Genomic DNA, 57,429 nt, shown 5'->3' on the forward strand with positions numbered 1-57,429 from the left:
GCCTGACGATCTCGCCGGACCTGCTGGAGAAGCTGGACGCCGATCACGGCGAACTGCCGCGCAGGCTGGTGGCCGGTGCGGCGGAATCCGTCCAGGTGACGCCGATCGATGCCGCGCGGTTTGCGGCGGATCTGGCAGCCGACCCGATGGCCACGGAGAAGCTGGCGAGCGGCATCGATGCGTTCGCCAAGGATCTGGAGGCGTTGCGCCAGACGATCCGCGAGCGGCTGTAAGAAGGCCTCCGCTCTCCGGCTGCCTCCTGAACCAATGCAACCGCCTTGACGCGGCCTCCACCTGAATTCACCCGGGCTTGCCGCAGTCAGGCAGACACTCGGTCCATGTTCCATAAACAGGGATCGACCATGAAGACGAGCATCCGCGTGTTGTGCCTGGGCAGTTTGCTCGCGGTGTCGGCCGTTACCGGCGCACAGACTTACGGCCCCAAGGACGAAGGACGCCGCTTCAACGACGGCAGCAAGGTTGTCTGCCATAACGTCGAGGTCCAGCGTAATTCGAGGGATCCCAACCGCATCACCGGCACCGCAACCGGTGCAGTGGTGGGCGGCCTCTTGGGCAACCAGGTTGGCGGCGGCAACGGCAAGAAACTGGCCACGGTCGCCGGTGCGGTTGCAGGCGGCGCCGCCGGGCGCCAGATCCAGGGCAACCAGCAGTCCAAGAATGGCGACCGCGTGGTCGAGCGTCGCTGCGAGCGCCAGTACCGCTGATCCATCCCTGGCCTGATCGATCCCCCGTATGGGGGCGACGGGGGAAATGCACAATGAGATGGCGGCCTCCGGGCCGCCATTTCGTTTTGCCTTCTCTGCCACCCGGTTGAAGCATCCCTCGTACGTCTGCGCACGTTCGCGCGGACATCGAGGCGAGGGCGGATCAGCGCAGCGGCGGACTGCCGGCCAGCGTCCGTGCACCGGTGATGATCATCCGCAGCATCTGGGTCAGCTGTTCGATCAGCTCCGAATCCTTCTCCGGCGGCAGGTCGACCGCGGTCGCACCCATCGCGAACACAAGGCGGGTGATCGCCTTGGAGGCCAGGGCCGGCTCGTGCAGCCGTGCGCCATCGGCGGCGGCCAGGCGAATCAGATCGACCCGCAGTTCGTCTTCGAAATAATTCAGCTCGCGATCGACGGCGTGTTTGAACGCATCCGAGCCGGCCGTGCCCTCGCGCAGCAGCACGTGCAGCAGGCGGTCGTCGGCACGCAGCTGTTCCATGAAGGTCTCGACCGACAGCCGGATCACGCTGCGATCGGAGGAGGCCGCGCGCTGGCGGGCCTCGCCGATGATGGTGCGCAGCGAACGCCCGGCCAGGTCGATCAGCGCCACGGTCAGCTCGTCCATGTCGCGGAACTGGCGATAGAACGAGTTCGGGGCGATCCCGGCTTCACGCGCGACCTCGCGCAGGCTCAGCGTGGAGACGCTGCGGTGCGGCCCGATCAGGGCCAATGCCGCGGCCAGCAGATCCTCACGGGAGATCGAGGCTTTGCGCGCGGGATGGGCGTCGTCGGAGGCGGGCAGGGGCAGGTCTGGGGAGGTCATCGGGGGCAGGGCAGTCAAGTCCCTGAATCATAGCCCGTCCCGGCTATATACAACTGTATACACAGTCGTATGCTCGGCCGTATAGTGCGCAGCATGAGCACCGTCCCGCGCATCGCCGCCCGCCGTCACGCCGCCAGCCCCCGCCGCTGGGTCTCCGAGGAGCTGTTCGACTTCTGGGGCACCCGCCTGCATCCGCTGTGGACCCTGCGTCGCCCGTTGGCGCGGCTGGTATCGCGCACCGCCGAGAGCGCGGATGCCGTCACCCTGGTGCTCAAGCCCAACCGCCATTTCCGCGGCCTGCTGCCCGGCCAGCACATCACCCTGGGCGTGGAGGTCGACGGCCGTCGGCTGTCGCGCAGCTACAGCCCCACCGTGCTGGCGGATGGCCGACTGGCGATCACCGTCAAGGCGATCGCCGGGGGCGCTGTCAGCCAGCACCTGGCCCGGGCCGCGGTGGTCGGAGACGTGTTCGAACTCGGCCAGGCGTTCGGTGAGATGACCCTGCCCGCAGCGCACGGCGAGCGCCTGTTGCTGCTGGCAGCCGGCAGCGGCATCACCCCGATGCGCGCGCTGCTGCGCCAACTCGACGCCTCCGGCATGTCGGCCCAGGTGGACCTGGTGTACTGGGCGCGCCGCCGCGAGGAACTGTGTTTCGCCGAGGAGCTGGCAGCGATCGCCGCACGGCATCCCTCGTTCTCGCTGCATATCGCACTGACCCGCGATCCGGCCGCACCGGCCCCGCGCGTGGACGCGTTCGCGTTCGAGGCGCTGGGTGACCTGGGCAGTGCGCGCACCCTGGTGTGCGGCCCCGGCGGGTTTGTCGACGCCGCGCAGGCACGCCTGCAGGGCCGTGTCGCCTCGCTGCAGTCCGAAGCCTTCACCCCGCCGCTGCTGCCCGATGCGGAGACCGGCACGGTACGCGTCGAGCTGCGCCGCAGCGGCCGCACCCTGGAACTGCCGCGCGGCACCTCGCTGCTGCAGGCGCTGGAAGCCGAAGGGCTGCGCCCGGCCAGTGGCTGCCGTATGGGCATCTGCAATACCTGTGTCTGCGGCAAAGTGTCCGGCGTCACCCGCCACACCCTGACCGGCGAGCACGCGGCCGAACCGGCCACGCAAGTGAAGCTGTGCGTGAACAGCGCCAGCACCGACCTGATCCTGGAGCTGTGACCATGTCTTCCGTGCACAACCGCGCGCTGTCCCCGGCCGAACTGCAGGCTTTCGGCGATGAACTCGATGCACTGCGCGCGCGCCAGCTGGCCACGCTCGGTGCGCGCGACGCGCGCTACATCCGCCGCGTCGTTGCCGCCGTCCGCTGGACCGGGGTGGCCGGCCGTGCGCTGCTGTTCCTCGGTGCGTTCGTGCACAGCGTGCTGATCCCGGCGTGGATCGCCGGCGTGGTGATGCTGGCGCTGTCCAAGATCCTGGAGAACATGGAGCTGGCGCACAACGTCATCCACGGCCAGTACGACTGGATGGGCGATCCGCAGCTGCAGGGCAGCACCTACGAGTGGGACATCGTCGGCACCGCCGACGCCTGGCGCAAGACCCACAACTTCCGCCATCACACCTACACCAATGTGCGCGGGCTGGACGACGATATCGGCTATGGCCTGCTGCGCATCTTCCCCGAGCAGCGCTGGCGCCCGTTCTACCTGATGCAGCCGGTGGTCGCGGTGGTGTTCGCGCTGCTGTTCGAGTGGGGCATCGCCATACAGGACCTGCGCCTGGGCCGCGTGTTCGCCGGCAAGATGACGCTGCGCCAGCTGGGGACCCAGTTCCGCCCGGTCGGCCGCAAGATGGGCAAGCAGATGTTCAAGGACTACCTGCTGTTCCCGGCGCTGGCCGGCCCGTTCTTCCTGCCGGTGCTGCTGGGCAACGTGGCGGCCAACCTGATCCGCAACGTGTGGACCTACGTGATCATTTTCTGCGGTCATTTCACCGCCGACGCGGAGACCTTCCCGAAGGAATGCGTGCGCGATGAAAGCCGCGGCCACTGGTACCTGCGCCAGCTGCGCGGCTCGTCCAACCTGACCGGCGGCAAGCTGATGAACGTCCTGTCGGGCAACCTCAGCCACCAGATCGAACACCACTTCTACCCGGATATCCCGGCCAACCGCTACGCCGCGGTCGCGGTCGAGGTGAAGGAGATCTGTGCGCGTTACGGCCAGCACTACAACACCGGTTCGCTGCCGCGCCAGTTCGGCCAGGTGATGTGGCGGATCGTGCGCCATGCCTTCCCGAGCAGGCCGGGCCGCGCGCGTGCGCTGCCGGCGGTAGGCGAGGCGAACCGCCAGCCGGGCTGATCAGAGCGGGAGTTCGAGCTGTAGGCGCAGCAGCGGCGAGGCCCTGCGTTGCCGCCGCAGCTGCTCGGTGCCTTCGTCGCTGATCCGCGATTGCCCGGTGTGCAGCGACGGGTGCAGCGTGTTGTTGAGGCTCAGCCGTAGTTTGCTGCCTGCGCGCAGCGACCACAGCGAATACAGGTCCAGCTCGCGGGCGTAGGCGCTGGTCTCGAACTGTCCGGGACTGACCTGCACCGAACCGCCCCTCCGGTAGGTGTAACTGCCGCCGACCGTCCAGCCGGTGCGGATCAGATAGTCCGCGCCCAGCGTGCTGCTGAAGCGCACCTGCTCATCGAGGCGGTTGTCCGGACCGGGCACATCGTCCACGCGCGAATCGTTGGCCGTCGCATTGAAGCGAAGCGCTACATCCGGCGCACCGGCGATTACCTGCGGCAGGCGCAACGCGGTATCCACCTCCACGCCCCAGGTCATCGCGGTGCCGCCGTTCACCGGCGAGGCCACCCAGCGCCCGTCCTGCAGATGCGTTTCGGTGCGGATCACGTCCGTGATCCGTCGCACATAGCCCCCCACACTCAGCTGCGCGCTCTGCTTGCCGTAGGCCTCGTAGGACAGGTCCAGCCCGGTCGCCAGCTCCGGGCGCAGGGCAGGGTTGCCGCGTTCGTCGGGATTGAGCGGGCGGTTGTTGGTGGAGGTGTACGGACGGGGAATCAGCGATGCCAGCGTGGGCGAGCGATAGGTGCGGGTGAGCGCGACGCGCAGCTGATCGCTCCTGGTGCCGGGAATTTTCCAGAGCGACTGCAGCACAGGCGACAGTATCTGCTCGCGCCGATGGATGCCGCTGAATCCGCTGCCTTCACTACGCGTATCGATCTGCTCCCAACGCGCCCCGGCATAGACCGACCAGCGCTCGCTGAGGGTGACGTCGTCCTGGGCATAGAGCGCCAGCCGCCGGATGCGGGCGTCGAAGGCCAGGTCACTGAACCCCTCCGCTTCCCCGCCGACCGGCAGCAGGTGCTGCACCCGCGACTCGTCACGACGGTCTTCGCTGCCTTCCCAACCGAGCTGCAGCGCATGACGCCCGCGGGAGGGCAGCGTGTATTTTCCGGTGCTGTTGAGGTCGCGCACGCTCAGCCGCGCATTGGTGTGGTCGTCCAGGTTCTGTTGCCCCTCCGGTGACCGACCCTGCTCGCGGTAGGCATAGCGCTCGCGGTTGCCGCCGAGGCGCAGTCGGGTGGTGAATGTGCCGCCCTGTTCGAAGGCGCGCGTCCACGTCACGCTGCCGTTGGCCTGGGCGACATCGATGCGCGTGCGTTGTTGATACCGACTCGTCCGCAGTGGCGCGCCGAGTGTGCTGATCCAGTCGATGTCAGTGACGCGGTTGAACCGGCTGGCATCGACGAGGCCCTGCAACGCAAGCGTGTCACCGTTCTCCAGCGTGGCTTCCAGGCTGGGGGCCAGCGAGAGCACATCGCGGTTCCCGCCCGCGCGCAGGGTCGTGTCGCGCAGCACGGTCGGGGTTCCCTCCGGGTCCCACGCGCGTTCGGTGCCGCTTTCCTCGACGAGGAATTCGCGACGCGATGCGGTCGCCGTGATCGCGCTGCTGCGATGACCGGCGCGCCGGTTGCGCTGCCAGCTGGCCGAGGGCGTGTTGCGGCCATTGCTGCTGCCCCAGGCCACCGTCAGCTGGTCGGCATCCGTGCGTGCACCGGCGGCCAGCACGATGTTGATCGAACCGGCGATCGCTTCGCCACGCTGGTCGGCGGTCGGCGCGCGGATGATCTCCACCCGCTCGACCATCTCCGGCGTGAGCGAATCCAGATCGAAGCCGGTGGGCGCTTTCTGGCCATTGAGCAGGATCTGGGTGTAGCCCGCGCCCAACCCCCGCAGCGACAGCGCGCCGCTGCGACCGGGGGCGCCGGTGCCGACGGTGATGCCCGGCAGGCGTTTGAGCGCATCGACCAGGCCGAGGTCACCGTACTGGCGCAGCGCCGCGGCGCCGATCACGACCCGGGTGGCGGTGTCGTCGCGGCGGATGTCGTAGGCCTGCGCCTGCACCTGCACGGTGTCCAGCGCGGTGGTCGGCGGGGGCGCTGGCGCGGGGAGTGACTGCGCAGCGCTCGGGAACGCGGTGCATAGCGGGGCCAGGGCCAGGGCGATGCGGAACGAAGAAGTCATGGGCGATCCGTGCAGAAGGGCCAGGGACGCATTTCGCCGGGCAACGCACGCCCCTCCTGTGGCCAGGAAAACGAAATGCGGCGGTGGTTTCGGGGGAGCGGCTTAGCGGGTCATGGCAGGTGCGCCTGCGGATCGACGCGCTCACCGTTGCGCAGCATTTCCAGATGCAGGTGCGGGCCGGTCACGCGCCCGGTGCTGCCGACCCGTGCGATCTGCTCGCCGGCATGCACCTGCTGGCCGACCGCCACGTCCACACCCTGCAGGTGGGCGTACAGCGTCTGCCACCCCTGGCCGTGGTCGATCACCACCACCGTGCCGTACTGCGGGCCATCGGGGTAGGCGGTCGTTGCGGCCACGACGCGGCCGTCCGCCGGCGCCAGCACGGGCGTGCCCGGGCGCGCACCGAAATCGGTGCCGCGATGCGGGCGCTGACGGATGCTGCCGGTATCGCCGAAGCGACCCGTGATCTGCGGGGTGGCCAATGGCGCCTGGAACAGGATCTCAATGGGGGTGTTGCCCATCGGCGGCAGCGGCAATGCGGCGTGGGGGGGAGAGTTCAGCGCCGGGGCACTCGAGGCGACAGAGCCTTGCAGCGGTCGCGCGGTGCTGGCCTGCATCACCATCAGCGCGCAGCCGGTGATCAGTGCGCTGCCCAGCAGCACGGCACCGCGTGATCCCGACAGTGGCCTCGCAGCATCGCCATGCAGCATGTGGCGGATGCGGATTTCATGCCCGGCCAGATCGCGGTGGGTCAGCGCGGTAGAGGGCCTGTGGGCCGCTGCGGAAAGTCGCAGCGTATGTACGTAGGCTGCAGCGAACTCGCGCCCGCCGTCGGCATCACCGGCGAGTGCATGTGCATCACAGCGTAGCTCTGCCGCCAGCTGCACACGCGCACCGATCCGGGCCAGGAACGGGTTGCACCACAGCAGCGCATTGAACACCGCCATCAGCCCGGCGCGTTGGGGATCGCGGCGCATCAGGTGAGCCGCTTCATGGCCGAGGATCAGGCACAGGGCACGATCATCCAGCGCTTGCAGTGCCGAGGCCGGGAGCACGATCAAGGGCCGAGGCCAGCGCACCGCGAACGGGCTCACCGGCAACGCGCTCACCCGGCAGGCGATGCCCGCCGACCGCAGCCTAAGCGCGGAAGCCCGACTGCGCGGGCCTGGCCAGGCTTCCGGCGCGATCGGCGTCGTCGCGCGGCACAGCCGGCCTGTCGCCCGCGTGCCGAGCAGGACGCGCAGCAATGCGACACCAACGCCGATCAGGTAGAGCGCGGCCAGCAACGGGGCGGTGGCCGGACGCGACCAGCCGGACGCCATTACGCTCCGGTCCGTCGCACCGGAATCGCCCAGGTCCAGCGCGAGCGGCAAGGGCATGCTCAACGCCGTTGGCAATGAGACGAGCGGTGCGGGCGCCCACAGCGCCAGTACGGCCGACAGCAGCACCGGCATCACCGCCAGCAGCCACAGCCCCATCCAGTAGCCCTGCGCGGCGTGGGAGAGACCCAGCCGCCGGTGGAGACGTTGGCCGGCGGCCCACGCGAGCCAGCCACCGGCCACGGCGCCGGCCCCATGCACCACCCAGAACCCGAGCGTCGGCGGGGTCATGCCGGGTCATCCTGGGCAGGGGTGCGCAGCAGGGCATCGAGCTGCTGAAGTTCCTGCTCGCTGAGCAGGCGGCTGTCGGCGAAGGCCTGCGCCGGCAATGCGCCGTCGAGCTCCAGCACCCGGCGCGCGAAGTCGGTGCTGAGCGCGGCCAGCGTGGCGACCTTGCCCACCTTCGCGCGGTACATGTTCAAGCCGTGCTCGACGGTTTCCTCGACCAGACCTTTGTCGACCATGCGTTCCAAGGTCTTGCGGGTGGAGGAATAGGACCAGTCCAGCGCGGCTGCCGCACCGTTGTGCACTTCGCGCGCGCTGCAGGCGCCTTGGCGCCAGAGCGCTTTGAGCAGTTCCAGCTCGGCATTGGAGGGGGTGGGCAGCGCGGACATGACACTCCAGGCGTGGCGAGGTGTCGCAAGTGTGCGACAAATGTCGCAAACGATGCAACAGGTTGGTCATTGATGCGGATCAATGCCGTCACAGGTGGGGTGGGTACCATCCCTCCTGTGCAGCGCGGTGCCGGGAGGGGGCCGTGAGCGGTAAGGAAGCCGTGCTGCCGGCATCCGGATGACCCGGTGCCGCCCGTGGGTTCATCGCAAAAGGAGACGTGATATGGCTGTCGAGCAACACGGCGCACACCGGACATCGGTGATGGATAAAGAACCCGATGCCACCGGTGGCTACTGGTCCAATCGGCCCGCGAACACGCTGCCGCCGCCGGACATGATGGGCGCCTACATGCGCAATCGCCCGGTCGCACCGGCCGGCGTGGCGAATCGCAAGGCGTGGATCATCGGCACCGGTATTGCCGGACTGGCCGCGGCGTTCTATCTGATCCGCGATGGCGGCATGCCGGCGGCGAACATCACCCTGATCGACAGCCTGGACATCGAAGGCGGCTCGCTCGATGGCGCCGGTGACCCCGAGCAGGGCTACCTCGTGCGCGGCGGCCGCGAAATGAACTGGAACTACGACAATTTCTGGGACATGTTCCAGGACGTGCCGGCGCTGGAACTGCCTGCCGGCTACAGCGTGCTCGACGAGTACCGGGCGGTGAACGACAACGATCCGAACTACTCCAAGGCCCGGCTGATGCACCAGCAGGGAAAGATCCAGGATTTCTCCACGTTCGGGCTCAGCAGGCCGCAGCAGTGGGAGCTGGTCAAGCTGCTGCTGAAGCGCAAGGAAGACCTGGACGATGTGACCATCGAGGACTACTTCAGCGAGGGATTCCTGCAGAGCAACTTCTGGTTCTTCTGGCGCTCGATGTTCGCCTTCGAGAACTGGCAGAGCCTGCTGGAGATGAAGCTGTACATGCATCGCTTCCTGGATGCCATCGACGGATTGAACGACATGTCCGCGCTGGTGTTCCCGAAGTACAACCAGTACGAAAGCTTCGTCAAGCCGCTGGTGAAGATGCTGCGTGCGCAGGGGGTGCAGGTCACCTTCGGCACCCGCGTGTATGACCTGGACATGCGCGTGGACGGCGAAGCCCGTACCGTCACCGGGCTGCGCTGCCGGGTGGGTGGCAACGACACGCTGCTGCCGGTGGCCGACGGTGATCTGGTGTTCGCCCTGACCGGTTCGATGACCGAGGGCACCGCCTACGGCGACATGGACACGGTGCCGGTGCTGCAGCGTCCGCGCGAAACCCCGGGGCCGGACAGTGACTGGGCACTGTGGCGCAACCTCGCCGCACAGTCGCCGATCTTCGGCAGACCGGAGAAATTCCACGGTGACATCGACCGCTCGATGTGGGAGTCGGCCACGCTGACCTGCCGCCCCTCGCCACTGGTGGACAAGATCAAGGAACTCTCGGTCAACGACCCGTACTCGGGCAGGACCGTGACCGGCGGCGTGATCACCTTCACGGACTCCACCTGGGTGCTGAGCTTCACCGTCAACCGCCAGCCGCACTTCGTGGACCAGCCCAAGGACGTGCTGGTGGTGTGGGTGTATGCGCTGCTGATGGACCAGAACGGCAACCACGTGGCCAAGCCGATGCCAGCCTGTACCGGCCGCGAGATCCTGGCCGAGCTGAGCTACCACCTCGGCATCGTCGATCAGCTTGATGAGATCGTCGCCAACACCAAGGTGCGCACCGCACTGATGCCCTACATCACCGCGCAGTTCATGCCGCGTGCCGCCGGCGATCGCCCGCACGTGGTCCCGCAGGGCTGCACCAATCTGGGCCTGCTGGGGCAGTTCGTGGAGACCCGCAACGATGTGGTGTTCACCATGGAAAGTTCGGTACGCACCGCACGTGTGGCGGTATACACGCTGCTGGACCTGCCCAAGCAGGTGCCGGACCTGAGCCCGACCCAGTACGACATCCGCAACCTGATCAAGGCGGCGCGTGCGCTCAACAACAACGAACCCTTCCCGGGCGAGCGACTGTTGCGGCGGGTGCTCGACAAGACCTACTTTGCGCACATCCTGCCGCCGCTGCCGGACACCGAACGCAGCCGGACCGGCTTCATGGAAGAGGAGGTGTCCTGGCTGGTCGGCAAGGGCGGCAGCGCGTTGAAGGATCTCTCCACGCGGCTGGAAACGCTGCGCGAGAACCTGGCCAAGCGCGGGAAGTAGCCCGGCTCCGGTGCCGCGGTGATGGAGATCGCCGCGGCACCGCCGCCCCATGTGGATAGGGATCGGCGATACTGCAGGCTGATCGCCTGCTGTGATGCACGGACCCGCCCCACATGTCTTTTGACGCGACACCTCCAGCGGCCGAGCGCCAGGATGTCACCCGTTTGCTGCGCCGCTGGAGCGAACAGCAGGACATCGCCGCCCGCGATCAACTGCTGGCGCTGTTGTATGCGCAGCTGCGTGGCATGGCCGTGGCGCGGCTGGGCACTCCCCGGGATGGCGTGCTGCAGCCGACCGTGCTCGTGCACGAGGCCCTGATGCGGATGATCGGTGGGGAGATCGGCTACCGCGATCGCGTGCATTTCCTCTCGTTGGCGGCGCTGAAGATGCGCAGCGTGCTGGTGGATCACGCACGCGCGATGGCTGCTTCCAAGCGGGGTGGAGGTGCGATCAACCTGACCCTGTCGTATGCCGACCAGGAAGCCAGCCCCGATGACGATGCCTTCGAAGTGCTGGCCCTGAACCGCGCGCTGGAGCAACTGGCTGCCCTGGATGAGCGCGCCGCGCGCACCGTGGAATGGATGTACTTCGGTGGGATGAGCCGTGAAGAGATTGCCCTGGCGCTGGAGGTGTCGGTGCCCACGGTCGATCGCGATCTGCGGTTTGCCAAGGCGTGGTTGAACCGGCATCTGGCTGGGCCGGCCACGCGCGCATGACGGGCCCAGACCGCTGGCAGACGGTGCGCGGGCTGTTCGACGCGGTCTGCGATCTGCCCGAGGCGCGCTGGCGCCCGGCGCTGGTTGAGCTGTGCGACGACCCGGCCGCGATCGACGAAACGCTGCACCTGCTGCGCGCGCAGACCACCGACCTGGGCCGGGCCGGGCACGCGCTTGCCGCCGTGATGGTCGCGATGGATGATCCGGCCGCGTTGGTCGGGCAGCGGCTTGGCCCGTGGCGCCTGAGCCGGTTGCTGGCCGTCGGCGGAATGGGGGCGGTGTTCCTGGCCGAGCGCGCCGATGCGCTGTACCGGCGCGAGGTGGCGATCAAGCTGATCCGCCGCGCCTACGACCCGGTACTGGCCACGCGGCTGGCCAGTGAAAGCCAGATCCTGGCCGACCTGCAGCACCCGCATATCGCCCGGCTGTATGACGTGGGCGTGGCCGAGGGCGGCCAGCCCTACCTGGTCATGGAATACGTGCAGGGTGAACCGCTGGATGACGCCTGTCGCACGCTGGCGCTGGATCTGGCCGCACGCCTGCGCCTGTTCGTGCAGATCTGCGGCGCGGTACAGGCCGCACATTCCCAATCCGTGGTGCACTGCGACCTCAAGCCCGCCAACGTATTGGTACGACCCGACGGCCAGCCGGTCCTGCTGGATTTCGGCATTGCGCATCTGCTCGGTGACGCCAACGATGCCGCGCCATTCCTCACCCCTGCGTATGCCAGCCCCGAGCGCCTGGCAGGGCGCCCGGCAAGTGTGGTGGGCGATGTCTACAGTCTGGGCGTGATGCTGGAGGCACTGCTGCAGGCCACGCCGCCGCCGGCGCGCGGCGTACCCGCCGACCTGCTGGCGGTCGCGGCCAAGGCCGCTGCCGCGGACCCGGCCGAACGTTATGCCTCTGCCGACGCACTGGCCGAGGACGTTGAACGGTATCTGGCACACCGCCCGGTGCGCGCGCGTCGGCCCAGCCGCTGGCATCGTGCGCGACTGCTGCTGCGGCGGCAATGGCGCGCGAGCGTGATCGTCGCGCTGGTGGCGGTGATGGTGCTGGCCTTCGTGCTGCGCTTGAGCGAGGCGCGTCGGCAGGCCGAGCAGAATGCGGTGGCTGCCGCCGGCATCGCCGATGTGCTGGTGGCCGCCTTCGATGCGGCCGATCCCGGCCTGCGCCACGGTACGCCGATGACCGCGCGTGAGGTGCTGGATCTGGGCGCACGCCGGCTCGAGCAGGACCGCACCGTGTCGCCTGCGCTGCGCGCACGGATGCAGGCTGCATTGGGGCGCGCCTACCAGAACCTTGGCCAACCGCAGGATGCCGAGGCTCTGCTCAGGGACAGCGTGGAGGGGCTGGTGCGCACGCGTGCCGCGCCGCATGAGATCGCCGACGCCCGCGCCAGTCTGGCGGTGCAGTTGCTCAGCGCCGGGCGTGAGAAGGAGGCGCTGGGCAGTGCAGAGGGCGCGTTGGGCCTGCTTGAGCAGGACGATGCCCCGGCAGTGCGGGTGAAAGCCCTGAACGCCCGGGGCCTGGCCCAGGCGCAGCTGGAGCAGCTGGCTGCGGCGGAACACTCCTTCCGCTCCGCGCTGGCGTTGAGCCGGCGTGGAAACGGTGCGCCGGTGCAGCGCGGCGGCCTGGCGGCGATGGCCAACCTCGGCGATCTGTACCGGAGCCAGGGTGAGCTGGACAAGGCCGACGCGATCCTGCGCGAGGGTTTGGCCGAGGCATCGCGCGAGCCTGGTGTGCAGGGGGCAGAGTACCAGCGGGTCCTGCGGTCGCTGTCCTCGACGCTGCTCAACCAGGGCCGTATCGATGAAGCGCTGGCGCTGGCCGAGCGCGGTTTCGCGCTGACCCGGCAGATGTTCGGCGCGGGCAGCAGCTACACGGCCTCGGCCGAAGCCGCGCTGGCCGGACAGTATCTCGATCTTGGCCGCTACCAGGCGGCCGATCAGCACTTCCGCAACAGCCTGCAGACCAGCGCCGCGGTGGATGGCGTGGACAGCCGCGCCTACGCGGTCAAACAGTATGCGCATGGCCTGATGGAGGAAGCCCGCGGCGACTACGTGCAGGCCGAGCAGAACTACCGCGCTGCGCTGGCGCGCTATCGGGCGCTGGGCGGGCCCGTGCACCCCGACACCCACGACGTGGACATGGTGCTGGCCCGGTTGCTGCTGCGTACCGACCGCACGGCCGAGGCGCAGGCACCGCTGCAGCAGGTGGCCGCCCTGTGGCGGCGCGAACTCCCGCCCGAGTCGCCGCAGCTGCTGGTGCTGCGCCTGGTCGAGATTGAATGGCTGACCCGCGCCGGACAGCATGCCGAGGCCGCCCGGGCCCTGGCCGCGTTCGGCCAGGCCCATCCGAACCTGCCCCCGTGGCTGGGGCTGCGCCTGCAGATGCAGCAGGCACTGCTTGCCCAGCGCCGTGATGATCCCGCGGCAGTGCCGCTGTCAGCCCAGCTGGTGGATACATTCGCTGGTTTGTACGGAGCTGATTCCACGGCCACCGCCAAGTGGCGTATCCCGCTGGCGGAGGCATTGTTCGCCAACGGCGATGGCGCTGGCGCCCGCGCCCAGATCGCCCGGGCCCGGCCGCACCTGGAGGAACTGGCGCCGACGTCGGAATTCTTGAGTCGTATAAAGGGGTTGGAGCAGCGCATGGCGGATCACGACGCGGGTCTGTCCGGCGGGCGATAGTTTTGTGATGGTTTTCACGGTTTATCGATCAGGAGGCCGATTCCGGGCCTCGTTGATCGAAGGGAAGCCATGTCACACCATCTCCATCCGGACGCCACCCGCGCTGCAGCGAATCCGCCAGCAGCCTCTGCCGATGCCCTGGACCCGACGGACGCCGAGCTGGACACCACGCAGGCACGCGGCCCGTTCCGTGCCTTCCGGAAGGCCTACCGCAAAGCACGCGACTGGCATTGCTCCCGCGGGCGCGCCGTGGTCGTCGCAGTGCGCTTCGCGTTGACCGGCGACAGCGGCCGCTTCCGCAGTCACGGCGGCTGGATGGTCTCGCGCATTTACAGGCCACGGTGAGCTGCGCGGGCTGACCGGCGAGAACGGCCGGTCAGTCGCTCTCGCCGAGCCGGCCTTCGGCCAGCGGCACCCGCGAGCCGTCCAGCAGCCCGCGGCTGAGCGTGCCGTTCTCGATGAACAGCAGCTCGCCGTTCTCGCCGTTCTTGATGCTGCTGTCGATGGCGATGATGCGGTCGCCGTGGAAGCTGCTGACATGCGGCATCGAGGTGTGGCCGACCACGATGCGGGCGAGGTCCAGTTGTTCGAGCAGCGTCTCCACCTGGGCGGTGTCCATGCGGCCATCGAAGTAGCCGCGGTACCAGATCGGGCTGGTCTTGCCGTCGAACAGGCGGGCGGTGTCCGGCGCGGCCTTGACCTGGTCCTTGGGCAGGCCGACCGCCGCTTGATAACCGGCATTGGTCGCGTCCATCCCGCGGACCAGGTCCAGGTTCTCCGGTGCGATGCCGCCGTGCAGGAACAGGGTATCGCCGATGCGCAGCAGCACCGGGCGGGTGCGCAGCCACTGGCCGATCGTCGAATCGGGGCCATACAGCGCCGGATAGGAGCGGCCGAGCAGCTGCGCGGTTTTGAGGTACTTCGGGTTGACGTAGCGCAGGTCGTTGTAGAGCACCATCGTCTCGTGGTTGCCGAGCACGAAGTGCACCGCACCACCGGCGGCCGCGGCCTGCTGCTGCAGGCTGTACAGCAGCCAGAAGGCCTCGGTGACCTGCGGGCCGCGGTCGAACACATCGCCGGCCACCACCAGCGTGGCGTCGCCCAGCGCCCAGTGGTCCTCGTTGTCGATCACGTGGTGGGCGCGCAGCAGCTTCACCAGCAGGCCGTACTGACCGTGGATGTCCGACAGCGCGACGATCCGCGGCGTGGCCGGGAACCGGGCGATTTCCGCCATGCGCGGCGGCAGCACCCTCAGCGGGTGCGGATAGCCGCACGCGGGCGCGATCACCGTGGCCTCGCCGCGCGCCGGCAGTGTGCGGCGGATCACCTGGTCCTTGCATACCCAGGCCGCCTCCAGCCCCGTGGCGGTGCGGAACACATAGGGGCCGTCGGCATCGACGTGCTCGGCCGGTGCGGCTACCTCGCGCGCGGCGCCCGGCAGCGGTGCCATCAGCAGCGCCGACTGGAGCAGCAGCACGGCAGGGCGGGTCAGGGCGCGGCGGATCGACATCGGGGTGTTCCTGTGGCGGACGGCAATGCGGCGATGCTACGCCGCACAGAGCGCGCCGGGCATGCGCCATTGGTCAGCCCGGTATGCCGCAACAGGCGCCTCACCCGCGCTGCAGGGCCTGTCGTCCGGGTGCATCGGGCAGGTCGTCGCTGGCCAGCACCACCCGGTCGCGACCGCGTTTCTTGGCCTGGTACATCGCCGCATCGGCACGCGCCATCAGCCGCTCGTAGTCGGGATGGCCATCATGCGCGGCGACGCCGATGCTGGTGGTCAGCGACAGCGTCGCGCCCGTGGCCAGTTGCACCGGGCTCTGCGCGATGTGCTTGCGCAGATTCTCGGCGATTACTTCGGCCTGCACGTCGGTGGCGGCCACCAGCACCACCACGAACTCCTCGCCGCCATAGCGGAACAGATAATCGCTGCCGCGGGTGAGCTGGCCCAGCAGGGCGGCCACGTGCTGCAGGGCGCGGTCACCGCCGTCGTGGCCGTGCGCATCGTTGATCGCCTTGAAGTGATCCAGATCGAGCAACAGCACCGAGAACGGGGTCTGCGTGGAATTGGCCAGTTCGATTTCACGGCGCAGCACGGTCGGCAGGAAGCGGCGGTTGAGCAGGTTGGTCAACGCATCGCTGCCGGCATCGAGTTCGCCGATCCGCTCGAACAGCATGCCCATCAACGTACGGATCTGCGCCAGCCGCTCGCGGATGCCCTGCAACGCGCCGAAGCGCGCTGCGAAATCGGCATGCGCCAGGGCTTCCTGCAGCTGCGTATCGACCGCGGCCACCAACGCACCGACCTGGCCGGTCTCGCTGCTTTCGCCGAAACTGGGAATGCCCTTGTGGGTGAACCACAGGCCGAACTCGGACTGCGCCAGTCCGGTGAGCTCTGCCTCGGCATTCTGGCTGGCCATCGCGTAGAGCAGGGCGTTTTCCCAGTCGAGCAGCAGGGCACGCTGCCGTTCGCGCTCGGTGCTGACGTTCTGCACCAGCGAGAACAGGCGATACGCCGCATCGGTACGCGAGGAGCGCTCACGTGCGTGGGTATAGGCGAGCGTCATGCCCTCCAGCGCGATATCCATCGACGCGCTGAGACAGTGGATCGCCGCGAACGCGGTGGCGCTTTCGTCGGCCTGCGCGATGATGCGATCGAACAGGCGGTGCTTGAGCACGCGCGCGCCGCGGGCGACCAGATCCACCGGAATGCCGACACGGGCGTGCACGTCACCGATCACGCGCTGCGCGGCGACCAGCGCATTGATGCTGTCCGGCGTGGCGGTGAGGATCTGCTGCAGCCAGCGCTGCATCGCCGGCTTCAGGCGCAGCCGCACCTGGTCGTGCGAGAGGAAGCGGCCCGCGCGCGGGTCTTCAAGCAGCACATCGTAGAAGTGGTGGGCCAGCTCGGGCGGGCTTTCCGCCGACAGGCTCGCCAACAGTGTCGCCGCGGCGGCCGGCGCCTGCGCCAGCGTCTGGCTCCAGGCCAGCGCGAGCGGCTGGCTGGCATCATCAAGATTTGGAACGTTATGCACGATTGTCTTCCCGCCACACAGGCCGTCGAGAGGTAGCGGCCGGGCGCTGTTGTTATTGAGGTGCAAACTGAACGCTGCAGTAAGTGTAATAGTCTCCGCGCGAGGCGCTGCTTAACCTGCCGGCATTGTCCAGGAGAGCTTTCATGGGTCACGACCACGACCATCTGCCCAGCGAGATCCGCCACGAAAAACCGTTGTGGTGGGCGCTGGGGCTGACCACCACGTTCCTGCTGGTGGAGGTGGCCGGCGCGTTCTGGACCAACAGCCTGGCGCTGCTGTCCGATGCCGCGCACATGGCCACCGATACGCTCGCGCTGATGATCGCGCTGGTCGCGGTCCGGCTGAGCCGGCGCCCACCCGATGCCAAGCGCACCTACGGTTACGCACGGCTGGAAGCGCTCGGTGCGATGATCAACGGCGGCATGTTGTTCGTGGTGGCCGGCTACATTCTCTGGGAAGCCGTGCAGCGCTTCCGCGCCCCGCAGGAGATCGCGTCCACCGTCATGCTGGTGATCGCGGTGTTCGGGCTGGTCATCAACCTGATCTCGATGCGCCTGCTGCGCGCGGGCAGCGGCGAGAGCCTCAACGTCAAGGGCGCGTATCTGGAAGTCTGGGCGGACATGCTCGGCTCGGTCGCGGTGATCCTCGGCGCGCTGCTGATCCGCTGGACGGGCTGGAAGCCGATCGATCCGATCCTGGCCGTGCTGATCGGGCTGTGGGTGCTGCCGCGCACCTGGGTGCTGATGCGTGAAGCAATCAACGTGATGCTGGAAGGCGTGCCCAAGGGCATGGATGTCGCCGCGGTGCGGCGCACGCTGTGCGCGCACGATGGCGTGGTGGATGTGCACGACCTGCACGTGTGGGCGCTGGCCTCCAGCACGCCGGCACTGACCGCGCACGTGGTGATGGGCACCGGCGTGGATGCGGACCGCCTGCGCCGCGAGCTGGGTGCCGATCTTCACGATCAGTACGGCATCGATCACGTGACCCTGCAGGTCGAGGCCGACCACTGTGGGGATCCCTGCAGCGTCGGCAGCCGGCGCGACCGGCATGCCGATGACCATGCCGGGCATGATCACGCCGCCCATGACCATGCCGGCCACGCGCACGGCAGCCACGACAGCCGCCGCGCTGCACCGGACGCGCAGGGCCACCACGGGCATCCGCATCCCTGAGGGCTGTCTTCTTGGCCGTACGGCGGACGGGCAGGGCAGGGTTGCCGCTACAATGCGGGCCTGCCTTGCCATCTGTCGGAGATACTGCAGTGACCCGGAAACTCGTACTGTTGCGCCACGGCCAGAGCCAGTGGAACCTGGACAACCGCTTCACCGGCTGGGTGGACGTGGAACTGACCGAACAGGGCCGCCGCGAGGCTGCCGCCGCCGGCCGCCTGATGCGTGAAGAAGGGCTGCAGTTCGATGTCGCCCACACCTCGGTGCTCAAGCGCGCCATCCACACCCTGCAGGGTGCCCTGGCCGAGCTGGACCAGGATTGGCTGCCGGTCAGCAAGAGCTGGCGCTTGAACGAGCGCCATTACGGCGGGCTGCAGGGCCTGGACAAGGCCGAGACCGCCGCCAAGCACGGCGAGGACCAGGTCAAGATCTGGCGCCGCTCCTACGACATCCCGCCGCCGGCGATGGACATCGAGGATCCGGGCCACCCGATCCACGACCGTCGCTATGCCGGGCTGGACCGCAATGCGCTGCCGGGCACCGAATCGCTGGCCACCACGCTGGACCGCGTGCTGCCCTACTGGTTCGATGCGATCGCCCCGCAGCTGAAGGATGGCAAGACCGTACTGGTCACCGCCCACGGCAATTCGCTGCGCGCGCTGTACAAGTATCTCAACAACGTTTCGCAGGAAGCGATCCTGGAGCTCAACATCCCGACCGGCATCCCGCTGCTGTTCGAACTCAACGACGACCTGACGGTGCAGTCGTTCCGCTACCTGGGCGACCCGGAGGCGGCACGCAAGGCGGCTGAGGCTGTGGCGAACCAGGGTAAAGCGAGGTAACAACGAAAGGCCGGCGAAAGCCGGCCTTTTGTTTTGTTCGCCATTGAAATCGGGCGCTCCACCACAGCTTGGCTCCCTGCGCTCCGGTGGGGCTTCACGGTTCTCGTGGCATCAGCGCAACAACAAATTCTGTGCCAATGGGGAGAGCATCCCGATAATCAGCTTTGATTGCGGAGACGTTTTTGCTGGTGTTGTGCCACGGGTCCATCCAGCCGTGGGGCGTCATCAGCAAATAGTGATCATCCTGGTAGGGCGCTTTGCCTCGGATGCAGACGATCGATCCTACTGGGAACTGCGCGGGTCTGCGCCAATCTGCGATGTACCACAGATCGTGGTCTGAGAGGGACCAGATGATTTCATGGATATCTAGTCCAAGCGGATTTTGGTCCAGTTTCCCGTTCTTATGGTGCTCAAGCCGTTTGAGGGCTGCGTCGTACTCAATTCCAAGAAGAGACGCCACGCAAGCGACGCCGCATCCCCACTCATTCTCTTGTTCTACAAGCCTGTATTTATTCATTGCAACTCACATTTTTCAGGATTTCTCACCATAGAGCTCCCGCTGCTCTGCCGGCAAGGCTTCTCGTCGCTCCCGGTATGTGACCTTTGGCCGGTCCGCCCCGGCCCCTCCCGCGCTACGCTGCCCGATTGCCCGTGATCCGGGTGATGCATCCATCTGTAGCCGGAGAGTCGAATGAAGTTTTCCAAGCTGGTCCCGCTGGGCCTGACCGTCGCCATCGCCGTGTCGCTTGCCTCCTGCGGCAAGACCGATACCGCGCCTGCCGCCACCGCCGATGCGGCCAAGCCGGCGTTTGATCAGTCGCAGATCAAGACCGCGCTGATCTCGCTCAACACTGCCGATCTGGATACCGCCATCGCCGCCTGTACCGACCTCAACGGGTTCGTGAACAGCAAGTGGCTCACCGCCAACCCGGTGCCGAACGACCAGACCACCTGGGGCAGCTTCGAAATCCTGCGCGAGCGCTCGCTGGAAGTGCAGCACGCGCTGGTCCAGCAGGCTGCCGCCACCCAGGCCAAGGCCGGTTCGGTGGAAGCCAAGATCGGCGACATCTGGAAGACCGGTTCGGACGAAGCCAAGATCGAGGCCGCTGGCATCACCCCGCTGCAGCCGCAGCTGGACAAGATCGCCGCGCTGAACGACACCGCCGCCATCACCCAGTACCTGCGCGACAGCCAGGCACAGGGCCAGGGCGTGCTGTTCTCGCTGTTCGCCAATGCGGATTACAAGGACTCGGCCAACGTCATCGCGTATGTCGGCCAGGGCGGCCTGGGCCTGCCGGAGAAGGGCTATTACTTCGACGACGCGCAGGCCAAGATCCGCGATGCGTACGTTGCCTACATCGCGCAGGTGCTGACCCTGTCCGGCGTCGATGCCGGGCAGGCCAAGACCCAGGCCAAGGCCGTGATGGACTTCGAAACGCGTCTGGCCAAGGCCTCGATGTCGCGCATCGAGATGCGTGACCCGGCCAAGCGTTACAACCCGGTCAGCGCTGCCGACGCGGACAAGCTGACCCCGAACTTCAGCTGGACCGCGCTGTTCGACACCCTGAAGGTGCCGGCCGCGCAGAAGTTCTCGATGGCCCAGCCGGGCTTCTTCGGTGAAGTGGACAAGATGCTGGCCGATGTCCCGGCTGCTACCTGGCAGGCCTACCTGCGTTTCCACACGATCGATGACGCCTCGCCGTACCTGAGCAGCGCCTTCGAGAAGGCCAACTTCGATTTCTACAGCACCACCCTGCGTGGGCAGAAGGAAATGCAGCCGCGCTGGAAGCGCGTGCTGGAGTCGGTCAATGGTGCCATCGGCGAAGGCCTGGGCCAGATGTATGTCGACGCCGTGTTCCCGGCCGAGTCCAAGGTGCAGATGCAGCACCTGGTGGAGAACCTCTCGGTGGCGCTGAAGGCGCGCCTGGAGAAGCTGGAGTGGATGAGCGAAGACACCCGCAAGAAGGCGCTCGAGAAGTGGGCCAGCTTCACCCCGAAGATCGGCTATCCGGACAAGTGGCGCGACTGGTCGGGCCTGGAAACCAACGGCGACAGCTACCTGGGCAACATGCAGGCGGCGCGCACGTTCAACTACCGCTACATGCTCAACAAGATCGGCAAGCCGGTCGACAAGACCGAGTGGGGCATGACCCCGCAGACCGTCAACGCCTACTACAACGCCACCAAGAACGAGATCGTGTTCCCGGCAGCGATCCTGCAGGCGCCGTTCTTCGACGCCAAGGCCGATCCGGCGCTGAACTACGGCGGCATCGGTGCGGTCATCGGCCACGAGATGATGCATGGCTACGACGACTCGGGCAGCCAGTTCGCCGCCAACGGCAACTTCGACAACTGGTGGACCGACAGCGACCGTGCTGCCTTCACCCAGCGTACCGACCAGTTGGTCGCGCAGTTCGACGGCTATGAATCGCTGCCGGGGGTGAACGTGAAGGGCAAGCTGACCCTGGGCGAGAACATCGGCGACCTGGGTGGCCTGACCGTGGCGTATGACGCGCTGCAGATGGCGCTGAAGGAAGACCCGAAGGCCAACGTCGAGGTCGACGGCTATTCGCAGGACCAGCGCTTCTTCATGAACTGGGCCACCGTGTGGCGCCGCAACTTCAATGAAGGCGAGCTGCGCGTGCGTCTGAACACCGATCCGCACGCCCCGGCCAACTTCCGTGCCAACGGCGCGCCGTCGAACATGCCGGCGTACGCGCAGGCGTTCGAGTGCAAGGCGGGCGACGCGATGGTGCGGGCCGACGACAAGCGCGTCGTGATCTGGTGATCGCACGCGGTTGAGTGAAACGAAAAACCCGGCATTCGCCGGGTTTTTTGTGGGCCATGCAGGGTGTGGCGCTAGACAGCAGTGGAGATCATGCGGGTGAACGTGGCGAACACGTCCGGATCGATCAGGCCGCCCTGCTGCTCGGCGAGGATGGCCATGGCCTTGGCGTGGGGTATCGGGCCACGGTAGGGGCGGTTGCTCGTCATCGCGTCGTAACCGTCGACGATGGTGAGTACACGGGCGGCCAGCGGGATCTCGCTGCCTTTCAGGCCGTCCGGATACCCGCCGCCATCGAAGGCTTCGTGGTGTGCCCGGATCAGGCGGCCCACCGCGGCCGCGTCGCTGCGCCCGGTCGCGGCGAAAATGCGTTCGCCACGCTCGGGATGGGTGCGCATGATCGCGCGCTGCTCGTCATCCAGGCGGGCCGGGTGCAGCAGCACGTCGTCGGGGATACCGATCTTGCCGATGTCGTGGAAGCGCGCGGCGAGCGCCAGATGCGCGCGCTCCGCCTCATCCAGATCGCACAGGCGGCCGAGCTGTTCGCCCAGCAGGCCGACGCGGTCGCAGTGGAAACGGGTGTATTGGTCGCGCATCTGCAGTGACATCGACAGGGCATCGATGGAACACGCCTGCGGATGGGCCTCGTCGAACCGGGGGGAGTCGAACATGGGGGCGTCCGGTGGTGGGCGGCCGGAAGACCGCCATCCTGGCAGGACGGCATGCCGCCCGTGCCGGTGGAAAGATACCGCCTGGCGACCGGCGCCAGGCGTGAAATCAGCGCGGGGACAGGGTCAGCAGCAACGCCTTGGCGGCACTGAAGCGGTCTTCGGGCAGCGGCAGGGGATGCTTGATGCGCAGCTTGTCCGGCCCATCCATCGTATACAGCTTGGGCTGCTTCTGGATCAGCTGGATCACCGCCATCGGGTCGATTTCCGGCTTGGGGTTGAACACGATGCGGCCGCCGTTCTCGCCCAGTGCCAGCTTGCGGATGCCCAGCACGTTGGCCTGCAGTTTGAGCTCGGCAATCGCAAACAAGTGCTTGGCCGGGTCCGGCAGCAGGCCGAAACGGTCGATCATCTCCACCTGCAGTTCGCGCAGCTCGCCGGTATCACGCGCGCTGCTGATGCGCTTGTACAGGGTCAGGCGGGTATGCACGTCGGGCAGGTAGGCGTCGGGGATCAGCGCCGGAACATGCAGCTCGACCTCGGCGCCGCGCGCCTCTTCACCCGCATCCAGGTCGGGCAGCTTGCCGAGCCGGATGCTGCGCACCGCACGTTCCAGCAGTTCGGTGTACAGGCTGAAGCCGACCTCGGCCATCTGGCCGCTCTGGTCCTCGCCGAGCAGCTCGCCGGCACCGCGGATTTCCAGATCGTGGGTGGCCAGGGTGAAGCCGGCGCCGAGCTCGTCCATCGAGGCGATCGCCTCCAGGCGCTTCTCGGCATCGGGCGTCATCGCGCGCTTGTCCGGCACCACCAGGTAGGCGTATGCACGGTGATGCGAGCGACCGACGCGGCCGCGCAGCTGGTGCAGCTGGGCCAGGCCGAAGCGGTCGGCGCGGTTGATGATGATGGTGTTGGCGTTGGGGATGTCGATGCCCGATTCGATGATCGTGGTCGACAGCAGTACGTTGAAACGCTGCTTCTGGAAGTCCAGCATCACCCGCTCCAGCTCGCGCTCGGGCATCTGCCCATGCGCGATGCCGATGCGCGCTTCGGGCACCAGCTCGGACAGCTCGCGCTGCATGCGGCCGATGCTCTCCACGTCGTTGTGCAGGAAATACAGCTGGCCACCACGGGCCAGCTCGCGCTGGAACGCTTCGCGCAGCAGTGCGTTGTCCCAGGCGGTGATGAACGTCTTGACCGCCAGCCGGTTCGGCGGCGGCGTGGCGATGATCGACAGATCACGCAGCCCGGCCATGGCCATGTTGAGCGTGCGCGGAATCGGCGTGGCGGTCAGCGTCAGCAGATGCACGTTGGCGCGCATCGCCTTCAGCGCTTCCTTCTGGCGCACACCGAAGCGCTGCTCCTCATCGACCACGACCAGACCGAGGTCCTTGAACTTCACGTCCGGCTGCAGCAGGCGATGGGTGCCGATGATGACGTCGATGGTGCCGGCGGCGACCTTCTCCAGTTCGGCCTTGATCTCCTTGGTGGATTTGAAGCGCGACAGCACCTCCACCCTGAGCGGCCAATCGGCGAAGCGATCGCGGAAATTGCGGTAATGCTGTTCGGCCAGCAGGGTGGTCGGCACCAGCACGGCGACCTGCTTGCCGGCGCTGGCGGCGGCGAACGCGGCGCGCACGGCGACCTCGGTCTTGCCGAAGCCGACGTCGCCGCAGACCACGCGGTCCATCGGCTGGCTGCTGGCCAGATCGCGCAGCGTCGCGTCGATCGCGGCGAGCTGATCCGGCGTTTCCTCGAACGGGAAGCCGGCCGCGAACGGTTCGTACATCGCACGGTCCACGTGCAGCGCCAGGCCGGCACGGGCACGCCGACGCGCCTGGATTTCCAGCAGTTCGGCGGCGACATCGCGTACTTTTTCGGCTGCTTTGCGCTTGGCCTTGGTCCACTGCTCGCCACCGAGCGAATGCAGCGGCGCGGTTTCCGGCGAAGCGCCGGAGTAACGGCTGATCAGGTGCAGCTGGGCGACCGGCACATACAGGCGGTCGCCCTTGGCGTATTCGATTTCCAGGAACTCGCCGGGCATGCCGCCGGCATCCAGCACGATCAGGCCGCGGTAGCGGCCGACACCGTGGTCTTCATGCACGATCGGCGAGCCTTCGCTGAGCTCGCCGAGGTCGCGGATGATCGCTTCGGGCTCGCGCCCGGCGCGGCGGCTGCGGCGCTGCTGGCCGGCCCGTTCGGGGAACAGCTGGCGCTCGGTCAGCACCGCGATCGGCGGATTTTCCAGCGCGAAACCATCTTCCAGCGGCGCCACGGTGATGCCGAAGCGCACGCTGTCGTCGGCCAGGAAGCCGGGCAGATCGGCAACCACCGGCGGCTTCAGCTCGGCGGCGAGCAGCACTTCCAGCAGGGCTTCGCGGCGGCCGGCGGAATCGGCGGCGATCAGTACCCGGCCCGGGTAGTGGCCGATGAAGGATTTCAGTGCCTCGGCGGCCGGGGCATCGCGCGCGGCCACCGGCAGCGGGGGCAGCGGCTGGTCGCCCAGCGGCTGTGCATCACCGATGCGATCGTGATCCGGCGGCCAGACTTCCACGCGGGCGAGGCCGTTGAGCGTGGCGCGCAGCTGTTCGGGGCTGGCATACAGCTCTTCCGGCGCCAGCAGCGGGCGTTCGACATCATGACGGCGCTGCTCGTAGCGGTTCTGGGTCTGCGCCCAGAAGGCGGCCGCAGCATCGAACACGTTCGGCGCCAGCACCGGCAACACGTTGGGCTGCAGGTAATCGAGCAGGGTCGCGGTCTTGTCGAAGAACAACGGCAGGTAGTACTCGATGCCGGCCGGCGCGATACCGGCCTTGAGATCCTGGTACAGCGCGCTGCGCCGGGTATCCACGTCGAAGCGTTCGCGCAGCGTGTTGAGCACGCGCGAGACGCTGAGATCATCCAGCGGCACTTCACGGCCGGGCAGCATGTGCACGGCCTCGACCTTGTCCAGCGAGCGCTGCGATTCCGGATCGAAGGCGCGGATCGAATCGATGTCTTCGTCGAGCAGTTCCACCCGCAGCGGCGCGTCGGCGCCCATCGGGTAGACATCGAGCAGGCCGCCACGCACGGCGAAATCACCCGGGTCCATCACCTGCGGCACGTTGCGGTAACCGGCCGATTCCAGGCGGCGTTTTTCCGCATCCAGATCCAGGCGCTGGCCGACGGTCAGGTCGAAGCTGCCACCGATGACGTACTTGAGCGGGGCCAGCTGCTGCAGCAGCGTCTGCACCGGCACCACCACGATGCCGCGCTTGAGCGCAGGCAGGGCGTGCAGCGCGGCCAGGCGCTGGGAAATGATGTCCGGGTGCGGGCTGAAGGCGTCGTAAGGCAGGGTTTCCCAGTCCGGGAACGCCACGATCGGCACGTCGCCGGCGGTGCCCAGCAGGGTGTGCAGGTCCGCTTCGATCTGGTTCGCGCCGTGGTTGTCGCGGGCGACCACCAGCAACGGCCCGTCGTGCGACTGCGCCGCGCGGGCGATGTACCACGCCAGCGCTGTCGCCGAAGCGGGAGCGCGCCACCAGGCGCGGAGCTGTCCAGGACGTGGCAGCGGCGGTACGGGATAGGAGGTGCGTGACATGAACCGTCGATTTTAGCAGACCGCAGCGTGGCGGCCGCGTCATCCGGTGGCGGGCAAACGCACGGCCCGTGCCATGTTGCCGGTTGTGCCGGCCGCTGGCAGTCAACGGTAGTGCCGGCCGCTGGAAGTCAACGGTAGTGCCGGCCGCTGGCCGGCTCCAGGCGATGCGTGATGTTCAGGGGAGCCGGCCAGCGGCCGGCACTACCGGGGCAAGGCCAGCCGGCCAGCGGCCGGCATTACCCATCAGGGCGCGGACATCCGCCCTGTTTCAGCTGTCGAGTTCGAGCACCATGCGCACCAGGCCCGGGGTACCGTTCGGGTGCGGGATCGGCTGGAAGCCCAGCGAGGCGGCCAGCTGCTTCATCGGCTCGTTCTCTTCAGCGACATCGCCGTACAGGCGATCCAGGTACTTGCCGCGCGCCCACTTCACCAGCTTGCGCATCAGCTGCCGGCCCAGGCCCTGGCCGACCAGGAAGCGGCTGACCAGGATCGCGTACTCGGCTTCGCGGGTGCCGGGGATGATGGAGGCGCGCGCCACCGCGCCCACCACGGCTTCACCGGCGGGCAGGGATTCGGCCGCGACCAGGGTGATTTCGCTCTTGGGATTGGGGTGGGTCAGGCGCTGCGTCGTTTCCGGCGACAGCTCGGTCACCGACTGCAGGAAACGGTCGCGGATCTCTTCGGGGCCGAACAGACTGAAGGCAGCATGCAGCGGCGGGCCGTCTTCCGGCCGGATCGGGCGGATCAGCAGCTCGTGGCCACTGGGTGCCTTGAAAATCTCGTGCCAGGGCGGCATGCGGTTACGGGTAGCCATACCGGTGATTCCTTGGTGGTCTCAGGATTCTCGCATCCCGGGGGCAGCGTTCCGTGAACGGATCACTCACGCCGATCCGGCCGGGAGGAGCCGGCCAGGCCGGGGTTCCGGTCTGGCCTGGAGGGGTCATTCGGCCTGCTTGAGCCACTGCAGGCGGGTCGAGGCGCCGGCCTCGCCCAGGTATTGCTTGAGCGCCGGCATCGCCGGGGCCAGGACCTGGTCGAACTGCCACGGCGGGTTGAGCAGCAGCATGCCGCTGCCGTTGAGCCGCAGCGGGGAGTCGTCCGGGCGGATCAACAGCTCGGCGGTCAGCACCGATTTCACCGGCAGGGCGCAGGCCTTGCGGAGGAAATGCAGGATGGTCCGGCGCTGCTTGATCGGGAACCAGATCGCGAAGCTCGCCTGCGGCCAGCGGCCCAGGATCTCGGTCACCGAGGCGATGATGGCCTGGTATTCGGCGTCCTGGCCCTCGTAGGGCGGGTCGATCAGGACCAGCCCGCGGCCGATCTTCACGCCGTTGGCCTTGGGCGGCAGCAGCTTTCTGTTCTGGGCGTAGCCGTCGGCGTGGTACACCGCGACGCGGCTGTCATGGGCGAACAGCGCCTTCAGCGCGGCGGCTTCGGCATCCTGGACCTCGCAGACCGCCATGCGGTCCTGCTCGCGCAGGGTCTGGGCGGTCAGCAACGGCGAGCCGGGGTAGCTGATCATCGCCCCGACCGGATTGTCGGCCTGGACCGCCTTGAGATAGCGCTCGACCACCGCCGGCAGCTGCGGCTGGGCCATCAGGCGCATCACGCCGTCCTCGGCCTCAAGCGTCTTGCGGCTTTCCTCGCTGGCCAGCAGGTAGCGGCCAGCGCCGCCGTGGGTGTCCAGCACGAAGAACGGGCTGTCCTTGCGCTTGAAGGTGTCGAGCAGGGCAAGCTGCACGATGTGCTTGAGCACATCGGCATGGTTGCCGGCATGGAAGGCGTGGCGGTAATTCATCGGGGCAGTGTACGGGGCGGCGGGCCCAGCGGCTATGCTGCGCGCATGAACCACCCCCTGCACAACGTCCTGGTGGTCGAGGACGAAACCGCCATCGCCGACACCGTTCTGTATGCGCTGCGCAGCGAAGGCTACGGCGCCCACCACTGCCTGCTCGGCGGGGAGGCGCTGGCCCGGCTGCGCCAGCAGGCGTTCGACGTGGTGGTGCTGGACGTCGGCCTGCCGGACATGAGCGGCTTCGAGGTCTGCCGCACGCTGCGCAGCTTCAGCGAGGTGCCGGTGATCTTCCTGACCGCCCGCAATGACGAGTTCGACCGCGTGCTTGGGCTGGAACTGGGCGCGGACGATTACATGGCCAAGCCCTTTTCGCCGCGCGAGCTGGTGGCGCGGGTCCGTGCGCGGCTGCGCCGGTCGGCGGCGCCCGCGGAGACCTCGGGCTGGCAGCAGCACGGCCGTTTCTCGATCGACCGCGAGGGCAGCCGGATCCGCTTCGGCGACCAGCCGCTGGACCTGACCCGTTACGAGTACGCGCTGATGGCGGCCCTGCTGCAGCGCCCCGGCGCGATCCTCAGCCGCGCCCAGCTGATGGACCGCGGGTGGGACAGTGACGCCGACAGCGCCGACCGCACGGTGGATACGCACGTGAAAACGCTGCGCGCCAAGCTGCGTGCCGCTGGCGCCGCGACCGACCCGATCCGCACCCACCGTGGCCTGGGCTACGCACTGGAGGTGTAGGCATGCGGCTGGGCCTGAAACTGTTCCTGGGCTTCTTCCTGATCGTGGGCATCGCCGCGTTCTTCGTGATGCGCATCTTCGTCAACGAAGTGAAGCCCGGCGTGCGCCAGGCGATGGAGTCCACGCTGGTCGATGCGGCCAACGTGCTGGCGGAAATGGCCGCGGCCGATCTCAAGGCCGGGCACATCCGCGACGGCCGCTTCGTCGCCGATCTGGCGCGCGCCAAGCGCCGCGACCCGAAGGCGATGGTGTGGCGCTTTCCCAAACGCACGCTGGATTATCAGGTCACCATCACCGATGCCAAGGGCATCGTGGTGTACGACTCGACCGGCCGCGATGTCGGCCGCGACAACTCGCGCTGGAATGACGTCTACCGCACGCTGCGTGGCGAATATGGCGCGCGTTCCAGCCCGGAAACCCCGGGCGACGATACCCACTCGGTGATGCACGTGGCCGCGCCGATCTTCGATCCGGCCGATGGGCAACGATTGATCGGCGTGCTCAGCCTGGCCCAGCCCAACCGCAGCATCGATCCGTTCATCGCGGCCAGCCAGCGCGCCATCATGAAACGTGGCGCGTGGTTGATCGGCCTGTCGGCACTGATCGGCCTGCTGATGACCGCGTGGCTGATGCACGGCGTGAGCCGGCTCAACCGCTATGCCAAGGCGGTCAGTGCCGGTGAGCCGGTGCCGCCCCCCAAGCCGCGCCGCGATGAGATCGGCGATCTGGGCCAGGCGCTGGAAACCATGCGCCGCAAGCTGGAAGGCAAGGCCTACGTCGAGCAGTACGTGCAGTCGCTGACGCATGAAATGAAGAGCCCGCTGGCCGCGATCCGCGGCGCGGCCGAACTGCTGCAGGAGCCGCTGCCGGATGCCGACCGCGCGCACTTCGCACGCAGCATCGAAGGCCAGGCGCAGCGCCTGACCGAAACCATCGACAAACTGCTGGCGCTGGCCGAGGTGGAGCAGTACGGCTGGCTGCAGAAGCATGAGCGGCTCGCGCTGGCACCGTTGCTGCAGGCCGCCGCCGACGCCGTGGCGGTACGCGCGCAGGCGGCCGGGGTGGTGATCGCGGTCGACGTGCGGGCCGACAGCGTGCAGGGCGATGGCTACCTGCTGCGCCAGGCCCTCAACAACCTGCTGGAAAATGCCGTGGCTTTCTCGCCGGCCGGCAGCGCCATCACCCTCGGTGCGGGTGTGGAAGGCGAGGGCATCGCACTGACCGTGGCCGATCGCGGCAGCGGCGTGCCGGACTACGCGCTCGACCGTGTGTTCGAACGCTTCTATTCGCTGGCGCGTCCCGGCACCGGCCAGCGCAGCTCCGGCCTCGGCCTGTCCTTCGTGCAGGAAGTGGCGCGCCTGCACGGCGGCCGCGTGAGCCTGCGCAACCGCGATGACGGCGGCGCACAGGCAGTGTTGTGGCTGCCGTCGCGGCTGCCCGCGGTCCCGCCGCGGCGCTGACCACCGCGCCACACTTCACACAGACTTCAAACCCGGCACAAACCCCGCACACCGGCGCGCGGGAAGCTGGCCCCCTCCCAACCGAGGACGGGTCATGAAATCCCTGAAGATGCTGTTGCGGTTCGCCATCGTAGGCGGGCTGATCCTGTTGCTGCTGATTCCGCTGAGCCTGATCAAGGGCGTGATCCGCGAACGCGAGGCGTACCGCGACGAGGCATACCAGCGCGTGGCGCAGAGCCGCGCCGGCGCGCAGATCCTGACCGGCCCGATCCGCGTGGTGCCGTGGACCGAGACCCGCGAGGTCGAGGTAGTGGATGCGGCCGGCACCAAGAAGAAGGAGAAGCAGGTCGAGCAGGGCCAGTGGCTGCAGATGCCGGCGACGCTGAAGGTGGACGGCGTGATGCAGCCGGACGAGCGCCGCGTCGGCCTGTTCCGCGTGCCGGTCTACAGCTGGAAGGCCACGGTCACCGCCGAATTCGCCGATGACGATTACCCGGTGAAGGCGGGCCGCGTCTACGGCGCCCCGTTCCTGACCGTGGGCATCGCCGACGTGCGCGGCCTGGTGGGTTCGCCGAACCTGCGGGTGGATGGCAATGCCCTGAACCTGCTGCCCGATGCCGGCGGCGTCAGTGGCATCGGCACCGGCCTGCATGTCGGCCTGCCGGGCCTGGAGGATGCACGCGGCGGGCTGCTCAAGGGCAGCAAGGTCGAACTGGAGCTGGTGCTGGATGGCACCCGGTCGCTGTCGGTGGTGCCGGTCGGCGACGACAGCCGCATCGCGCTGCGCTCGCCGTGGCCGCATCCGCTGTTCGGTGGCAGTTTCCTGCCCAACGAGCGCAGGGTCGACGCGCAGGGTTTCGACGCGCAGTGGGCGGTGTCTTCGCTGGCCTCGCGTGCCCAGCACCAGCTGCGCAACCGCCCGGACATCGACGCCGAAGCCGTCAGCGTGGAGCTGGTCAATCCGGTCGATGTGTATACCCAGGCCGACCGCGCCAGCAAGTACGGCATCCTCTTCATCCTGCTCACCTTCGTCGGCTTCATCCTGTTCGAGCTGATCAAGCAGCTGCGCATCCATCCGCTGCAGTACCTGATGGTCGGCCTGGCACTGGCGATCTTCTTCCTGCTGCTGCTCAGCCTCTCCGAGCACATCGCCTTCTGGCAGGCCTATGCGCTCTCGGCACTGGCGTGCATCGGCATCCAGACCGTGTACCTGGCCGGAGTGCTGAAAAGCTGGAAACGCGGACTGGGCTTCGCGCTGATGCTCAGCGCACTGTACGGCGCGCTGTACGGGCTGCTGATCTCGGAGAACAACGCCTTGCTGATGGGCTCGCTGCTGCTGTTCGGCGTGCTGGCCGCGGTGATGTGGGTGACCCGCCGGGTCGACTGGTACGAACTCGGCGCGAGCCTGAAGTAAGGACCGACCATGAGCTGGCGTCGTTGTCTTCAGGAACGTATGCGCCGGGCGCTCCCCGCCCGGCTGGAGGTGGCCTCGCTGCTGGACGGCGAGGCGCCGGGCTGGCCGTCGCCGCTGATGGCATTGCCGGGCGCGCAGGGGACACCGGGCCTGGTCCGCTTCGGGCTGGCCCCGGTCACCTGCGAGGCGATCGCAGCGCAGGGACTACGCTTTCTGGAACAGGCACGGCAGGCGCGCGGGCGCCTGCCGCTGCCGCAGTGGTGTGGCGAGTATCGGCCATGGCGCGAAGGTGCCCAGGCCCTGCGCGAGATCGGCATCCGCGGCTTGCCCGGCGACTGGCCCGAGCATGCGCCGGTCTACGCCAGCGCCTCCCTGGACCGCAGCCGCTGGTTGCTGGTGCTGCCGACCCGCAGCCAGCTCTGGTACGGCTGGATGGACGGACCATGACTCTTGGCCCGGGGGTACCGGGCCAGCGCTCGATAGACTCGGGGATTGTTCGTGGTCTGGCCGAAAGGCGGGGGTAATCGTGTTCAAGTGGGGTATGTTGAGCGTGGCATTGGCATTGAGCGGCGTCGCCGATGCACAGACGAAGGAAACGGTGGACCTGGACATGGTCAGCCGCATCCGTCAGGAAGCCTTCCACCGATCACAGGTGATGGCGACCTTCAGCCACCTGACCGAGCAGATCGGCCCGCGCCTGACCAACTCCCCCGCGATGGGCGAGGCCAACACCTGGACCCGCAGCAAGTTCAACGCGTGGGGCCTGGTCAATGTGCACGACGAGGCGTTCGACGCGTTCGGCCGCGGCTGGGAATTCAGCAACGCCAGCGTGGAACTGCTGAGCCCGCGCGTGGCGCCGCTGTATGCGCTGCCGAAGGCCTGGACGCCCGGCACGAACGGTCCGGTCGAAGGCGAGGTGATCAAGGTCGAGATCAAGAAGCTGGCCGACCTGGATCAGTACAAGGGCAAGCTGGCTGGCAAGATCCTGCTGCTCAACGATGCGCGCGACTACGAGCGGGCCACCAAGTCCGATTCGCACCGCCACGATGACGCCGGCCTGGCCGAGCTGCAGGTGTTCGCGGTGCCCAAGGATGTCGCCGATGCCAAGGCCGACCGGGCCAAGAAGGCCAAGGAATACCTGGAGAAGCAGGCGCTGACCCGCGCCACCAACGCCTTCTTCGCCGAGCAGGGGGTGCTGGCCACGATCAGCATCAGCGGTTGGGACAACGGCATCATCCGCGTCGGCGGCGGTGGCTCGCGCAAGGCCGGTGAACCGGTCGGCGTGCCCGAACTGGCGATGATGGCCGAGCACTACAACCAGCTGGTGCGGGCGGTCGACCAGAAGCAGGCGGTCAAGCTGCGCGTGAATGTCGAGGCGCGCTTCACCGATGCGCAGGACCAGCCGGGCTACAACACGCTGGCCGAAATCCGCGGCAGCAGCAAGGCCGACGAGATCGTGATGCTGGGGGCGCACATGGATTCCTGGCACACCGGCACCGGCGCGGCCGACAACGCCGCCGGCGTGGCGGTGATGATGGAAGCCATGCGCATCCTCAAGGCGGTGGGTGCCAAGCCCAAGCGCACCATCCGCGTGGCGCTGTGGAGCGGCGAGGAGCAGGGCCTGATCGGCTCGCAGGACTACGTGTCCAAACACTTCGCGCGCTACCCGGAGCCGACCGACCCGGCGCAGCTCACGCTGCCGGCCTCGATGCGTGAGCCGACCGGCGCCCTGCAGCGCCAGCGCGATTACGACAAATTCTCGGCGTACTTCAACATGGACAACGGCTCCGGTCGCTTCCGCGGCATCTATGCGCAGGAGAACCTGGCCGCGGTGCCGATCTTCGAGGCATGGCTGGCCCCGTTCCATGATGTCGGCGCGACCACCGTGGCGACCCGCAATACCGGCAGCACCGACCATATCGCGTTCGATCGCGTCGGCCTGCCCGGGTTCCAGTTCATCCAGGATCGCCTGGATTACTTCACCAATGTCCACCACAGCAACCTGGACACCTGGGACCACGCCGAGCCGGAAGACCTGAAGCAGGCCGCCGCCATCGTCGCCTCGTTCGTGTACAACGCGGCGATGCGCGATGAAAAGCTGCCGCGCAAGCCGTTGCTGACGCCCTGAGAGGCACCGCGGGACCGCCCGGAGAGGGCGGTCCCGGCCATACCGGGCAACGAGTGCCCGGTTTGCGGCCGGGGCGGGGTAAAATTGCCGGGATTCCGTTTCCCGCCCTGAGCCCTCCATGACCTGCCGCACCCGTTTTGCCCCCAGTCCCACCGGCTACCTGCACATCGGTGGCGCCCGCACTGCGCTGTATTGCTGGCTGGAGGCCCGTCACCGCGGCGGCGAGTTCGTGCTGCGCATCGAAGATACCGACCGCGAGCGCAGCACCCAAGGCGCGATCGACGCGATCCTGGAGGCGATGGAGTGGCTGGGCCTGGGCTATGACGAAGGCCCGATCTACCAGACCCAGCGCGTGGCCCGTTACCTGGAAGTGGCCGAGCAGCTGGTCGCCGACGGCAAGGCCTACTACGCCTACGAGACCAGGGAAGAGCTGGACGCGATGCGCGAGGCCGCCATGGCCAAGCAGGAAAAGCCGCGCTACAACGGCGCTGCGCGTGACTTGGGCCTGCCGTACAAGGACGACCCGAACCGCGTGATCCGCTTCAAGAATCCGCTCGAGGGCACGGTGGTGTTCGACGACCTGATCAAGGGCCGCATCGAGATCGCCAACAGCGAGCTGGACGACATGGTGATCTTCCGTCCGGACGGCTTCCCCACCTACAACTTCGCGGTGGTGGTGGACGATTGGGACATGCGCATCAGCGAGGTCATCCGCGGCGACGACCACATCAACAATACCCCGCGCCAGATCAATCTGTATGAAGGCATCGGTGCGCCGGTGCCGAAGTTCGGGCATATGCCGATGATCCTGGACGAGCAGGGCGCCAAGCTGTCCAAGCGCACCGGTGCGGCCGACGTGATGCAGTACAAGGACGCCGGTTACCTGCCCGACGCGCTGCTGAGCTATCTGGCCCGCCTGGGCTGGTCGCATGGTGACCAGGAGCTGTTCAGCCGCCAGGAGCTGGTCGATCTGTTCGATGTGACCCACTGCAATTCCAAGGCCGCGCGCCTGGACATGGCCAAGCTGGGCTGGGTCAACCAGCACTTCCTGAAGACCGGGCAGCCGGCCGACATCGCCCCGCACCTGGTCTACCAGCTGAACAAGCTGGGCCTGGATCTGAACGCCGGTCCGGCGCCGGCGGACGTGGTGGTGGCGTTGCGCGACCGTGTGCAGACGCTGAAGGAAATGGCCGAGAAGGCGGTGGTCTGGTATCAGCCGCTGACCGAGTACGACGAGGCAGCAGTGGTCAAGCACTTCAAGCCGGGCGCGGAACTGGCGCTGGGCAAGGCGCGCGAGCTGCTGGCGGCGGCCGGGGAGTGGACGGTGGAGAGTGTGTCGGCCGCCCTGCACGATGTCGCAACGGCCCTGGAGATCGGCATGGGCAAGGTCGCTCAGCCGCTGCGCGTGGCCATCACCGGCACCCAGGTCAGCCCCGACATTTCGCAGACGGTGTTCCTGGCCGGGCGTGAAGAAGCCTTGAAACGCATCGACGTCGCACTCACTAAAGTACCGACGGCCTGACCACAGGAGACCGCGCATGTCCGCAAAGACCGCTTGTACCGCTCCGCACCATCATGTTCACGATGCCTCCGACTTCGTGAAGGTGGTCGAACGCGTGTGCTCGGAACGCGGGCTGCGGCTGACGCCGATCCGCGCGAACGTGCTGCGCCTGATCGCCGAGGCCGGGAAACCGGTCAAGGCGTATGAGTTGCTGGAGTGGGTACGCAATGGCAAGGGCGTCGGTGCCGACGCGCCGCCGACGGTGTACCGCGCGCTGGATTTCCTGATGGCCAATGGCTTCGTGCACAAGCTGGAGTCGGTGAACGCGTTCGTGGCGTGCCACCATCCGAGCAGTGCGCAGCATTCGGTGCCGTTCCTGATCTGCAACAGCTGCCACAGTGCGGTGGAGCTGGAGGACAAGGAGATTGTCAGCCAGCTGGAGAAGCGGGCGAAGGAGCTGGGGTTCCAGCCGCAGGCGCAGACGCTGGAAGTGCATGGCCTGTGCGCGCGCTGTGCGGGGTAGGTACCGACCGTAGGTCGGTACGTTGCACCGGTAGGTCCGCTGCACCGGTAGGCACGTTGCACCGGTAGGTACCGACCGTTGGTCGGTACGCTGTTGATGTCGAAAAGCCGCGCAACTGCGCGGCTTTTTCGTTTCTGCGCTTAGGCAGCCGTTCTATTTTCATGGCCCGCTTCCCGACGGTTTCGGACCGGGGGTGGAGAGGGGCGCAGAGCATTGGGCCTGCAGTGCGTTGAACTTCATCGCAGCCGCATCACGGCGTCGCCTCGACCGGCTCACGTCCTTGCGCGGCGGTATCCACCTTGACGATCACCGACATGCCAGGGCGCAGGCGCGGTGCCAGCGGCTGATCGGGGTCGATGGAAATGCGGATCGGCAGGCGCTGGACGACCTTGGTGAAGTTGCCGCTGGCGTTGTCCGGACGCAGCACACTGAACTCCGAGCCGGTGGCCGGTGCGATCTGTTCGATGTGGCCATGCAGCTTCTGGCCGTCGAAGGCGTCCACGGTGAAGGTGGCCGGCTGCCCGATGCGCATCTTCCAGGTCTGGCCTTCCTTGAAGTTGGCGACCACCCAGAGCGTGTCCGGCACCAGGAACAGCAGCTGCGAGCCGGCGGTGACGTATTGGCCCAGGCGCACCGACGCTTCACTGACCTGGCCGTCGCGTGGGGCCTGGATCACCGTGTTGGCGAGGTCGATCCTGGCCAGTTCCAGCTGGGCCTGGGCCGTCTCGACGCGGGCCTCCAGTCCTTTCCGGGCGACCTGGGTGGAGGTGAGGGTTTCCTCGGCGATGCGGATCTGGGCCTGCGACTGCTGCACGCTGGCCTGCGCGGATTGCGTGGTGGTGCGGAACTTGTCGCGGTCGTTGAGGGCCACCAGTTGCTGGGCGGCAAGTTCTTCGTAGCGCTTCAGCTCGGTACGCGAGCGGGAAAGCTCGGCCTGGCCGGCGGCGAGGTTGGCCTGGGCGGCCTGGATCTGCGCGCGGTTCTGCGCCTGCGACTGGTCGGAGTTGGCCAGTGCAGCCTTCGCGCTGTCCAGGTCCGCTTCGGCCTGGACCACTTTCTCGCGGTAGATGCGGTCGTCGATGCGCAGCAGCGGCTCGCCCTGTTTGACGTGCTGGAAGTCCTTGACCAGCACCTCGGTGACGTAGCCGTTGACCTGCGGCGCGAGCACGGTGATCTGGCCGCGCACGTAGGCATTGTCGGTGGTCACCCGCGCCGTTTCGAACGGCCACAGTGACCAGGCGCGGAGGATGAGTGCGATGCCGATCAACGCGACCACGATCATGAGGATCACGGCACGCAGGCTGGGCTTGAGGTACTTGGGCACGCCCGACGGCGCGGCCGTCGGCGGCGGCGCAGGGGCGGGCGCGGCGTCGGTCGGCGGCGGTGGGTTGACGTTTTCCGGGGCGGCGTCGTCGTGCGGCGGTTGAGTCGACATGGGCGGGCTCATCGGGGCGCGACGCTGCCAGGCGTCGGCGCGGAAAGGGGGGGTGTCGGCGCGTGGCGTTTGCGCCATTGCTTGAGCACGGCGGTGCGTACCGCGAGCAGCAGCAACCAGCCGAGGAAGATCAGGGCGACCCGGCCGCTGAGCGCGAACACATCATTGAAGGCGCGCACGTTGGCTTCGCGGCGGGTGATCTGGGCCAGTTGTGCGGTGCCCTGTGCGCTGCGCTGGACCGGGTCGGTGATCAGCCGGGCGTAGAGCTGCTGTTGCTGTTTCAGGCGCTGGGCGACCACGTTGTCGGCCGGGTCCAGCTGGCTGACCAGTGCGCCGGAATACACCTGCTCGCGGTGCAGTTGGTAGGTGCCCAGCACCGCCGAGCCGGCCAGGCCGCCGAGGGTCTGGGTGATCGAGAGGGTGACCAGGAAGGTGATCATGTGGTCCACGCCCTGCTTCAAGGCCTGGGTGATGCCGAGCATGATCAGCGGACCCATGAACATGCCCGCGCCGACCGACGCCAGGAACTGGCTGGCGAAGAAATCGTGTGGCCGGTCCTGGCTGGTGCGGCTCTGGTCGAGCAGGGCGGCGCTGCCGAGCAGCAGGATCGCCATCAGCAGCTGCGGGATCAGCCGCTTCGGGCCGAAGGTGAGCGAGCTGGCGGCCATGCCGGTGATCACGCCGGCCAGGATCACCGCGAACAACGGGCGCATCTGGTCCGGGCCCATGCCGAGCGTGCGCATCAGGCCGACCACGCCATAGGACTGCTCGGTGGTCAGGAAGCGGATCAGGAACGCGCCGATGATGAAGTGGATCACCGGCAGGCTGGCCAGCCACCGCGTCTGCAGCAGCGGATTGCGGCGGTAGTGCTCGATGATGAAGGCGGTGGTGGAGAGCGCGATAGAGGCGACAAGCGCCCAGCCCAGCCACGGGGTATCCAGCCACCAGCGCGTATACCCCTGTGCGAGCACGACCACCAGCAGGCCGACGGCGGGAGCGAGCAGGGCGAAGGTCAGGAAGTCGAGCGGTTCGAACGCCTTGATCTGCGCGCCGGGCGGCAGCTTGAGCATGACCACGGCGGCGAACGCACACAGGGCCAGGCCGGCTTCGAACAGATACAGGTTGTGCCATTGCCCGGTGTCGACCAGCCCGGGCGAGACCAGCCAGGCGATCGGCACCGCGAGCTGCGAGATGCCGACGCCGATCACCAGCAGGTTGCCCGTGTATCTGCGCGGCAGCGACTGCAGCATGTACAGGGTGCCCAGGGTGGTACAGGCCGCGCCGGCGAAGCCACTGGCCGCGCGCATCAGCACGGTGGTCTCGAACGTGCCGACGAACAGATGCAGCACCGCGAGGGCGGCATACAGGCCCAGCCCGATCTCGGCGAACAGGCGGATGCCGTACTGCTGGCGGAACTTGAAGGCGAGCAGGTTGGCGGTCACGTTGACCATCGCATAGGCCGCCACCAGCCAGCTGCCCTGTGCCGGGGTGAGCCCGAGCTGGCCCTGCAGGAACGGCAGGTTGGCGCTGACCAGTGCATTGCCCAGGCCGCCGGTGATGCCGACCAGCAGGGCGACCAGCGCATAGGCCACGCGTCGGTGCGGCGGATGCCACGGCATCGAGGCCGAGCCCGGCAGGGTCGGTTTTTCGTGCTCCTCCCAGTCCGGAACCGGCTTGAGGTACTGCGACATCATCCCTCCCCGTCGGCAGGCCCCCGCAATCCGCCACGCAGCAATTGCAGGGCGCGCGTGACCAGCCGGGCGCGTTCGTCACGCGTCTTGCCACGCAGCGCGGCTCCCAGCATGCCTGAGATGAGTGAAATGTCCGTCGTTTCCAGATCCGGCCGGCACAGGCCCGCGGCGATCGCGCGCGCGATCGGCTCGCGCAGCAGTTCGTAAATGGTCTCGCGCGCGGCCCGGATCGGAATCTGGTCGGGATCGACGGCGCGCCAGTAGTCCGACAGGGCCGGTGACTGCACGATGCGGTTGGCCATGCTCTCGAGCACCTCGAACAGCGCGTCGTCGCGGTCGCCCAGGGTCTGTACCTGCCGGGCGATGCGGTTGACGGTGCGCTGGAGCAGGGCCTCGACCAGCGCGGTGCGGTCGGGGAAGTTGCGGTACAGGGTGGCGCGGCCGACCTGGGCACGCTCGACGACCAGGTCCAACGGGGCGGTCACGCCGTGCTGGCCGAACACGGCATCGGCAGCGTCGAGGATCTGGGCGCGGCGGGCGGCCGCGTCGGCACGTTGGGTAGGCATGCGCGCATCATCGGACACAACTGTCCGGCGCGGAAGGGGTGGGTGACGTCCCCGGCATGGGCCGGTGGGCGGACGCTCGGCAATGTCGAGGGCACGTGAGGCAAAAAAGGGGGCCTTGCGGCCCCCTCGGGTAAAACCAACGCCCGATCAAACGATCAGAAGTAAGCGCGGATGCCGAACGCGACGCCGCGGCCCGGCAGCGGGGAATAGTCGCGCAGCAGGGAGGTGTGCGGACGGACCTCGCGGTTGGTCAGGTTGTTGCCATCCAGGAAGACTTCGTAGCTGTTGCTGTCGGTACGGTCCCAGCGGTAAGCGAGGTGGGCATCGACCAGGGTGTAGCCGTTGCTCGGGTCCTCATTCTGGGCGACATCCTTCTGGCTGCTGTAGCGCACCGCACCGACCGAGGCGCGCCAGCCGTCCCTGGACCAGCGCAGGTCGGCGCCGACGCGGCCCGGAGCGATGCGCGGCAGGTAGCCGGTGTTGGCCAGGTCCACGGTGTAGTTGTGGTTGTGGTCACCATGCGGGACGGCGATGTCGACGCTGCGGCTGCCGCTGCCATCCAGTTCGGCTTTGACGTAGTCGCCGAACACGCGCAGGTCCCAGTCGCCGGCGTTGCCTTCGAAGAGATGGAACAGGGCTTCGGCTTCGGCCCCCTTGAAGGTGGCGTCCTGCTGGGTCCACAGGCGGACCGGCAGCGATTCGACCACGCCGGTGTCGGCCAGGTAGATGAAGTCCTTGAACCTGGTCTGGTAGATCGAGGCCGAGAAATCGACGCGGTCGCTGTGGGTGTGGATGCCCAGTTCGACGCGCTGGCCGCGTTCGGTCTTCAGGTTGGCATCGCCGATTTCCAGCGAGCGGGTGGCGATGTGCGCGCCGGCGGCGTACAGCTCTTCGTTGGTCGGGGCACGCTCGGAGCTGTCGATGCCGAAGCGCAGGTCGACGGCGTCATTGAGCGTCCAGATGCCGGCCGCGGAGAGATTCGTGGCATCGAATTTCCGGGCGCGGTAGTCACCGGTCGGGTCGAGCTTGACCTGGTCATGGCGGCCGCCGAGTTCCAGCTTGAACGGGCCGAACTGCTTTTCCTGCAGCACGAACAGGCCGATGTTCTTCGTCCCGGTGTCCGGCACGAAGGCTTCTTCGCCCTTGGCGCCGAAGTCGCTGTTGCCGAACTGCAGGCCGAACGCGCCGTCCCAGCCGCCGATCTGTTCCTGCACCGCTTCCAGGCGGGCTTCGATGCCGCGGTTGGTGAAGCGGGTGGCCGGCGTGCCGGCTTCCAGTTCGGTGTGCTCGTAATCGGTGTAGGCGGTACGCAGATTGATGTTCTTCAGGAACGAGGTCGGCTGGTAGATGCCGCCCTTGGCTTCGAAACGGTTCTGCACCATGTCGATGCGGACGTCATGCTCGTCGCCTTCTTCCTCGTCGCCATGGTCGTGATCGTGGTCATGATCATGGTCGTCGTCGGCATGCACGTGCGCGCCGTTGGGAATGCCGTAGTTGGTGCGGTAGGTGCTGGCGGACACGCCGAAGTAGCCTTCGTCGCCCAGCCAGGTGGCACCGACGCCGCCGGCGCGGGTGCGGATCGAGCTGTTGTCCAGGCGGCCGCGGCGCGGTTCGTCGGTGTCGCCTTCCTCATGGTCGTGGCCGCTGTGGTCTTCCAGGCCATCGATCACGGCGTAGCCGGGAATGCGGAAGTCATCGCCGTTGCGGACCAGGCCGTCGACATGCAGCACCACGTTGCCGCTGACACCGTCCAGGCGGAACATGCCGCTGCGCTCGTCGTTGACCGAATTGCCACGCAGTTCGGCGCGGCCGCTGAGCGGACGGTCCGGCAGTTCGCGCGCGATGCGGCCATCGACCACGTTGACCGCGCCGCCGATCGCGCCGCTGCCGAACAGCAGCGTGGCCGGGCCCTTCAGCACTTCGATCTGGTCGGCCAGGAACGGCTCGATGCTGGTGGCATGGTCGGCGCTGACGGTCGAGGCATCCATGTTGCCCATGCCGTTGGACAGCACCGCCACGCGCGGGCCTTCCTGGCCGCGGATGATCGGGCGGCCGACGCCGGGGCCGAAGAAGGTGCTCTGCACGCCAGGCAGTTTGGCCACGGTGTCGCCGAGGGTGCCGGCCTTCTGCTCGTCCAGGCGTTCACCGGCCAGCACGTCGACCGGGCGGGCCAGCGATTCGGCATCGCCCTGCAGCGGCGAGGCGGTGACCTTCACCGTGGACAGTTCGGTCAGGTGGCCATCGCGATGGCTGCCGGGGGCGTCGGCGGCGCTTGCCAGCGAGGGCAGCATCGCGGCGGCAAGGGCCAGGGACAGGGCGTGGGGGGTGAGCAGGAGGGAGCTGGAGCGCATAGGGCAAGGGCCTTCGGTCAATTGTTACAATATATCAATGGTGGGGCGCGCGAATCCCGTAGCGGAACGGGGGAGGGCAAGTCAGGGGGAGGCAGGGTGCGCGTCAGGATTGATGTTATATTATTCCATAACGCTTCGCCGACCCTGCTGGAAGTCATGCCCTTGTTCCCTCGCCTCCGCCATCTGATCGATCGTTTCGGTGCCACCGGTTCGCTGCTGTGCGCGGTGCACTGCGCCGTGCTCCCGGTGCTGCTGGCCGCTGCGCCCTCGCTGGGCCTGTCGGTCTGGATGAGTGACGGGGTGGAGCTGGCGCTGGTGAGCTTCGTGACCCTGCTGGGCCTGTTCAGCCTGGTCTGGGGCTGGCGCCGGCATGGTGCGCTGCGCGCGCTGGGCTTCCTCATTCCGGGCCTGACCGCGCTGTGGGCGGGGCTGCTGTACGGCCCGCTGCATCATTCGGCGGTGCCGCATGCCGTGGTGATGACCCTCGGCGGCGTGCTGGTGGGTGTGGCCCATCTGGTCAATCTGCGCCTGAACCACGGCCACGTCCATGACGCCAGCTGTGCTCATTGAGAGCGCGCATGGTAGGCTTTCCGATCGTGCGCGGGGGCGCCTGAGAGGGCGGCCCCGCCGAACCCGTGTCAGTACGGGGTAATCAGATTTCGCAGCATTCAGACTAAGGAGTTACGACATGGGTAAGGGTGACCGCAAGACCGCCAAGGGCAAGCGCTTCAATGCCAGCTACGGCAATTCGCGTTCGCACGTCGTGAGCAAGGCGGCCGTGGGCGCAGCTGCGCCGGTTGCCAAGAAGACCGTGACGAAGGCGCCGGCCAAGAAGGCCGTTGCCAAGAAAGCGGTGGCCAAGGCCGGCTGATCCAGCCAGGCAGGTCATGAAAAACGCGGCGCTTGCGCCGCGTTTTTTTTGTGCCCGCGTTCCGGCGACGAAGCCGCTGCGTGCTCAGCGCAGCGCAGGCAGCAGTCGCTCGGCGTCGCCATCATTGGGTGCCGCCGGAATCCCGAGCAGGCGGGTCAGCAGCGGATACACATCCACGTTGTCGAACGCGGGCAGGCTCTGCCCCTGGTTGAACGCGGGGCCGCGCGCCACGAATACCGCGCGCATCGAGGGCAGGGCATTGTCATAGCCGTGCGAGCCGCGGTCGCCCGGGCCACGTTTTGCGATGCGATCGCGGGTCAGGGCATCCCAGCCTTCGTGCATCTGGCAGATGATCGGCGGAATGCGCGGGTTGCTGCCGTACTTCCAGCGCGCCGGCAGGGTCTGGCGGGTCCAGCAGTCGTAGTGGGCGTGCGCGCCCAACAGGATCTGCTCGGCCTGCGCCTGTCTGCCCGGCAGCGGCGCGAAGCCGATCGACTGGCCCACCGAGATTTCCCGGGCAATGGCGGGATCGATCATGTCTTCGGTGGCCACCACCTGGCCGGCCGGCACGCCCGCCATGCCGTGATCGGAGACCAGGATCACATTGGTGGTATCGGCCAACCCACGCGCCTGCAGGCCATCCAGCAGGCGACCGACCGCGCTGTCGGCGACTGCCACCGCGTCGGTGTACTCGGGCGATTCCGGGCCGTGATTGTGCCCGGCCTTGTCGACCTGCTCCATGTACAGCGTGACCAGGCGCGGCGACTGCGGGCCGTGCTGGTCCAGCCAGCCCAGCACCTGATCGACGCGGTCCGGCAGGCTCACACGTTCGTCGTAGCCGTGCAGCTGGCTGGGGCGGACGCCCTGGATGGCGGCCTCGCTGCCCGGCCAGGACCACACCGCGGTGCGCACGCCGGCCTTTTCCGCGCCCACCCAGATCGGCTCGCCCCCCCACCAGCGTGCGTCGGCCACCGATTCGCGCACGTGCAGCTGGAACTGGCCCAGTGCGTCCTCGTGCATGCTGTTGTGGATGATGCCGTGGTGGTCCGGGCGCAGGCCGGTCACGATCGTGTAGTGGTTGGGAAAGGTCAGCGACGGATAGGACGGCGTCATCCATTGCGCGCGCACGCCCTCGCGGACCAGCCGGCCGATGTTCGGGGTGATGCCCCGATCAAGCATGTCCGCACGCAGGCCGTCGATGGAGATCAGCAGCAGCTTCTGCTGCTGCGCAGCCACGTTCGGCGCTGTCGCCGCGCTCGTCGCGGCAGGTGGGGAAGACGGTGTCGTGGCGCAGGCGGCCAGCGAAAGAGCGGCGGCAAGCGCCAGCGGAAGGCGGACGGAAATCATCGCGACATGATAGTGCGTGGCGGTGACGCGTCGAAGACAACCCATGGCACATGCCCGCGGTGACGCGTGATGCCCTACGCGAACAGCGAGTCGCGCCGGGTTTCCAGCTGGAGCAGGGCCGCCTTGGTTTCCAGCCCGCCACCGAACCCGGTCAGCGCACCGCTGCTGCCGATCACGCGATGGCAGGGCAGCACGATCGGCAGCGGATTGCGGCCATTGGCGGCCCCGACCGCGCGGCTGGCGGTGGGGTGGTCGATATGCCGCGCCAGCGCCACGTAACTCCAGGTCTGGCCGAACGGGATATCGGCCAGCGCCTTCCACACCCGCAGCTGGAACGGCGTGCCGCGCGGCGCCAACGGGAGATCGAAGCGCATGCGCTCGCCGCGCAGGTACTCCAGCAGTTGTCCGCGTGCGTCGCGCAGTGCATGGGCATCGCGCTGCCAGTGCTCGCGCCCTTTGGCGTCGTAACGGTTGTTCTCGAACAGGATGTGCTGGATGCCCTGGCTGTCACCGGCCACGGTGAGCGCGCCGATCGGGCTGTCGAAGGTGTCGTAGAGCAGGCTCATGAGGTGACTCCGGAAGAGGGTGTGGCCAGATGCCACAGGTGGAGAACGGCATAGGCGCGCCACGGACGCCAGGGTTGCGAACGTGCCTCGGTGGCGCGTTCGCTCAAGCGCGCATCACCGCCGAGCACCTGTTGCAGGACCAGGTCGCCGGCCGGGAAGGCATCGGGGAGGGCCAGCGCGCGAAGTGCCATGTAATGCGCGGTCCACGGGCCGATCCCGGGCAAGGCGACGCAGCGCTCCACGAAGCCGGCCAGCGACTGGCCGGCACGGAAATCGAGCCGGCCATCGACCACCGCCTGGGCGACGGCACGCACGGTGGCGGCACGGGTACGCGGCAGGCCGATCGTTTCCAGAGGGGCCTGCGCCAGCATTGCGGGGGAGGGGAATTGACGGTCCAGCCCCTCCGGCATGCCCTCGAGGGTGGCGCCGAAGCGATCCACCACCCGTCGCGCGAGGGTGGCTGCGGCCGCGACGCTGACCTGTTGGCCGAGCACCGCGCGCACGGCGACTTCAAACCCGTCCCAGCCGCCGGGCACGCGCAGCCCGGGACGTTGCGCGATACCCGTGGCGAGCAGGGGTTCCTGCCCCAGTGTCGCGTGCACCATGCGCAGGTCCGCATCGAGATCGAAGATGCGGCGCACGCGACGCACGATGCCCGGGATCGCGCGCGGGTCGACCTGGCCCAGCTGCAGCAGCAGCTCCGGGCGCCGCGGGTCCGCGGTGACGCGCAGCAGCGAGGGACGTTCGGGCGGGCCGATCACGCGCTGATAGCTGGCGGTGTCGATCTGTTCGATGCCGGGAATCGCGCGGCGACGCAGGAAGCCGAGCATCGCGGGGAAATCCAGCGGCGGCCGATAGCCCAGGCGCAGGGTCAATGCGCCTTCGGTGAGCGCGCCGCGCTGGCGGCGGATCGCCGTGGGGGGCATGCCGCAGCCCTCCAGAAACGCCGCATTGAAACGGCGCAGGCTGTTGTAGCCCGAGGCCATCGCCACATCGGTGACCGGCAGCGCGGTTTCGGTCAGCAGCTGCTTGGCCAGCAGCAGCCGACGCGTGGCGTGGATCTGCGCCGGCGCCGCGCCGAGGCGGGCGATGAACAGGCGCTGCAGCTGGCGGGCACTCAGGCCGACGTGCGCGGCCAGATCGGCGACCGGCTGGTCCTGCAGGTAGCCATCGTGGATCAGTGCCAACGCGCGCTGCAGGGTTTCATTGTTCAGTGCGTCCTGTGCCTCCGGCGCGAGCTCGGGGCGGCAGCGCAGGCAGGGGCGGAAACCCGCGGCGGCCGCGGCGGCGGCAGTCGGGTAGTAGGTGACGTTGGACGGCTTCGGCGCCGGGGCCGGGCAGACCGGCCGGCAATAGATGCCGGTGCTGCGCACGGCGGTGAAGAACACCCCGTCAAAGCGTGCATCGCGGGCAAGGCGGGCGCTTTCGCAGGCGGCGTGATCCAAGGGCAGGGCGGTCTCCATGGGGGCCAGTCTATGCCTGCCGGCTGGTGCAGGCTCGCCATTTTCGGACAGCAATGCCAGCCCCGCGCCGCCCGGTTCAGGACAGGTTGCCGCGGCGCGGCGGCCGCGCACTAGACTGTGCATCCGCGCTCGTTCTGCCGCGCATTCCCCCCTCGCAAGGATTCCGGGTTGTCCATGTTGCTCAAGTCGTGGTGGTTGCCGTTGTTGTGCCTGGGTCTGGCCGGTTGCAGCCAGCTGGAGAACCCCGGCAATGTCACCGCCGCCGACAAGGCCGTGCGGGCACAGACCGCCGATGGCGACCACATGGTGTCGATCAATGCGGCCGATGCGCCGCCCCCGCCGCCGCCCGCGCCCAAGCGCGGCGATTTGAGCTGGCCGGCCGCCGCCCTGGAGAACGGCAAGGCGTGGATCAGCTGCGATACCGACTACGCCGGCGATGCGGGTGATGGCGCGCCGCTGGAGGCGCTGGATCGGGCCAGCATCGATGCCGCGCTGCAGCCGTGTGCGGAACGCGGCCTGCTGCGCGTGCGCTACGTGGGCAAGATCAACCCCGGTTTCTCCGAGCTGGTGGCGCGGCTGGCCGTGGTCGCCGATGCGCAGCGTATTTCCCGCCGCATCCTCGATCTCGATTCCAGCGGTGGCCAGGTCGAAGCCGCCATCGTGGCGGGTGACCGCATCGGCGAATCCAACTGGACGATCTGGGTGCGCGAAGGCTCGGTCTGCCACAGCGCCTGCGTGTTCGTGCTGGCCGCCGGCGACAACCGGCTGGTGTCGGGCAAGGTCGGCATCCATCGCATGATGCGGATCAGCTCGAAGGCGACCTCGCGCGCCGAGCTCAACCGCGAGCTCCACGAGGTCTACGACAACGTCAAGGATTACCTGCAGCGCAATGGCGTTGCGGTGGGCGTGGCCGACCTGATGATGACCGTGCCCAACCGCAGCCTGCGCCTGCTGACCGCCGAGGAGCTGCGTCAGTTCGGGCTGGATGGCACCAATGCGGTGCAGGACGATCTGGAGCGGATCAAGCAGATGCGCAAATGCGGCGATGCCTTCGTCCGGCGCAAGGATGCGTTCCTGGTCGCCTTCGATCAGGAGTGCAAGCGCGAAGGCAGCGAACTGGACGCCGTCAACAGCTGTGGGCAGGCGCTGAAGCAGCGGTTCGGTTTCCCGGATGAGACCTGCCCGGATGAGAGCCCGCTGTCGGAGATCGATGTCTCCACGCTGCTGCCGGAGACGACCGCACCGGGCCAGCCGGAGGCGGTGGAGCAGACGCTGGGCGATGCCCGCCCGGCACCGGCGGACGCGGCCGAGCGCAACTGACGGAGGACTCACGTCCTTCCCGTAGACTGGAACGCAGTTTCTTCCAGCCAACGGTGTCCCTGATGCGTGTTCCGCTGCTGCTGTTGTCCGCTCTGCTGCCTTTCGCCACGCTGGCCCAGACGCCGCCCCCGCCAGCCACGCCTGCACCGGCCCCGGCGCGCCCCGCGCCCGCCGCCGCTCCTGCGGCACGCCCGGCACTGAGTCCGGCGCAGCAGGCGCAGGTGCAGAAGCAGGATGCGGAGATGACCGCCGCCGCATTGCAGGTGGCCCGCCTGATCGACGCCAACCGTGCCGGTGAAGCCTGGAAGGGTGCCTCCGCCGTGGCGAAGAAATCGGTGACCGAGCAGGCCTTCGTCAGCCAGCTCACCGCGGATCGCCAGCGCCTCGGTGCGTTGGCCTCGCGTGGCCAGCCGGTGGTGACCCGGGTCAAGTACGCCGCCGGCGCGACCGTGCCCGAGGGCCTCTACATCAACGTCAGTTTCCCCACGCGCTTTGCCAACAGTGCCCAGCCGGTCCGCGAACTGGTCTCCTTCCGGTTCGATGAAGACCGCATCTGGCGCCTGGCCGGTTACAGCGTGCGTGCCGCCACCCCCTGATTGCCGGAGCCTGCGCAGATGAGTATCGAAATCCAGATGCTGGTGTGGTCGATGCTGCTGGGCATCGTGCATGTCTTCGCCCCTTCCACGCTGATCACCCGCGAGCGCGGGATCGGCTGGAATGCGTCGGCGCGCGATCAACCGATGCCGCCGCCGGGGCCGTTGGCCGGGCGGCTGCAGCGTGCGCAGAGCAACTTCATGGAGACGTTCCCGTTCTTCGCCGCCGCGGTGTTGGCGGTGGTGCTGACCCAGCGCCAGGACGGGATGACCGCTGTGGCCGTGCAGCTGTATTTCTGGGCGCGCCTGATCTATCTGCCGCTGTACGCGGCCGGCGTGCCGTACGTGCGCAGCCTGGTCTGGCTGGTTTCCCTGCTCGGGATCGTCATGCTGCTGTGGGCGCTGCTGTGAACCTCCGCTGGCGCCTCTGATCCAGATCAAGGACGGTGCCGGTGCGGCGGCGGTAAGCTGCAGCGGACACGTAACGGCAGGAGGGGATCATGCAGTCAGTGGATGTGGTGGTGGTGGGCGCCGGCCCGGCCGGGCTGTGCTTCGCACGCACGCTGGCCGATACCGGCCTCAGCGTCACCCTGATCGAACAGCAGCCGCGTGCCGCGTTGGCCGCGCCCGCGTTCGATGGCCGCGAGATCGCGCTGACCCATGCCTCGCGCCAGATCCTGGAATCGCTGGGCCTGTGGGCACGGCTGGACCCGGCCGAGATCTCCCCGCTGCGCGATGCCAAGGTGATGGACGGCGGCTCGCCGTTCGCGTTGACCTTCGCGGCGGACCCGCGCACGGGTCAAGACCTGGGCTGGTTGGTGCCCAATCATCTGCTCCGCCGCGCGGCGTGGCAGAGCGTGCAGGGCCAGGCCGGGCTGGAGATCGTCGACCAGGCCAGCGTGACGGCCGTGACACCCGGCAAGACGCACAGCACGGTGACCCTGGCCGATGGCCGCGAATTGGCCGCCAAGCTGGTGGTCGCGGCCGACAGCCGCTTCTCCTCGACCCGTCGCCTGCTCGGGATCGGCGCGCAGATGCGCGACTTCGGCAAGTCCATGCTGGTCTGCCGCATGCAGATCGAGGTGCCGCACCAGCACACCGCCTGGGAATGGTTCGGCTATGGCCGCACGATGGCGCTGTTGCCCCTCAACGGTGACCAGGCCTCGGCGGTGATCACCCTGCCGCCGCGCGAGATCGCCGGCCTGATGGCCCAGGACGAGGGCGGATTCGGCCGCAGCATCAGCACGTTGTTCGAGCATCGGCTGGGCGCGATGCGGCCGGTCGCCAAACCGGTGGCCTATCCGCTGGTGGGTGTGTATGCCCACGCGTTTGCCGGCGATCGCTGCGCGTTGATCGGCGATGCCGCCGTCGGCATGCACCCGGTCACCGCGCATGGATTCAACCTGGGTCTGCAGAGCCAGCACCGGCTGGCCGGCATCCTGCGCAAGGCCGCGGGGCAGCGGCGCGACATCGGCGCACCGCCCGGACTGGCCACTTACGAACGCGGCCATCGTCTGGCCTCGCGCCCGTTGTACGAGGCGACCAATGCGATCGCCACGCTGTATACCGATGACCGCCTGCCGGCGCGGCTGCTGCGCCGGGCCGGGCTGCGGCTGGCGCACGGGGTGGCCCCGTTCCGCCAGCTGATCGCGGCCCACCTCACCGGCAGGTGACGACCGTTGGTCGTCACAGATGGTCAGGGCGCGTCGCTGTCGGCGATCACGTGGATGACGGTGTCGGCGAACTGCACCTGCTGGCCCGCGCGGATCTTGCACGCCTTGCGCAGTTCGACTTCACCATCGACCAGGACCTGGCCGTCGCCGATCACGGTCTTGGCTTCGCCCCCGCTGGTGACCAGGTCGGCCAGCTTGAGCAGCTGCTTGAGCTCGACATAGTCGCGGTCCAGTTCAAATTCGAGGGTCTGCATGGAAGGGGTATCCTAGGGAAGGGGCGCGGCCGCTGGGCCGGGCCGTAAGAGGGCGCGTATTGTGCGCCAGCGCGGGGCAGGACGGCATCCATCCGGGAATCTGTACGCGTTGTTCAGGAACGATGCGGTATCATCGCGCCCTGAGCGAGTGAATTCTCCTCCGACCGAGCAGCGCTAGGGCACGCGATAAGAAAGGGCGCCCAAAGCGCGGACCATCCCCCTTTTTTATCTCACTGCCTGTAAACGGCAGTGTTTCGGAGTTCCCCATGTCCCAAGAAACCACCACGCCGCTGCTGTTCGCAGACCTCGGCCTTTCCGACGCCGTCATGCAGGCGGTCGCCACCGTCGGCTATGAAACCCCCTCGCCGATCCAGGCCGCCACCATTCCCGCCATGCTGGAAGGTCGCGACGTGCTGGGCCAGGCCCAGACCGGTACCGGCAAGACCGCCGCGTTCGCGCTGCCGGTGCTGTCCAACCTCGATTTCAACCAGACCAAGCCGCAGGTGCTGGTGCTGGCGCCGACCCGCGAGCTGGCCATCCAGGTCGCCGAGGCGTTCCAGACCTATTCGTCCGGCATCCCCGGCTTCCGCGTGCTGCCGGTCTACGGCGGCCAGCCCTACGGCCAGCAGCTGTCGGCCCTGCGTCGTGGCGTGCACGTCATCGTCGGCACCCCGGGCCGCGTGATCGATCACCTCGAGCGCGGCACCCTGGACCTGTCCGAGCTGAAGACGCTGGTGCTCGACGAAGCCGATGAAATGCTGCGCATGGGCTTCATCGACGACGTCGAAGCCGTGCTGAAGAAGCTGCCGGAGACCCGCCAGGTCGCCCTGTTCTCGGCCACCATGCCGTCGCAGATCCGCCGCATCGCGCAGACCTACCTGAAGAACCCGGCCGAAGTCACCATCGTCAGCAAGACGACGACCTCGGCCAACATCCGCCAGCGTTACTGGTGGGTGAGCGGCATGCACAAGCTGGACGCGCTGACCCGCATCCTGGAAGTGGAACCGTTCGACGCGATGATCATCTTCTCGCGCACCAAGGCCGCCACCGAAGAGCTGGCCGAGAAGCTGCAGGCGCGTGGCCTGGCCGCGGCCGCCATCAACGGCGACATGCAGCAGGCCCAGCGCGAGCGCACCATCGGCATGCTGAAGGAAGGCAAGCTGGACATCCTCGTCGCCACCGACGTGGCCGCCCGCGGCCTGGACGTGGAGCGCATCAGCCACGTGCTGAACTACGACATCCCGTACGACACCGAAAGCTACGTGCACCGCATCGGCCGTACCGGTCGTGCCGGCCGCACCGGTGACGCGATCCTGTTCGCCACCCCGCGCGAAAAGGGCATGCTGCGTGCGATCGAGCGCGCCACCCGCCAGCCGATCGAAGAAATGCAGCTGCCGAGCGTGGACGCGGTCAACGACACCCGCATCACCAAGTTCATGAGCCGCATCAGCGATGTGCTCGATGCCGGCGGCACCGAGTTCTACCGCGATCTGCTGCAGCGCCTGGAAGGCGAGAAGAACGTGCCGGCGATCGAGATCGCCGCCGCGCTGGCCAAACTGCTGCAGGGTGATTCGCCGTTCCTGCTGACCCCGCCGGTCCGTGGTGCGCGTGAAGAGCGTGCCCCGCACCAGCGCAACGAACGCAGCAACGACCGTGGCGAACGCCCGGCCCGTTTCGAGCCGCGCTTCGAGCGTGGCCCGCGCCGTGAAGACGACCGCGGCCCGCGTCCGCCGCGTCCGGAAGGCGACTTCGGCAACAGCGAGGGCGGTTTCGAGCGCGCCCCGCGCCGTGACATCGCCCCGCGCGGTGCCGCCGAGCCGGGCATGGAAACCTTCCGGATCGAAGTCGGCCACGTCCACGGCGTGAAGCCGGGCAACATCGTCGGCGCGATCGCCAACGAAGCCGGTCTGGAAAGCCGTTTCATCGGCCGCATCGACATCCATGACGACTTCTCGGTGCTGGACCTGCCGGCAGAAATGCCGCAGGACCTGCTGACCCACCTGAAGAAGGTGTGGGTCTCGGGCCAGCAGCTTCAGATGCGCAAGGTCGAGCCGGGTGAAGACCTGACCCCGTCCGCGCGTCCGCCGTTCAAGCCGAAGTTCGGCCAGGGCAAGCCGCGTGGTCCGGGTGGCCCGGGTGGCCCGCGCAGTGGCCCGGGCGGCAACGACCGCCCGCCGCGTCGCGACGGCTTCAAGCCGCGCGGTCCGCGCAACTTCTGATCGCCCCCGGGTGATCGCCTCGACGCCAGCCTCCGGGCTGGCGTCGTCGTTTCCGGGGTCCGCATCCCCGCCGTGCCGGTTTCGCACGGTCTCAACAGTGCTGGCCCTAGCCTGCGGATTGGACCATGCTCCAATGGAATGAGTTTCCACATTCGCAGCCCCGGGGGGATCGGCGATGTCAGGAGGTCGCAGGGAGAGTGGCGGCACCGCGATACCGTATTCGACGCGGGGCCTGACCCTGCGCTTTGCATTGTTGACCGGCATGGCGATCGGCCTGGTCGGCATCTCCGCACTGATCCAGGAACTGCAGGCGGCTTCCACGGCGTGGATCATGGGCCAGAGCCATTGGTCGCGTGGCCAGCAGCAGGCCACCCATGCGCTGTCGCGCTACATCACCTCCGGCGATCCCGCCGATCTGGCCGCAACGCGGCAGGCGCTGCGGGTGCCGCTGGGCGATCTGCATGCCCGCCGCGCCCTCGAACAGGCCGAGCCGGACGTTGCTGCGGCACGCCAGGGCTTCATCGAAGGCGGCAACGCCCGCGGTGACATCAACCGCCTGATCCTCTCCTACCGCTACCTGCGCGATCAGGCGTATTTCCGCGATGCGGTCCGCCTGTGGCGCGACACCGATGACGATCTGCTGCAGCTGGCCGCCATCACCGACCGGGTCCAGGCCGGGCATGCCGCCGGCAGCCTGACCCCGGTGGTGGAGCAGGCCCTGCTGCGCCGCGTGCAGGCGCTGGACGTGGGCATGCAGAACCAGGCGCGTGCGTTCTCCAGTGCGTTGCTGCATACCGCGGCGATGGTGCGGATGACGACCTTCATCGTGGGCGGATTGTCGGTGCTGGCGATCACCCTGATCGCGGTGCTGCTGGCGCGGCGCGTGCGCAACGACCTCACCGAGCAGGAGAGCCGCTTCCGCGCGGCCTTCTACCAGGCCACGGTGGGCATGCTCAAACTCGACGAGGGCGGCCGCATCGTCGAAGCCAACCAGGCGATGGCCGATATCCTCGACCATCGCCGCGAGGCGCTGCTCGGGCTGTCGTTGGCCGACCTGCTGGTGGAGGGCGAGCTGATCCTGGACGCGCACGGCCGGATCGACTGGCCGCGCCAGCTGCGCCCGGGCGAGCTGCGCTTCCTGCGTTCCGACGGCAGCCTGATGTGGGGGCGCTGGAGCGGGACCGTGGTGCACACCCGGGCGCGGGCACCGACCGTGTTCGCGCTGGTCGAGGACGTGTCGCAGAACCATGCGCTTGCGCGCGAGGTGGAACACCATGCCAGCCACGATCCCCTGACCGGCCTGATCAACCGCCGCGAAATCGAGCGGCTGCTGGACCAGGCGCTGGCGGCGGTGCGTGCCGAAGGCGGTACCCACTCGCTGTGCTACATCGACCTGGACTACTTCAAGCTGGTCAACGATGGGCTCGGCCATGCCGCCGGCGATCAGCTCCTGCGCAGCTTCGCCGACTACCTGGTGGGGGCGGTGCGCGACGGCGACTGGGTGGGTCGCCTGGGCGGCGACGAATTCGCCCTGTTCCTGGCCAACGCCAGCCAGGACGAGGCCAAGCAGGTGCTGCAGCGGGTGATCCGCACGCTCGGCCAGGTCAGCTTCCAGCATGGGGACGGCGCGCCCAAGGTGAGCTGCAGCATCGGCGTGGTCGAAGTGACCGCCGAGGCACCGGACGTGAACTGGTTGATGAGCGCGGCCGACAGTGCCTGCTACGCGGCCAAGGAGGCCGGCCGCAACCGCGTGCACTGCTACAACGAGAGCCGCATGGCGCTGGACGAACGCCGGCGCGAAGCCGAGCGGTTGGCCAGCGTCTCCAGCGCGATCGCCGAGAACCGCATGCTGCTGTATGCCCAGCGCATCGAGCGGGTCGGCGACCCGGAGTTCCTGCATTACGAAGTCCTGGTGCGCATGCGCAGCCCGGAAGGGGCCTTGCAGGGGCCGGCCGAGTTCATGGGCGCGGTGGAACGTTACGGTATGGCCATGGCGTTGGACCGGCACGTGCTGTCGCTGCTGTTCCGGCATCTGCAGGTGTGCCCGAACCATGTGCAGCAACTGGGCCTGTGCAACGTCAACGTGTCGGCGCAGTCGATCGCCGAGCCGAGCTTCCTGGCGTTCGTCACCGACCTGCTCGAGCGCAATCGCGGCCTGGCCCGCAAGCTCTGCTTTGAAATCACCGAAACCGCGGCGGTCAGCAACCTGGCGCAGGCGCGCGCCTTCATCGATGCGGTGAAAGCGCGTGGCTGCCGGATGGCCCTGGATGATTTCGGCTCCGGGCTTTCTTCATTTGGCTATCTGCGCCAGCTGCCGGCGGACATGCTCAAGATCGACGGCGTGTTCGTGCGCGACATGAACGTGGATCCGGTCAACCGTGCCGCCGTTCGGGCGATCACCGAGGTCGGCCGCGAGCTGCACATGATGGTCGTCGCCGAATGGGTGGAATCGGCGGTGGTGGCCGACCAGTTGGCCCAGATGGGCGTGGAAGGTCTGCAGGGGTATGCGATCGAACGGCCGATTCCGCTGGAAAGGATGACGCAGCTGGCGATACGGCCGGTACGGGCAGGGCGCTCATCCGATGCCTGGCGGGGCATGCCATGATGCGATAATCGCCACCGACGGCAGCGGACAGGGTGTCCGCGGGCGATCACGGGCGGGCAGGGCGCAGGTGTGAGCAACGGGGGCGGGTATTCAATCGGGTGGGCGGCGCTGATCACGGTGCTGCTGTGGCTGTTGCCATGGAGCCTGCAGGCGGTCCCGCGCGCGGGGCAGGATTTCCTGTTGCTCGGCGGGGCGACCGACGAGGTGACGCCCCAGCGCGCCTGTGCGCCGGATGTGCTGGCGCGCCATCAGGAAGTCCTCTCGATCCCTGCACCTGCCGCCGGCTGGTCGGGCAAGCCGCAGGCCGTGGATGTGTTCGGGGTGCTGACCGGCGAGGTCCGCATCAGCCACGGCGACCGCGAGATCTGCGGCAGCATGCACGATGCCCGCACGCGCGATTCGCGCTTCCGCGCCGGGGTCGGGTTGGTGGTGGTGCCCGAGGCCGGCGATCACGAGCCGATCGTGGTCTCCTGGACCCGCCCGCTCAAGGCCCGCTGGGTGCCGACCATCCAGCTCGGCGCGCCCAGTCCGGTCCAGCAGAACGACACCGCCCGCCTGCTGGTGCGCGCGGCCTGCATCGCAGTGGCGATCGCCCTGGCGCTGTCGGCGCTGATGGGCTGGGCCACCACCCGCGATCAATCCTTCCTGGTCTATGTCGGTGCCTGTGTCGTGTTCGTGCTGTGGCAGGCCGTGCTCGGCGGCCTGAGCGGCTATCCCGAGCCCTGGCTGCCGGTGCAGGACCGTGCCTCCTGGTGGCTGGTCGCGCTCACCGCGTTCAGCGAGGCGCTGCTGCTGCCGATCCTGTGGCGGCTCAGTGGCGGCGACCGGCGCTGGCCGCGCTCGCGCCCGGCGCAGCATCTGGTGTTGTGGGGGCTGGTCGCAATCGGGCTGAGCGTACCGCTGTGGGGGCTGGCGGGGCTGGGCGCGGTGGCGTTCGTGCTGGAGTGGAGCTTCCTGGCGGTCTGCACGCTGTGCCTCGGCGCGGGCCTGTGGGGGGTGTGGCGGCGCGATGCGCATGCGCTGCCGGGGTTGGCCGCACTGGCGCCCTGGTGGATCATGATCGTGGCCGATGCGCTGGATGCGCGCTGGCTGGTGGCCTACCGGATCGAAGCACTGCAGCTGGCGGCCACCTGGTTCCTGATGATGGCCGCCTACGCGCTCAACCTGCGGCTCGGTCGCCTGCGTCGCCAGCGCGATGAAATGCGCCAGCTGGCCGACACCGACATGCTGACCGGGCTGCCCAATCGCCGCGCCGGCCTGCGCCTGCTGGCCGAGTACCTGGAGCGTGCGGATCAGCCGCCGCATGCGTTGGCGATCGGTTTCCTCGACATCGATCTGTTCAAGGACATCAACGACCAGTTCGGCCACGACGTGGGCGACCAGGTCCTGGTCGCGGTGGCGCGCGCGCTGCGCGGGTCGGTGCGCAACCACGACGATGTGATCAGGATGGGCGGGGAAGAATTCCTGGTGCTGCTGCCCGGGGCCGGGCATGCCGCCGCCGTGGCGCGGCTGGAGACGGTGCGCCAGCAGGTGGCGGCGGTCACCCAGGCGCTGGGCATCCCCGGCCTCACGGTCTCGGCCAGCATCGGCCTGGCGGTGCTCAGGCCCGGCAGCGATGACCTGGCCGGGCTGCTGCGCCGGGCCGACCATGCCATGTACTGCGCCAAGCGCAACGGCCGCAATCAGATCCATGATGGCGAGCGCACCACCACGGCCGGCGAGCCAGTGCCGGCCTGAACGGCCCGCGCGCGGAAAAACGCAGCGGCGGCCGCCTTTTGCCCGATAATGGGCCGATGACAACCCGACTCAACAAGCATATCGCCGACACCGGCTTCTGTTCCCGGCGCGAAGCCGACCGCCTGATCGGCGAGCGCCGCGTCACCGTCAACGGCCATCCGGCCGGCACCGGTGCGGTAGTGGGCGAACAGGACGTGGTGCTGGTCGACGGCCAGCCGCTGCGCGCGCGCGAAGCGAAGAAGGCCGGTGGCCGCAAGCACGTTTACATCGCGCTGAACAAGCCGGTGGGCATCACCTGCACCACCGAAAGCTCGGTGAAGGGCAACATCGTGGAGTTCGTCGGCCACGAGCAGCGCATCTTCCCGATCGGCCGCCTGGACAAGGATTCGGAAGGCCTGATCCTGCTGACCAGCAACGGCAACATCGTCAACCAGATCCTGCGCGCCGAGAACGGCCACCAGAAGGAATACATGGTCGCGGTCAACAAGGCCGTCACCGATGAGTTCCTGCGCGGCATGGCCCGTGGCGTGCGCATCCGCGATGAAGTGACGCTGCCGTGCCGGACCAGCAAACTGGCCAAGTTCGGCTTCCGGATCACCCTGCAGCAGGGCCTGAACCGGCAGATCCGGCTGATGGCCGCCGCGTTCGGCTTCCGCGTCACCCAGCTGCGCCGCGTGCGCATCGACAATATCAAGCTCGGCGCGCTCAAGCCGGGCCAGTGGCGCAACCTCACCGATGCCGAGCTCAAGGGCCTGCTGCCCAAACAGCTGGACTGGTGATGCCCTGCGTCACCTGATTCGACACCGCGCTGTGCGGCACCCGCATGGGCGCGGTGACCGTGGTCGACCAGGACGCGATCGAGCAGACCCTGGCCCGCGCCGATACAGCGCTGTACCGGGCCAAGGGCGACGGCCGCAACCGGGTCATCCGCGCTGACTGAGGCCGCCTTCGCAGGCGGTGCGACGGCGGCGCGGCAGACTGGCCTTCCCACCCTGACCGCCACCGCCATGCTGCAGACCCTGGCCATCGCCCACTACCGTTCCCTGCACGACCTGGTCGTGCCGATGGGGCGCCTGAACCTGGTCACCGGCGACAACGGCAGTGGCAAGTCCAGCCTGTACCGCGCGCTGCGGCTGCTCGCCGAAACCGCGCAGGGCGGCGTCGCGGCGGCGCTGGCGCGGGAAGGCGGACTGGGCTCGGCGCTGTGGGCCGGCCCAAGCCAGATCGACGCGCGGATGCTGCGCGGCGAGGTGCCGGTGCAGGGCCAGGCGCGCTCACCATCGATCGCGCTGCGGTTGGGATTTGCCGCCGATACCTTCGGCTACGCCATCGATCTCGGGCTGCCGGCGGCAGGCAACTCCCTGTTCGATCTGGATCCGCAGATCAAATGCGAGAGCCTGTGGGCCGGGCCGTTCCTGCGCAGCGCCAGCGCGCTGGTCGAGCGCCGCAACAGCGTGGTGCGGCGCCGGCAGGGACGG

At 68.1% G+C, this 57,429-nt stretch carries 48 protein-coding genes (1 of these 48 only partly in view); 29 read left to right on the forward strand and 19 right to left on the reverse strand.

The window, feature by feature from the left end:
• Positions 1-233: transaldolase family protein (locus ABE473_RS14475; RefSeq protein WP_346489961.1), on the forward strand; the 233-nt coding region annotated here is incomplete at its 5' end.
• A 129-nt stretch (positions 234-362) separates the two neighbouring features.
• Complete coding sequence (locus ABE473_RS14480) at positions 363-725, forward strand: glycine zipper 2TM domain-containing protein (RefSeq protein ID WP_346489962.1); 363 nt, start codon at positions 363-365, stop codon at positions 723-725.
• Between the two features lie 163 nt (positions 726-888).
• Here ABE473_RS14480 and fabR read toward each other — a convergent pair whose 3' ends face one another.
• A complete protein-coding gene (fabR, locus tag ABE473_RS14485) occupies positions 889-1,551 on the reverse strand; it encodes an HTH-type transcriptional repressor FabR (RefSeq protein WP_346490003.1) in 663 nt (220 codons plus the stop codon).
• A gap of 93 nt (positions 1,552-1,644) precedes the next feature.
• Here fabR and ABE473_RS14490 point away from each other — a divergent pair, with 93 nt between their 5' ends.
• Positions 1,645-2,718 carry a ferredoxin reductase gene (locus tag ABE473_RS14490; RefSeq protein WP_346489963.1) on the forward strand — a complete coding sequence of 358 codons (1,074 nt, stop codon included), beginning with the start codon at positions 1,645-1,647 and terminating at the stop codon, positions 2,716-2,718.
• Between the two features lie 2 nt (positions 2,719-2,720).
• The gene (locus tag ABE473_RS14495; protein WP_346489964.1) at positions 2,721-3,854 is read left to right on the forward strand and encodes an acyl-CoA desaturase; all 1,134 of its coding nucleotides are present in this window, start codon (positions 2,721-2,723) and stop codon (positions 3,852-3,854) included.
• Here ABE473_RS14495 and ABE473_RS14500 read toward each other — a convergent pair whose 3' ends face one another.
• The 3 genes from ABE473_RS14500 to ABE473_RS14510 form a co-directional block, all read right to left on the reverse strand.
• On the reverse strand, positions 3,855-6,026 hold the full coding sequence (locus ABE473_RS14500; RefSeq protein WP_346489965.1) for a TonB-dependent receptor: 2,172 nt from the start codon (positions 6,024-6,026) through the stop codon (positions 3,855-3,857).
• A gap of 110 nt (positions 6,027-6,136) precedes the next feature.
• Positions 6,137-7,636, reverse strand: a complete 1,500-nt coding sequence (locus ABE473_RS14505) for a M23/M56 family metallopeptidase (RefSeq protein WP_346489966.1) — start codon at positions 7,634-7,636, stop codon at positions 6,137-6,139.
• Positions 7,633-8,019, reverse strand: a complete 387-nt coding sequence (locus ABE473_RS14510; RefSeq protein ID WP_346489967.1) for a BlaI/MecI/CopY family transcriptional regulator — start codon at positions 8,017-8,019, stop codon at positions 7,633-7,635. The genes ABE473_RS14505 and ABE473_RS14510 overlap by 4 nt, the downstream gene beginning before the upstream one ends.
• A gap of 262 nt (positions 8,020-8,281) precedes the next feature.
• Between ABE473_RS14510 and ABE473_RS14515 the strand changes: the two genes are divergently transcribed.
• From ABE473_RS14515 to ABE473_RS14530, 4 genes are all read left to right on the forward strand, one after another.
• Entirely contained in the window at positions 8,282-10,216 is a 1,935-nt protein-coding gene (locus ABE473_RS14515) for an oleate hydratase (protein ID WP_346489968.1), read from the forward strand.
• A gap of 113 nt (positions 10,217-10,329) precedes the next feature.
• On the forward strand, positions 10,330-10,932 hold the full coding sequence (locus tag ABE473_RS14520; RefSeq protein ID WP_346489969.1) for an ECF-type sigma factor: 603 nt from the start codon (positions 10,330-10,332) through the stop codon (positions 10,930-10,932).
• The gene (locus tag ABE473_RS14525) at positions 10,929-13,622 is read left to right on the forward strand and encodes a protein kinase (protein ID WP_346489970.1); all 2,694 of its coding nucleotides are present in this window, start codon (positions 10,929-10,931) and stop codon (positions 13,620-13,622) included. The genes ABE473_RS14520 and ABE473_RS14525 overlap by 4 nt, the downstream gene beginning before the upstream one ends.
• 69 nt (positions 13,623-13,691) lie before the next feature.
• Positions 13,692-13,967: a hypothetical protein gene (locus ABE473_RS14530; RefSeq protein ID WP_346489971.1), complete on the forward strand. Its 276-nt coding sequence runs from the start codon at positions 13,692-13,694 to the stop codon at positions 13,965-13,967.
• Positions 13,968-13,998: 31 nt separating this feature from the next.
• Here ABE473_RS14530 and ABE473_RS14535 read toward each other — a convergent pair whose 3' ends face one another.
• Together ABE473_RS14535 and ABE473_RS14540 are read right to left on the reverse strand one after the other, a co-directional pair.
• A complete protein-coding gene (locus ABE473_RS14535; RefSeq protein ID WP_346490004.1) occupies positions 13,999-15,072 on the reverse strand; it encodes a metallophosphoesterase in 1,074 nt (357 codons plus the stop codon).
• A 160-nt stretch (positions 15,073-15,232) separates the two neighbouring features.
• Entirely contained in the window at positions 15,233-16,657 is a 1,425-nt protein-coding gene (locus tag ABE473_RS14540; protein ID WP_346489972.1) for a GGDEF domain-containing protein, read from the reverse strand.
• Between the two features lie 143 nt (positions 16,658-16,800).
• Here ABE473_RS14540 and ABE473_RS14545 point away from each other — a divergent pair, with 143 nt between their 5' ends.
• Positions 16,801-17,832 (forward strand): cation diffusion facilitator family transporter, encoded by a 1,032-nt coding sequence (locus tag ABE473_RS14545; RefSeq protein WP_346489973.1) that lies wholly within the window; start codon positions 16,801-16,803, stop codon positions 17,830-17,832.
• Positions 17,833-17,921: 89 nt separating this feature from the next.
• The gene (gene gpmA / locus ABE473_RS14550; protein WP_176990015.1) at positions 17,922-18,671 is read left to right on the forward strand and encodes a 2,3-diphosphoglycerate-dependent phosphoglycerate mutase; all 750 of its coding nucleotides are present in this window, start codon (positions 17,922-17,924) and stop codon (positions 18,669-18,671) included.
• A gap of 94 nt (positions 18,672-18,765) precedes the next feature.
• Here gpmA and ABE473_RS14555 read toward each other — a convergent pair whose 3' ends face one another.
• Entirely contained in the window at positions 18,766-19,188 is a 423-nt protein-coding gene (locus ABE473_RS14555) for a hypothetical protein (RefSeq protein WP_346489974.1), read from the reverse strand.
• 174 nt (positions 19,189-19,362) lie between these two features.
• On the opposite strand from ABE473_RS14555, the gene ABE473_RS14560 reads away from it, so the two are divergent.
• Positions 19,363-21,459 (forward strand): M13 family metallopeptidase, encoded by a 2,097-nt coding sequence (locus ABE473_RS14560; protein WP_346489975.1) that lies wholly within the window; start codon positions 19,363-19,365, stop codon positions 21,457-21,459.
• A 71-nt stretch (positions 21,460-21,530) separates the two neighbouring features.
• Here the strand turns inward: ABE473_RS14560 and ABE473_RS14565 are convergent, their stop codons facing one another.
• From ABE473_RS14565 to rlmJ, 4 genes are all read right to left on the reverse strand, one after another.
• Complete coding sequence (locus ABE473_RS14565; RefSeq protein ID WP_346489976.1) at positions 21,531-22,127, reverse strand: HD domain-containing phosphohydrolase; 597 nt, start codon at positions 22,125-22,127, stop codon at positions 21,531-21,533.
• Positions 22,128-22,233: 106 nt separating this feature from the next.
• Positions 22,234-25,701, reverse strand: a complete 3,468-nt coding sequence (gene mfd, locus ABE473_RS14570; RefSeq protein ID WP_346489977.1) for a transcription-repair coupling factor — start codon at positions 25,699-25,701, stop codon at positions 22,234-22,236.
• Between the two features lie 268 nt (positions 25,702-25,969).
• Complete coding sequence (locus tag ABE473_RS14575) at positions 25,970-26,515, reverse strand: GNAT family N-acetyltransferase (protein WP_019184458.1); 546 nt, start codon at positions 26,513-26,515, stop codon at positions 25,970-25,972.
• A 126-nt stretch (positions 26,516-26,641) separates the two neighbouring features.
• Complete coding sequence (rlmJ, locus tag ABE473_RS14580) at positions 26,642-27,499, reverse strand: 23S rRNA (adenine(2030)-N(6))-methyltransferase RlmJ (RefSeq protein ID WP_346489978.1); 858 nt, start codon at positions 27,497-27,499, stop codon at positions 26,642-26,644.
• A 45-nt stretch (positions 27,500-27,544) separates the two neighbouring features.
• Between rlmJ and creB the strand changes: the two genes are divergently transcribed.
• The 7 genes from creB to ABE473_RS14615 all read left to right on the forward strand — a co-directional run bounded on the left by creB (position 27,545) and on the right by ABE473_RS14615 (position 35,260).
• The gene (gene creB / locus ABE473_RS14585) at positions 27,545-28,234 is read left to right on the forward strand and encodes a two-component system response regulator CreB (RefSeq protein WP_346489979.1); all 690 of its coding nucleotides are present in this window, start codon (positions 27,545-27,547) and stop codon (positions 28,232-28,234) included.
• A gap of 2 nt (positions 28,235-28,236) precedes the next feature.
• Positions 28,237-29,694, forward strand: coding sequence for a two-component system sensor histidine kinase CreC (creC, locus tag ABE473_RS14590; protein WP_346489980.1), 1,458 nt, complete (start codon positions 28,237-28,239; stop codon positions 29,692-29,694).
• Between the two features lie 94 nt (positions 29,695-29,788).
• A complete protein-coding gene (creD, locus tag ABE473_RS14595) occupies positions 29,789-31,108 on the forward strand; it encodes a cell envelope integrity protein CreD (protein WP_176990008.1) in 1,320 nt (439 codons plus the stop codon).
• Positions 31,109-31,117: 9 nt separating this feature from the next.
• Positions 31,118-31,555 carry a hypothetical protein gene (locus ABE473_RS14600; protein ID WP_346489981.1) on the forward strand — a complete coding sequence of 146 codons (438 nt, stop codon included), beginning with the start codon at positions 31,118-31,120 and terminating at the stop codon, positions 31,553-31,555.
• A 94-nt stretch (positions 31,556-31,649) separates the two neighbouring features.
• Positions 31,650-33,236, forward strand: a complete 1,587-nt coding sequence (locus ABE473_RS14605; RefSeq protein WP_346490005.1) for a M20/M25/M40 family metallo-hydrolase — start codon at positions 31,650-31,652, stop codon at positions 33,234-33,236.
• Positions 33,237-33,354: 118 nt separating this feature from the next.
• A complete protein-coding gene (gltX, locus tag ABE473_RS14610) occupies positions 33,355-34,758 on the forward strand; it encodes a glutamate--tRNA ligase (RefSeq protein ID WP_346489982.1) in 1,404 nt (467 codons plus the stop codon).
• A gap of 16 nt (positions 34,759-34,774) precedes the next feature.
• Entirely contained in the window at positions 34,775-35,260 is a 486-nt protein-coding gene (locus ABE473_RS14615; protein WP_019184450.1) for a Fur family transcriptional regulator, read from the forward strand.
• A gap of 250 nt (positions 35,261-35,510) precedes the next feature.
• On the opposite strand, the gene ABE473_RS14620 is transcribed toward ABE473_RS14615, so the two are convergent.
• The 4 genes from ABE473_RS14620 to ABE473_RS14635 all read right to left on the reverse strand — a co-directional run bounded on the left by ABE473_RS14620 (position 35,511) and on the right by ABE473_RS14635 (position 41,303).
• Entirely contained in the window at positions 35,511-36,695 is a 1,185-nt protein-coding gene (locus tag ABE473_RS14620; protein ID WP_346489983.1) for an HlyD family secretion protein, read from the reverse strand.
• 8 nt (positions 36,696-36,703) lie between these two features.
• Positions 36,704-38,389 (reverse strand): MFS transporter, encoded by a 1,686-nt coding sequence (locus tag ABE473_RS14625; RefSeq protein ID WP_346489984.1) that lies wholly within the window; start codon positions 38,387-38,389, stop codon positions 36,704-36,706.
• Complete coding sequence (locus ABE473_RS14630) at positions 38,386-38,952, reverse strand: TetR/AcrR family transcriptional regulator (protein WP_179459416.1); 567 nt, start codon at positions 38,950-38,952, stop codon at positions 38,386-38,388. The genes ABE473_RS14625 and ABE473_RS14630 overlap by 4 nt, the downstream gene beginning before the upstream one ends.
• Positions 38,953-39,107: 155 nt before the next feature.
• Positions 39,108-41,303 carry a TonB-dependent receptor gene (locus ABE473_RS14635; protein ID WP_346489985.1) on the reverse strand — a complete coding sequence of 732 codons (2,196 nt, stop codon included), beginning with the start codon at positions 41,301-41,303 and terminating at the stop codon, positions 39,108-39,110.
• 156 nt (positions 41,304-41,459) lie between these two features.
• Between ABE473_RS14635 and ABE473_RS14640 the strand changes: the two genes are divergently transcribed.
• Positions 41,460-41,873 (forward strand): MerC domain-containing protein, encoded by a 414-nt coding sequence (locus ABE473_RS14640; protein ID WP_176990000.1) that lies wholly within the window; start codon positions 41,460-41,462, stop codon positions 41,871-41,873.
• Between the two features lie 118 nt (positions 41,874-41,991).
• Positions 41,992-42,174, forward strand: coding sequence for a 30S ribosomal protein THX (locus tag ABE473_RS14645; protein ID WP_019184443.1), 183 nt, complete (start codon positions 41,992-41,994; stop codon positions 42,172-42,174).
• Positions 42,175-42,258: 84 nt separating this feature from the next.
• On the opposite strand, the gene ABE473_RS14650 is transcribed toward ABE473_RS14645, so the two are convergent.
• The 3 genes from ABE473_RS14650 to ABE473_RS14660 all read right to left on the reverse strand — a co-directional run bounded on the left by ABE473_RS14650 (position 42,259) and on the right by ABE473_RS14660 (position 45,550).
• Positions 42,259-43,521, reverse strand: coding sequence for an ectonucleotide pyrophosphatase/phosphodiesterase (locus tag ABE473_RS14650; protein ID WP_346489986.1), 1,263 nt, complete (start codon positions 43,519-43,521; stop codon positions 42,259-42,261).
• Positions 43,522-43,595: 74 nt separating this feature from the next.
• On the reverse strand, positions 43,596-44,087 hold the full coding sequence (locus ABE473_RS14655; RefSeq protein ID WP_346489987.1) for a methylated-DNA--[protein]-cysteine S-methyltransferase: 492 nt from the start codon (positions 44,085-44,087) through the stop codon (positions 43,596-43,598).
• Complete coding sequence (locus ABE473_RS14660; protein ID WP_346489988.1) at positions 44,084-45,550, reverse strand: AlkA N-terminal domain-containing protein; 1,467 nt, start codon at positions 45,548-45,550, stop codon at positions 44,084-44,086. Before ABE473_RS14660 ends, ABE473_RS14655 begins: the two co-directional genes overlap by 4 nt.
• A gap of 177 nt (positions 45,551-45,727) precedes the next feature.
• Between ABE473_RS14660 and ABE473_RS14665 the strand changes: the two genes are divergently transcribed.
• The 4 genes from ABE473_RS14665 (at position 45,728) to ubiM (ending at position 49,136) form a co-directional block, all read left to right on the forward strand.
• Positions 45,728-46,870, forward strand: coding sequence for a hypothetical protein (locus tag ABE473_RS14665; RefSeq protein WP_346490006.1), 1,143 nt, complete (start codon positions 45,728-45,730; stop codon positions 46,868-46,870).
• Between the two features lie 62 nt (positions 46,871-46,932).
• Positions 46,933-47,466, forward strand: a complete 534-nt coding sequence (locus ABE473_RS14670; RefSeq protein ID WP_346489989.1) for a DUF4019 domain-containing protein — start codon at positions 46,933-46,935, stop codon at positions 47,464-47,466.
• Positions 47,467-47,484: 18 nt separating this feature from the next.
• Positions 47,485-47,874, forward strand: a complete 390-nt coding sequence (locus ABE473_RS14675; protein WP_346489990.1) for an MAPEG family protein — start codon at positions 47,485-47,487, stop codon at positions 47,872-47,874.
• An 89-nt stretch (positions 47,875-47,963) separates the two neighbouring features.
• A complete protein-coding gene (gene ubiM / locus ABE473_RS14680; protein ID WP_346489991.1) occupies positions 47,964-49,136 on the forward strand; it encodes a 5-demethoxyubiquinol-8 5-hydroxylase UbiM in 1,173 nt (390 codons plus the stop codon).
• 23 nt (positions 49,137-49,159) lie between these two features.
• Here ubiM and ABE473_RS14685 read toward each other — a convergent pair whose 3' ends face one another.
• On the reverse strand, positions 49,160-49,390 hold the full coding sequence (locus ABE473_RS14685; RefSeq protein WP_019184435.1) for an RNA-binding S4 domain-containing protein: 231 nt from the start codon (positions 49,388-49,390) through the stop codon (positions 49,160-49,162).
• Positions 49,391-49,656: 266 nt separating this feature from the next.
• Between ABE473_RS14685 and ABE473_RS14690 the strand changes: the two genes are divergently transcribed.
• The 5 genes from ABE473_RS14690 to ABE473_RS14710 form a co-directional block, all read left to right on the forward strand.
• Positions 49,657-51,609, forward strand: coding sequence for a DEAD/DEAH box helicase (locus ABE473_RS14690; RefSeq protein ID WP_346489992.1), 1,953 nt, complete (start codon positions 49,657-49,659; stop codon positions 51,607-51,609).
• A gap of 175 nt (positions 51,610-51,784) precedes the next feature.
• Entirely contained in the window at positions 51,785-54,214 is a 2,430-nt protein-coding gene (locus ABE473_RS14695) for an EAL domain-containing protein (protein ID WP_346489993.1), read from the forward strand.
• A 69-nt stretch (positions 54,215-54,283) separates the two neighbouring features.
• A complete protein-coding gene (locus ABE473_RS14700; protein ID WP_346489994.1) occupies positions 54,284-55,951 on the forward strand; it encodes a diguanylate cyclase in 1,668 nt (555 codons plus the stop codon).
• 56 nt (positions 55,952-56,007) lie between these two features.
• Complete coding sequence (locus ABE473_RS14705) at positions 56,008-56,730, forward strand: pseudouridine synthase (RefSeq protein ID WP_019184431.1); 723 nt, start codon at positions 56,008-56,010, stop codon at positions 56,728-56,730.
• Positions 56,731-56,958: 228 nt separating this feature from the next.
• Positions 56,959-57,429, forward strand: partial view of an AAA family ATPase gene (locus tag ABE473_RS14710; protein ID WP_346489995.1) — the start only. It continues 690 nt past the right edge of the window; the window shows 471 of its 1,161 coding nt (coding positions 1-471); it begins with the start codon at positions 56,959-56,961; the stop codon falls past the right edge of the window.

The organism is Stenotrophomonas sp. TWI700, assembly GCF_039673645.1.
Classification (GTDB): Bacteria; Pseudomonadota; Gammaproteobacteria; order Xanthomonadales; family Xanthomonadaceae; genus Stenotrophomonas; species Stenotrophomonas maltophilia_AA.

Excerpts from the sequence above, each read along its gene's own strand:
- ABE473_RS14620 (WP_346489983.1), bottom strand. The coding sequence starts at position 36,695 with ATGTCGACTCAACCGCCGCACGACGACGCCGCCCCGGAAAACGTCAAC.
- ABE473_RS14555 (WP_346489974.1), bottom strand. The coding sequence starts at position 19,188 with ATGAATAAATACAGGCTTGTAGAACAAGAGAATGAGTGGGGATGCGGC.
- ABE473_RS14600 (WP_346489981.1), top strand. The coding sequence starts at position 31,118 with ATGAGCTGGCGTCGTTGTCTTCAGGAACGTATGCGCCGGGCGCTCCCC.
- ABE473_RS14505 (WP_346489966.1), bottom strand. The coding sequence starts at position 7,636 with ATGACCCCGCCGACGCTCGGGTTCTGGGTGGTGCATGGGGCCGGCGCC.
- mfd (WP_346489977.1), bottom strand. The coding sequence starts at position 25,701 with ATGTCACGCACCTCCTATCCCGTACCGCCGCTGCCACGTCCTGGACAG.
- ABE473_RS14675 (WP_346489990.1), top strand. The coding sequence starts at position 47,485 with ATGAGTATCGAAATCCAGATGCTGGTGTGGTCGATGCTGCTGGGCATC.
- creD (WP_176990008.1), top strand. The coding sequence starts at position 29,789 with ATGAAATCCCTGAAGATGCTGTTGCGGTTCGCCATCGTAGGCGGGCTG.
- ABE473_RS14645 (WP_019184443.1), top strand. The coding sequence starts at position 41,992 with ATGGGTAAGGGTGACCGCAAGACCGCCAAGGGCAAGCGCTTCAATGCC.
- ABE473_RS14515 (WP_346489968.1), top strand. The coding sequence starts at position 8,282 with ATGGATAAAGAACCCGATGCCACCGGTGGCTACTGGTCCAATCGGCCC.
- ABE473_RS14670 (WP_346489989.1), top strand. The coding sequence starts at position 46,933 with ATGCGTGTTCCGCTGCTGCTGTTGTCCGCTCTGCTGCCTTTCGCCACG.
- fabR (WP_346490003.1), bottom strand. The coding sequence starts at position 1,551 with ATGACCTCCCCAGACCTGCCCCTGCCCGCCTCCGACGACGCCCATCCC.
- ABE473_RS14500 (WP_346489965.1), bottom strand. The coding sequence starts at position 6,026 with ATGACTTCTTCGTTCCGCATCGCCCTGGCCCTGGCCCCGCTATGCACC.
- ABE473_RS14545 (WP_346489973.1), top strand. The coding sequence starts at position 16,801 with ATGGGTCACGACCACGACCATCTGCCCAGCGAGATCCGCCACGAAAAA.
- ubiM (WP_346489991.1), top strand. The coding sequence starts at position 47,964 with ATGCAGTCAGTGGATGTGGTGGTGGTGGGCGCCGGCCCGGCCGGGCTG.
- ABE473_RS14535 (WP_346490004.1), bottom strand. The coding sequence starts at position 15,072 with ATGGCACCGCTGCCGGGCGCCGCGCGCGAGGTAGCCGCACCGGCCGAG.
- creB (WP_346489979.1), top strand. The coding sequence starts at position 27,545 with ATGAACCACCCCCTGCACAACGTCCTGGTGGTCGAGGACGAAACCGCC.
- ABE473_RS14695 (WP_346489993.1), top strand. The coding sequence starts at position 51,785 with ATGTCAGGAGGTCGCAGGGAGAGTGGCGGCACCGCGATACCGTATTCG.
- ABE473_RS14615 (WP_019184450.1), top strand. The coding sequence starts at position 34,775 with ATGTCCGCAAAGACCGCTTGTACCGCTCCGCACCATCATGTTCACGAT.
- ABE473_RS14625 (WP_346489984.1), bottom strand. The coding sequence starts at position 38,389 with ATGATGTCGCAGTACCTCAAGCCGGTTCCGGACTGGGAGGAGCACGAA.
- creC (WP_346489980.1), top strand. The coding sequence starts at position 28,237 with ATGCGGCTGGGCCTGAAACTGTTCCTGGGCTTCTTCCTGATCGTGGGC.
- ABE473_RS14685 (WP_019184435.1), bottom strand. The coding sequence starts at position 49,390 with ATGCAGACCCTCGAATTTGAACTGGACCGCGACTATGTCGAGCTCAAG.
- ABE473_RS14575 (WP_019184458.1), bottom strand. The coding sequence starts at position 26,515 with ATGGCTACCCGTAACCGCATGCCGCCCTGGCACGAGATTTTCAAGGCA.
- ABE473_RS14530 (WP_346489971.1), top strand. The coding sequence starts at position 13,692 with ATGTCACACCATCTCCATCCGGACGCCACCCGCGCTGCAGCGAATCCG.
- ABE473_RS14690 (WP_346489992.1), top strand. The coding sequence starts at position 49,657 with ATGTCCCAAGAAACCACCACGCCGCTGCTGTTCGCAGACCTCGGCCTT.
- ABE473_RS14635 (WP_346489985.1), bottom strand. The coding sequence starts at position 41,303 with ATGCGCTCCAGCTCCCTCCTGCTCACCCCCCACGCCCTGTCCCTGGCC.
- ABE473_RS14655 (WP_346489987.1), bottom strand. The coding sequence starts at position 44,087 with ATGAGCCTGCTCTACGACACCTTCGACAGCCCGATCGGCGCGCTCACC.
- ABE473_RS14705 (WP_019184431.1), top strand. The coding sequence starts at position 56,008 with ATGACAACCCGACTCAACAAGCATATCGCCGACACCGGCTTCTGTTCC.
- ABE473_RS14650 (WP_346489986.1), bottom strand. The coding sequence starts at position 43,521 with ATGATTTCCGTCCGCCTTCCGCTGGCGCTTGCCGCCGCTCTTTCGCTG.
- ABE473_RS14560 (WP_346489975.1), top strand. The coding sequence starts at position 19,363 with ATGAAGTTTTCCAAGCTGGTCCCGCTGGGCCTGACCGTCGCCATCGCC.
- ABE473_RS14490 (WP_346489963.1), top strand. The coding sequence starts at position 1,645 with ATGAGCACCGTCCCGCGCATCGCCGCCCGCCGTCACGCCGCCAGCCCC.
- ABE473_RS14640 (WP_176990000.1), top strand. The coding sequence starts at position 41,460 with ATGCCCTTGTTCCCTCGCCTCCGCCATCTGATCGATCGTTTCGGTGCC.
- ABE473_RS14565 (WP_346489976.1), bottom strand. The coding sequence starts at position 22,127 with ATGTTCGACTCCCCCCGGTTCGACGAGGCCCATCCGCAGGCGTGTTCC.
- ABE473_RS14660 (WP_346489988.1), bottom strand. The coding sequence starts at position 45,550 with ATGGAGACCGCCCTGCCCTTGGATCACGCCGCCTGCGAAAGCGCCCGC.
- ABE473_RS14495 (WP_346489964.1), top strand. The coding sequence starts at position 2,721 with ATGTCTTCCGTGCACAACCGCGCGCTGTCCCCGGCCGAACTGCAGGCT.
- ABE473_RS14510 (WP_346489967.1), bottom strand. The coding sequence starts at position 8,019 with ATGTCCGCGCTGCCCACCCCCTCCAATGCCGAGCTGGAACTGCTCAAA.
- ABE473_RS14480 (WP_346489962.1), top strand. The coding sequence starts at position 363 with ATGAAGACGAGCATCCGCGTGTTGTGCCTGGGCAGTTTGCTCGCGGTG.
- ABE473_RS14520 (WP_346489969.1), top strand. The coding sequence starts at position 10,330 with ATGTCTTTTGACGCGACACCTCCAGCGGCCGAGCGCCAGGATGTCACC.
- ABE473_RS14525 (WP_346489970.1), top strand. The coding sequence starts at position 10,929 with ATGACGGGCCCAGACCGCTGGCAGACGGTGCGCGGGCTGTTCGACGCG.
- ABE473_RS14605 (WP_346490005.1), top strand. The coding sequence starts at position 31,650 with ATGTTGAGCGTGGCATTGGCATTGAGCGGCGTCGCCGATGCACAGACG.
- rlmJ (WP_346489978.1), bottom strand. The coding sequence starts at position 27,499 with ATGAATTACCGCCACGCCTTCCATGCCGGCAACCATGCCGATGTGCTC.
- ABE473_RS14630 (WP_179459416.1), bottom strand. The coding sequence starts at position 38,952 with ATGCCTACCCAACGTGCCGACGCGGCCGCCCGCCGCGCCCAGATCCTC.
- gltX (WP_346489982.1), top strand. The coding sequence starts at position 33,355 with ATGACCTGCCGCACCCGTTTTGCCCCCAGTCCCACCGGCTACCTGCAC.